The sequence below is a fragment of the Micromonospora trifolii genome, from assembly GCF_050516465.1.
GTDB classification, from domain to species: Bacteria; Actinomycetota; Actinomycetes; order Mycobacteriales; family Micromonosporaceae; genus Micromonospora; species Micromonospora trifolii.
The window spans coordinates 6688837-6746507 of sequence record NZ_CP191526.1 but is presented as its reverse complement, the minus strand read 5'-3'; the positions used below and the strand labels follow the sequence as shown (position 1 = coordinate 6746507).

The window sequence follows — 57671 nt, the reverse complement described above, 5'->3', positions numbered from 1 at the left end:
AGCGGCACGAATCCCCCCATGGGCGACGGGAGCCGCAGCGGAGACCGTGCGAAACGCCCTGCGTACGGCTGCGGCCTCCGATCCGCAACCCCTGGATCCCGACCGGGTACGCCATCAGGTCCTGGAGGCAATGGCGTTCGAGGGCGCACTGCTACGCCAGATTCGTGCGGCCACCGGACCTGGCGTGGAATGGGACGCACCAATGCTGGACCATCAGGTCGTCGAGGCAGCGCTGTCGGTCCGGCTTGCGGAGCGGAGCGCTCCCGGGCAGTACAAGCCTCTGCTCACCGCCGCCATGCGCGGACTCGTGCCGGACGCGATCCTGAACCGTCCGGACAAGGGCGAGTTCAGCGCCGAGATGCACGAGGGACTGCGCCGCAACCGGCAGACCCTGCTGGAGTTGTGTGACGGATCCCAGCTGGGCGAACTTGGCCTCATCGACGTGGCCGCGCTCCGCGCCCGTCTGCTGAACCCGGGGCCGGTCGCCCATCACCTCACCATTCTGCAGAACACCCTTGCCTGCGAGAGCTGGCTGCGATCCTCGGTCGTGGCGTCCGCTTGGTCGGGACGGAAGACTGGAGTCTTGCGATGACCCTGTCACTGCGCCGTGACGTCGTGCTCAACGAGGTGGACGACGGGCTTGTCCTGCTGGATGAACGAACCGGCCGCTACTGGCATCTCAACAGCACGGCCGAGCAGATGCTGCGTGACCTTCTCGCTGGGCACTCGCCGGCCGAGACCGCGCACCGGCTGACCGCCGGTTCAGCCGGTGGCCCACCTGTCGACGACGAATTCCGAAACCGGGTCACTGCGGACGTGCAGGAGTTCGTCAACGGCCTCAGGCGAGCCAAGTTGGTGACCACATGAGCATGCCGGTCACCGCGGAGCGAGGCGTGCGGCTCACCGTCGGGCAGCGTGTCATCGCGCTGGCGGCGGTTGGTGTGGCCCGCCCACTCGCGGCGCTACCTCCGCGCCGGTTACGTCAGGCGCTGCGGCTGCTCAGCAGGGGCGCGGTTCCCGGCCAATTCGAGGAGACCCTGCATGCCCGGTCGGCGACCGTGACCGTCAGCACCCGCTGCGCGGGGCTCGGTTGCCTGCAGCGATCGGTGGCGACGGCATTGATCTGCCGTCTGCGTGGCCGATGGCCGGACTGGTGTACCGGCTTCCGGACCAACCCGTTCGGGGCTCATGCGTGGGTCGAGGTGGACGGCCGCCCGGTTGGCGAACCCGCGGACGTGGCACGTTTCGTGACCGTGCTGGCCGTGCGATGCCCGGAAGGGAGATCGACGTGACCGCGATCAGTGTGCGAAATCTCGCGAAGTGGTATTCGGACCGCATCGCGGCGGTCGCTGATCTCAACTTGGACGTCCCGACGGGCTCGATCTTTGGCTTCCTCGGTCCCAACGGTGCGGGTAAGACCACCACCATCAGCATGCTCGCGACGCTGCTGCGGCCGACCGCCGGTACCGCCGAGGTGGCCGGCTTCGACATCCGTCGGCGACCGGACGACGTGCGGCGGTCGATCGGTATCGTCTTCCAGGAGTCCACGCTGGACCCGGACCTTTCTGCCGAGGAAAATCTGCGCTTCTACGCCAGCCTCTTCGGCATCGGCGGCCGCGCCGTGCGGGGCACCATTGCCGATCTGCTCACGCTGATGGACCTGCAGGATCGTCGGAACTCGCCGGTCCGGACCTTCTCTGGAGGGATGCGCCGCCGGCTCGAGATCGCGCGGGCCTTGCTGCACGCGCCGAAGGTCCTGATCCTGGACGAGCCTACGACCGGACTCGATCCACAGACCCGCATCCTGATCTGGGACCAGCTGCGGCGCTTCCGCGCCGAGTACGACCTGACCGTCTTCATGACGACGCATCACCTCGAAGAGGCCGAGCACTGCGACCGGATCGCGATCATGGATCACGGCGAACTGGTCACCGAGGGCACGCCGGCCGAACTCAAGGCCGTGGTCGGGGATGACCTGGTGGAGATGCGTACGGAGGACGACGAGGCCGCCGCAACCAGCATCCGCACGCAGTTCGACCTGGATGTCGCCGTTGGGGCTTCGAACCTCCGCATGCGGGTTCAGAACGGGGCCGCCCTGGTGCCCCGGTTGTGCGCGGCGATTCCGGTGCCGGTGATGTCGGTGACCGTCCGGTCGCCAAGCCTTGATGACGCGTTCCTGCACTACACCGGCCGCACCATTCGCGAAGAGGAAGGGCCGCGGAAATGACCATCACCCATGCGGACCAAATGCCCGTCGCGTTCACCCCGGCCCAGCCGCTCGACACCCCGACAGCTGGCATGCGCCGCAACCTCGGGGCGATTGGCATGCTCTGGCGCCGCGAGGTCATCCGGCTCACACGCAACCGGCTTCGCGTGGTGATGGGCCTGGTGACTCCGCTGATGTTCATCGTCGTGTTGGGCACCGGACTCGAGGCGGTCGGTGGCGATGCGGTGGTCATGGAGCATTACCGCACCTTCCTATTCCCCGGAATGCTGATGATGGCTGTCCAGTCGCCCGCGATGGGTGTCGGCATCTCCATCGTCTGGGACCGGCAGAGCGGTTTCCTGCGGCAGACTCTCGCTGCCCCGGTCCGGCGGATCAGCCTGCTGATCGGTCTCTGCCTGGGCGGCGCCACAGCCGGTGCGCTCTACGCGTTCCTGGTGCTACTCGTCGCTCCGTACGCCGGCATGAGCTACAGCCCGCGCCTGCTGCTTGGTTTGGCCGTGGCCGCGCTCATCGCGTTCACGTTCACCGCGTTGGGAATTCTGGCCGCGGTGACGATCCGGTCGGTCGATACGTTCGAGGTCGTGGTCAGCCTGGCGCTGACGCCTCTGCTCTTCCTGTCCGGTGCCGTGTTCCCACCGAACGGACTGCCCGGCTGGCTAGGCACGCTGGTACTGATCAACCCGCTGACGTACGCGATCGACGCGACCCGCCGGGTCCTGCCCGGTGACTTCTTTCTCGACGGCATGTCACAGTCGCCGCAACTCTGGGGCTGGACGCCGCCAGTCTGGGCCGAGCTGCTAATGATCACCACACTGGCGCTGGGCACCCTCGCAGTGGCCGCCAACCGCTTCGCCAAGGCCCAGCAATGATCGGTTCTGCCTGGTTCACCACCGTGGCGCGCACTGGGTTGGCCGCAGTGTGGCTCCTCGCTGGTGCAACCAAGATCGGCGACCTGGCCGCATCCGGCCGCACGGTCAACGCCTACCGCATCCTGCCGTACGAAGCGGCCACCGCGTTTGGCGCGATGCTGCCGTTCATCGAGCTGGCATTGGGGATGTTGCTGCTGCTCGGGCTCGGAACGCGCCTGGCCGCCGGAATCTCGGCCGTGCTGCTGATCGGCTTCCTCGTGGGAATCGCCTGGGTCTGGGCACACGGCTACCGGATCGACTGCGGCTGCTTCGGGGGCGGCGGTGAGCTGGCCGCCAACCAGAGGCCGACCTATCTCCTCGACCTGCTACGCGACGGCTTCTTCCTGCTGATCGCTGGCTTCCTGACAGCTCGGCCGGCCAGCCGGCTGGCGATCGACAACTGGCTGCAGGCCACTCCCATGGCCGCCGGCCGAGCGGAGGTCTCATGACAACCAGTCGCACTCCAACACCCAGCGCGGCGGTGGCCGCACAGTTCGCGGCCGATCGCCGCCGGCGGCGTACGGTGTGGTCGGCCGTGATCGTCGTGGCCGCCCTCGCCGCCGCCGGCACCGTGGGCTACCAGCGTTTTCAGAGCCAGTCGGCCGAGCCGGTCTTGTACCCAGCGGGAACAGCCGCCTATGGCGGCACCGGCGTGGCCCGCGGCAGCGGACCGGTCACCATCGACGTGTACGCCGACTTCATGTGCCCCAACTGCAAGCAATTCGAAGATTCGACGGCGACCACGCTCGACGAAGCGGTGACGGCCGGTCGAGTCACGGTGGTCACCCACCCCGTGGCGTTCCTAGACCGCATGAGCCAGGGCGAGAAGTACTCCACCCGGGCTGTGGCCGCTGTTGGATGCGCCGCCGACGGCGGTCGGTTCACCGAGTACGCGCGAATGCTGTTCCGCCACCAGCCGGCAGAACAAACACCGGGGCTCAGCGACGACCGGCTCATCACTCTCGGCCGGGACGCCGGACTCACCGAAAGCTTCGCCCAGTGCGTCCGCGACGGGACGTATCGCAGCTGGGCCGCACACGTCAGTGAGCGGGCTGCCCGCGCCGGTGTGATGGGTACCCCCACGGTCAAGGTGAACGGAGAGGTGACGGACGCGGACTCGACCTCGGTCAGAGAGGCCCTCGGCGATGCCGGCTGACCTCGGCCTGCGCCCCGGCGCTAACCAGCCCGTTCTCGTAGGCGGCGATCACCAGTTGGGCGCGGTCGCGGAGACTGAGCTTGGCCAGAATCCGGTTGAGGTGCGTCTTCACGGTGGCCATGCTGATGTGCTCGCGGTCGCAGATCTGCGTGTTCGAAAGGCCGTTGGCGACGAGCGTAAGGATCTCCCGCTCCCTGTTGGTCAGGACATCCAGGCGACCCGTGTCGGAAATGGCTTCGGCCGCACTGAATCGAGCGATCATCCGTCGGGTGACGCTGGGCGCGAACAGCGCGTGCCCGCCGGCCACTACATGAACGGCTGCCAGCAGGTCGGCGGGGGCGATGTCCTTGAGCAGGAAACCGCTGGCACCGGCGCGCAGGGCCGAATAGACGTACGGATCCAGGTCGAACATGGTCAGAATCAAGATTCGGACGTCCGTGGTGGCCTGGTCGCCGGTGATCAGGCGAGTGGCCTCAAGGCCGTCGGTGTGCGGCATGCGCACGTCCATGAGCATGACGTCCGGCCGCCTGCTCTTCGCCAGCCGGACCGCGGCCGCGCCGTCGGCCGCCTCCCCGACGACCGTGCACTCCGGATCCGAGCTCACCAGCAGGCGGAAGCTCTCGCGCAACATGGGCTCGTCGTCGGCGATCGCGACCCGGATCACTGCCGACCACCCACTGGTGCATACGGAATCCTCACGTGGACCTGGAAGCCGCCGGACGCCAGCGGCCCGGCCGTCATATCACCGTTGTGCATGTCCACCCGCTCCCGCATACCGGCCAGGCCGAACCCCTCCGCTGCGGAAGGGCGGATCGGCCGGCCGCCCACCGGCCCGCCGTCCGCGACCTCGACGAGGAGCTCACTCCCGGTGCTCCGGACCGTCAGGCTGCAGCGGGTCGGCCCAGCGTGATTGATGACGTTGGTCAGTGCCTCTTGAACGATCCGGTAAGCGGTCAACGACACGCCCGGCGGGACGTCGTCCTGCTCCGGCAGTTCGCTCCGGACGGTCAGGCCCGCTTTCTCGGCACGGCGCACCAGCGTGGGGACGTCGGGCAGACCAGGAGCCGGTCCACGAGGTTCGTCGCTGTCCCGGAGAAGCCGGAGAGCTTGCCGCATCTCGGCGAGCGCCTCTCGGCTGACCTGCTCGATCACTGCGAGCGAGGCCAGCGTCTCGGCCGGCCGGTCCCGAGCCAGGTGTCGGGTCACCGCTGCCTTGACCGCGATCACCCCCAGGTTGTGCGTCACGATGTCATGCACCTCGCGGGCAATTCGCAGCCGTTCGTCGGAGACCGCTCGCTCAACCCGGTCGGCAGCCCGCCAGACCGCGTACGCCCGCCGCTGCGCAACCGCGATTCCGGCGGCCCAGGAGGCGCCGACCAGGGCGAGGCCGGGCAGCAGTGTTCCGAATCGACTCGGCCACGGTTGCGGCGACCCGGTGGCGACGGCCAGAAACGTCAGGACCACGCTGGACGACACGATCACCAGCCAACTGCGACGGCTTCGCTGACCATCGATGGCCGCAGCCGTGTAAGCGGTGAGGGCCGCCGCGAGGAGAGGGTCCGGCAGGACCCCCAGTGACACGCTGACGATCGATGCGAGGGCGACGCTCGCGAAGACTGGCATTGGCCAGACCCTGCGGACTGCGACGGGGAGCGCGATCAGGGAGACCAGCACGCCGTGTGGCCAGTCGGGAAGCGTGCTCGACCGGGGCAGGGCTGTCAGGTAGACCGTGGCGAGCAGCCCGGCGACGACGATGTCGACGGCGACCAACTCACTGTGGGTCAGCGGCCGAACCGGCAGCCGGGCACCTTCTACCGCTCCCTTCGGGTGCACGAACGCCCCTTCTAAGCAGGGTCCCCGGAGAGACTCATCAATCTACGTGCCACCAGCGCCGCACGGAGCCGATCCTGCACGCCGAGCTTGAAGAAAATTCGACTGAGGTGATTTCGGACCGTGCGCTCCGAAATGTTCAATCTCCGCGCAATACCGCGATTGTTCTGACCATCTGCCAATAACGCAACCACCTCACGCTCCCGGTTGGTCAGCGAGTCCAGTAGGCCCTCCGCAGACGGCGGCGCGGAATTCCTCTCCTGCCCCGCCAGTGCGGCTAGGCGCGGTGCCGCCGAACCGGTGATTCCAGTGCCGCCGCGTGCCACGAGACCGAGGGCCAGACACAACGAGTCGAAATCAGCGTTATTGCCGAAGTAGCCCCGAGCCCCAGACCGCAGGCACCGGACCATCTCGTCATCGCTCTCCGATCCAGACACCACCATCACGTGGGTGGCAGAACCGGCGGCGACGTCTCGCACTGCGGTTTCGATCGCGCAGTCCACCTGCGCGACATGCAAGATCAGGACGTCCACAGTTCGTCCGGCCCAGGCATCCCCGTCGACCAACTCCGCCATCGATGTGACGTGCGCCACGACCTCGACATTCCACTGCTGCGAGAACAGTTTGTTCAACATCCCGGACAGTAGTGGATGGATATCAGCGATGGCGACCGACACTGACCTTTCATCGCCTTTGTTCGTGGCGGAGATCAACGAGTGCGCAGAACTCATCCTTTTCCCCTGTCAAGCATCGAGGTTCCCCGACAAGCATCGAGCTGACTCCGGGAGCCTAGCATCGAAGCCGGGGAATGCGAGACCCGTTGCGCCGGAGGCGTCGTGACCCGACGGGCGCGATATGCGCATCAATACTGGGAGTCGCCAGCAAAACTGAACGGTGACTCACCCCCCTGGCTTTTGATACTCAGGGATCGTCGGCGCGCGGTCGGCATTGCCGGAACGACTCCGTGACCAGGCTGCCCGGATTCCCGATTCCCCATCGGATTCGCGGGAAATGACGCAGAGGATCGACAAGGAACCACCACGGCTGCCAGCGTTCGAGGTGCCCCCGGCAGGATTCGAACCTGCGACACACGGTTTAGGAAACCGATGCTCTATCCCCTGAGCTACGGGGGCGCGAGTGGTCAGTGTAACGACCTGCGGGTTGACCCGCGCTGGCAGGGAGTGGCCCTCGTTGACCTGCGTCGAACCCGCGAATCGCCCCCGACCGACGACCGAACGGCGACTACGACACCGTCGACCGGCTAAGAACTGGAGGAACGGGCGGCGCGGCGACGCTCGGTGAGCCGTCGCGCCTTCACCGCGTTGCCGCAGTCGGCCATGCGACACCAGCGGCGGGAACCGTTGCGGCTCTGATCGAGGAACAGCCAGCCACAGCCCCCTTCGAGCACCGGGCAGCGGCGCACCCGGGTCAGGTCGGCCGTCAACATGACGTCGAGGGCGGCCTCGGCGATCCGGTCGGGCACCAGCATGGCCGGCACCGCGCCGTAGACCAGCCGCACCTGCGACGAGTCGAGCACGAATCTTGCTCGGGCGGCTGCGCCGGACCAGCGCTGATGTAGTGCGACCAACGCGGCACCGGCGGCGATGGGGTCACCCGCCGTACCACCGTCCGCGTCGGTGATCGCCGCGAGCAGCACGAGATAGAGGCTTTCACGGATGTCCCGCACGGCGGCCAGTGCCGCGTGCGCCGCCGCAGGCTCGTCGCGCCACGCCCGGCCCACCTGGCCGGCCTCCGCGTCGCTGACCACGCTCACCCGCACCGACCAGCGCAGCAAAGCGGAACTGTCGGTCAGGAAGTCGTGCGGCGACTCGCCCCCTCGTTCGAGGGTGTTGGCCAGTTCGAGTGCCGGGTGGCCGCCGACCAACGGTAGCTGACACACGTCGAGTGACATGCGGCGATGCTACCAGCTATACGCTCAGAGGTGGTTATGCTCCGCGTCCACACCTCATGCCTGCGTTCGATGCGCTACCGATCCAGGCATGCCTTCCGCACGAAGACATCGAGGAATACACGGCGACCTATGCTACCTTCAAAACCTAGTTAGCCGGGATCACACGAGCCACGTGCGTCACGGCTGCTTGCTAGACCTCGTCCAGGATCCGGGAGGTAGCTCATGGTGCACCGACGACGCGCGGTCTATGCCCTCGCCGCGTTGTCCGCCGCCACTTTCTGTTACGTCACCACCGAGGTGCTTCCGATCGGGTTGCTCACGCTGATCGCGCCAGACCTGGGACGCTCCAGGTCCGAGGCCGGTCTGCTGGTGACCGGGTACGCCGTGGTGGTCATGATTGTGGCGCTCCCGCTGACCCGGGTCACTCGACGTGTGCCCCGGCGCCCACTGCTCGCCGGCGCCCTCGGCGTGTTCGCCGCGGCGACGACGGTGTCGGCCTTCGCCACCTCCTACGAGGTGTTGCTCGCCGCGCGGCTGGTGTCCGCCACCACCAACGGCGTCTTCTGGGCGGTGGTGTTCCCGGTAGCGATCTCGATGTTCCCCCCGAACATCCGAGGCCGCATCGTGGCTCGACTGTCGATCGGTAACGCTCTCGGCCCCGTCCTCGGCGTGCCGCTGGGCACCTGGTTGGGCGGGCAGGCCGGGTGGCGGGCCGCCTTCGTCGCGATGGCCATCTTCGGCTTCGTCACCTGCGTCGCGGTCGCCCTGCTCCTGCCGAGCGTCACACCGCAGCAGAGTGCGGGCGACGTCGGGCCGATGCCGGACCGGCACCGCTTCGTCGTGCTCCTGATCGCCACCATCCTCGCGGTCACCGGCGCCATGGGCGCGTTCACCTACATGACCGTCTTCCTCCTCGACGTCAGTGGGTTCGCCGCGGCATCCCTCGGCCTGCTGCTCTTCGTTCAAGGCTCGTTCGGCGTCGCCGGCACCTGGGCGGTCGGCCGGGTGCTGGACCGGTTTCCACTCGGTGTCGTGCTGGTCCTACTCGGGCTCCTTACCGCCGCGATGCTCGGCCTCTACGCAGTTGGCGCAAGCAAGGTGTTGACGATCCCGTTGCTCGCCGTGGCGGGGATGTCGTTCAGTTCGCTGATCGCGGGAATCCAGCACCGCGTCATGCAGGTGGCCCCGTCGACCACCGACATGGCGTCGGCCAGCCTCAGCGTCGCGTTCAACTTCGGCCTCGCGGCCGGCTCGTTCATCGGCGCGGGCCTGCTGGCGACGGCCGGGGTGCGCGTCATCCCGTTGTTCGGTGGCCTGCTGACGGCCGTGGCGATCGCGTTGCTCGCCGGCCACGAAATGTCCCGCAAGAGAGAAAGAATCCACAAGCCTGACCACAGCAACTGGTCGGCGCGACAGATCCACAGCCGCGATGCCGAGAAGCCACAGGCCACCAGCGTGCAGACGTAGATGGGGCAGCCCGGCTCGTTCCGCAGGCACGGGGGGCGGGCCCGGCGCGGAGAGTGGTCCTCCACGCCGGGCCCGCCGCATCGGTTGGGTCAGCTGGTCACGCAGTCGGCCAACACGCCCGGGCCGGTGCCGGTGCCCTGGAAGCCGAAGTTGGTCGACTGCCGGCCGAGGACCCGCCCGTTGTAGCTCACGTTGGTGAACCCTACGGTTCCGCTGGTGCCGCTGACCTGCGCGTTCCAGGCGCTGGTGACCGCACCGCCGGGCAGCGCGACAGTCACGTTCCAGCCGTTGATGTCCGACTTGCCGGCGGTGACCGTCACGCTGGCGGTGAAACCGCCAGCCCACTGGTTGACCGCGATCGACGCGTAGCAGCCGTCACCGGCCGGCGGCGTGGTGTTCGGCGGAGGGGTGGTCGGCGGCGGGGTCGTCGGCGGGGTCGTGGTCGGGGGAGTGGTCGTCGGCGGCGGCGTGGTCGGCGGGGTGGTGGTGGGCGGGTTGGGCGCGCCATTGGCCAGGCTGAAGGCCAGGTCGGGCTGGAACGACCCGGCCGTGAAGCGGCAGCCGTCCGCCTCCCCCGGCGGCTTCACCCAGAGGTACGCGTCGATGTTGGCGTCGCCGGTGTTGGTCGTCGGGTACTGCCCGATGCGCCGGTCGGTGTTGTCGTCGCCGCACCAGTCCCCGCTGGCGCCCCCGTTACGGCTGGTGTCGATGACCTGGCGCTTGCCCGAGATCCCCATGCCGTTGAGGGCGGAGATGACCGCTCGACCGAAGTTCGCCTCGCTGGAGGTGGAGTTGTAGTTCGACACGTTGGTGAAGAAGCCGTCGGCGTACTGCACGCCGGCTGCCCGGAGCCGGTTGGCCGTCTCACCCGCGCTGTTCCAGGTGGAGTGGCCGCCGTCGAGGTACACCTTGGCGTTGGGGTTGCCCGACTTGATGGTCCGGGTGGCCGTCGAGATCGCCTCGTTGCGCGCGTTGATCTCGGCGCCACTCAGGCACGTCAGCAGGGCGAGCGAGTCGGTTTCCAGGATGATGATGACGGTCTGGTTGCCCAGTCCCCTGGCGAAGTTGGACACCCACGTCTGGTACTGGTTGAGGTCCGGCGCCCCACCGGCGCTGGCCCCGCCGCAGTCCCGGTTGGTGATCTCGTAGACGGCCAGCACCGGGATCTGCTGCGCCGCGTTGGCGGCGCCGATGAACCCGGAGACCTCGGACTGCACGGTCGAGGGATTGAAGTTGGCGAACCAACGCGCCTGCGGCTGACTCGCGATCTTGTCGCGGATGACGGCCGTACGCGAGTCGCCGGGGTTGGCGGCGACCCAGCGGACCACGGCCGAACTCGGGTCGCGGTAGAGCGACCCGGACAGCGTGCCGGCGGAGGCGCTGCTGACGGCGAGGCAGACGCCGACGGCGGTGGCGCCCGCGACGGCCGCCGCGCTGATGGCCGCCGATCTGCGGCGGAGCGAGGAGAGGATAGCCACGACGTGTTGCCTCCAGATCACATAGATGTATCTAAGTTCATGGGAGCGTTCCCATGGACGTTAGCGGAGGCGCGCACCGCTGCCAAGGTGTGAACACTCATCAATGAGGCAGATGCCCGCGTTGGGGGTCGAGGCCGACCCCGCACAACGCCGGGGCGCTATGGGCGGCCGAGTGCGACGGCGAGTCGGCGGACCGCTTCGTCCATCAGTACCGCCGGGGCGGCTGGCCAGGGCGGGCTAGCCTGTCGCGGTGGCGAGTAATTTTCAGCTAAGCGGCGAGCGCTCCCGCACGCTACGGGCGATCCTCGGTTGCGTGGTCGCACTAGCGGTCGGGGTGGGCGCGATCTACGTCCTCGGCCCTTGGTCGGCGGACTCGCCCGCGCCGGCTGAATCGCCTGCCTGGGCTGATCCGCCCCACCCGGTGGCGGTCGCCGACCGTACGGTCTCCGTGCTCGGTGCGGGGGACATCCTGCTGCACCCCAAGCTGTGGGAGCAGGCCCGGACAGACGGCGGCGGCGAGTTGGACTTCGGCCCGATGCTGGCACCGGTGAGCGAGACCGTTTCCAGCGCTGATCTGGCCCTGTGCCACCTGGAGACTCCGCTGGCACCGCCGGGAGGCCCGTACATCGGCTTTCCGAATTTCAGTGTGCCGCAGGAGGTGCTCAAGGGCCTCAAGAGCATCGGGTACGACGGTTGCTCCACCGCCTCGAACCACACCCTCGACCATGGGTACGACGGCGTCAAGCGGACCCTCGACGCGATGGACAAGGCGGGTCTGGGGCACGCCGGCAGCTACCGGACCAAGCGTGACTCCGGCATCGTCAAGATCTATCAGGCCAAGGGCGTGAAGATCGGGCACATCAGCCTCACCAGAAGCTTCAACGGCCTGCACCCGCCGGCCGGCAAGGAGTGGGTGGCGAGCCTGATCGACGTGAAGACCATCCGGCGGGACGCGGCGGCAGCTCGGGCGGCGGGCGCAGAGATCGTGGTGGTCAGCCTGCACTGGGGCACCGAGTACGAGCACGAGCCGGACGCCGACCAGCAAATTCGGGCGCGTCAGATCGCCGCGATCGACGACGTGGACGTCGTCTTCGGGCATCACGCGCACGTCGTTCAGCCGGTGGAGCGGATCGGCGACACCTGGATCGTCTACGGGATGGGCAACCAGATCGCCCGGCACGAGAAGCCCATCAACGCCAACCGTGACGGCGCGATGACCCGGGTGACGTTTGGTCCGGCGAGCGAGCCGAAAAGGTGGAAGGTGGTGGCCATCGAAGCGATCCCCACCTTCGTCGATCTGAACCCGAAAATCCGTCTGGTTGATCTAGAGCGGGCGTTGGCGGATCCGACACTGTCCCCCGGGCGACGTGGGATCTACCAGGCCGCGGTCAAGCGGATCGAGGGCAACCTGTTGACCAGGGCGGCTGACACGGCGGGACTGGTGGTGCGCGGGGCGCCCGGCCGGTAACGGCCCCGAAAGGTCGGGGTCCTCACCAGGGACGGTCGAGCACGCCGGCTGGCCCGGTCAGACCCGGGCCAGCCCCAGCGCACGCACATCGACCGCGACGTCGGAGCCGTAGGAGTCGGCGATGCGGCGCTCGAAGGCGTCGGCGTCGATCGTGTATTCCTGCGGGCCCTCGACCTCCAGCACGTGCGCCGCCAGGACGCAGCCCACCTGCGCCGCTCGCTCGATGGGCAGGTCGGCGGCGAGCGCGGCGAAGAAGCCGGCCCGGAAGCCGTCGCCGACACCGGTCGGGTCGACGATGGCGTCCACCCGCGCCGCCGGTACCAGGAAGTCGCCGTCCTGCCCGGTGATCCGTACCCCGTTGGCACCCAGGGTCACGACCCGCACGCCCACGCGGCGCAGGATGTCGTCTTCGCTCAGCCCGGTCTTCGACTCCAGCAGCGCCGCCTCGTACTCGTTCGTCAACAGGTAGCGAGCGCCGTTGATCATCGCCTCGATGTCGGCCGACGGCATCCGGGCCAGCTGCTGTGACGGGTCGGCGGCGAAGGGCAGGCCCAGTCGGCGGCAGGCGGCGGCGCGGGCGAGCATCGTGTCCGGGTTCTCCGCTGCGAGGATGACGAGCCCGAGCCCACCGGCCCGGGCGGCGACCCCGTCGAGGCTGATCCGGTCGGGCTCGCCCATCGCACCGGGATAGAACGACGCGATCTGGCAGAGGTCGGTGTCGGTGGTGCAGATGAACCGGGCGGTGTGTGCGACGGAGCTGACCTGCACCTCCGAGCAGTCAACCCCGTGCCGCTCCAGCCAGCTGCGGTAGTCGCCGAAGTCGCCGCCGACCGCGCCGAGCAGCACCGGCCGGTGCCCGAGTTGGGCCAGCCCGAAGGCGATGTTGGCGGCGACCCCGCCGCGTCGGACGACGAGGTCGTCGACGAGGAACGAGAGCGAGACGGTGTCGAGGCTGCCGGCGATGAGTTGCTCGGCGAAACGCCCCGGGAAGCGCATCAGATGGTCGGTCGCGATCGAGCCGGATACGGCGATCATGCGGACGGGCCCTCTCAGTAGCGGTAGTGGTCGGGCTTGTAGGGCCCTTCGACCGGGACGCCAAGGTAGTTGGCCTGCTCCTTGGTCAGTTCGGTGAGGCGGACACCCAGCGCGTCGAGGTGGAGTCGGGCCACCTTCTCGTCCAGGTGCTTCGGGAGGGTGTGGACACCGATCGGGTACTGGTCGGTGCCGGTGAACAGCTCGATCTGCGCGATGGTCTGGTTGGCGAAGCTGTTCGACATCACGAAGCTCGGGTGCCCGGTGGCGTTGCCCAGGTTCAGCAGCCGCCCCTCGGACAGCACGATGATCGAGTGACCGTCCGCGAACCGCCACTCGTCCACCTGCGGCTTCACCGTGATCCGCTCGACGTCTCCGCGTTTCGCGAGACCGGCCATGTCGATCTCGTTGTCGAAGTGGCCGATGTTGCCCACGATCGCCTGGTGCTTCATCCGGGCCATGTGCTCGTTGGTGATCACGCTGAAGCAGCCCGTCGCGGTCACGAAGATGTCGGCGGTCTCAACCACGTCATCGATGGTCGCGACCTGGTAGCCGTCCATCGCCGCCTGGAGGGCACAGATCGGGTCCACCTCGGTCACGATGACCCGCGCACCCTGACCGCGTAAACTCTCGGCGCAGCCCTTGCCGACGTCGCCGTAGCCGAACACGACGGCGACCTTCCCGCCGATCAGCACGTCGGTGGCCCGGTTGATCCCGTCGATCAGCGAGTGCCGGCAGCCGTACTTGTTGTCGAACTTGCTCTTGGTCACCGAGTCGTTCACGTTGATCGCCGGGAACAGCAGGTTCCCGGCCTGTTGCATCTCGTACAGCCGGTGCACGCCGGTCGTGGTCTCCTCGGTCACTCCCTTGATCCCGGCGGCGACCCGCGTCCAGCGGCGGTTGTCCTCCCGCAGCGACCGCGTCAACACACCAAGGATGACCTCGTACTCCTCGGAGTCCGCGCTCTCCGGCGACGGGACCGCCCCGATCGCCTCGAACTCGGCGCCCTTGTGCACCAGCAGCGTGGCGTCACCACCATCGTCGAGGATCATGTTCGGGCCCTGCCCGTCCGGCCAGAGCAGCACCTGCTGGGTGCACCACCAGTACTCGTCGAGGGACTCGCCCTTCCAGGCGTAGACCGGGACACCCGCCGGGGCGTCAGGGGTGCCGGTCGGGCCGACAGCGACCGCCGCCGCCGCGTGGTCCTGGGTGGAGAAGATGTTGCAGGACGCCCACCGGACCTGCGCGCCGAGTGCCACCAGCGTCTCGATCAACACGGCGGTCTGGATCGTCATGTGCAGCGAGCCGGTGATCCGCGCACCCTTCAACGGCTGCCGCGAGGCGTTCTCCCTCCGGATCGACATCAAACCCGGCATCTCATGCTCGGCCAGCTCGATCTCCTTACGCCCGAAGGCCGCCAACGACAGATCCGCCACCTTGAAATCGCTGAAGTCGCCAGTCATGCCCGCACCCTCCCCCACCCGCGTCGAGGACCGTTGGAGTCCCGTTCAACCGGGCCCATGCTCCGCACACCGGGCCACCCGGGCCCGGGTGCGGAGCAAGCGCCGTCAGGAGTTGCGGCTGGCCGGGTCGACCCGGGCGTACGTGAGCAGGTCGGCCATCGTGAACTGGCCCGAGAAGCGGGCGGGCAGGGTCGGACGCCAGTTGGGCTGGACCTTCAGGTAGCTCGCCGGGTCGAGCTGGGCGATGCCGATGAGCACCTCTGCCACGATTCGCCCACCCACCGCGCCCAACGAGCCGCCGCCGGCCTGGAGCTGCGCCTCCTTGAGGATGTAGTAGAAGAGCGGGGTGTTGGAGTCCAGGCCGAGGCCGTACCCACTGAGCTCCGGGAAGTTGAAGCTGCCGAGTGCGGGCGCCCCGATGTGGGCGGCGATCCGCTGGCCCGACGGAATGCCGAAGGTGAGCTGACGGAGCAGGTCGCGTCCGAGCAGGTTGGCCGACGGCGAGCCGGACGGCGGCGGTGGCAGCGGAAAGCCGAACAGCGGCGTGGAGTTGCGGACGTCGATCCACTTGCTCCAGCGCACCTGGCCGTCGAAGAACTGGAACCAGAACTGGTAGTCGAGGTAGCGACGGGCGGCCCGCTTCCCGCCGCGCAGGTCGGCCGGGTCGGCGCCGCTCAGCGCCGGGTCGAAGAGCATGGCGTAGAACTCGTCGCCACCGTTGCCGGTGCGGTTGACCAGGTAGGCCGGTCGGGGCTGGCTGTGGCCGAAGCGGAACGCCGCCGCGGTGAACTCGACCGGGATGAACGTCGCGTTCGGCTCCGGCTTGTAGAAGCGGCGGCCTCCGTTGAGCACTGTGAAGACCGTGCCCGGCCCGGCGATCAGCGGAAGGAACTCGTTGAGCACGATCCACTGGTAGTGCCAGGTGACGAGTTGCCGGGCGGCGCCGAAGACCTGCGCAGCCGGTGTGCCCTGTGCGCGCACCAGGTCGACCACCCGGTTGTGGAAGAGGATGAACGCGGCCGTGATCTGCGCGATCGGCAGGTTCTCGTCGTTGCGGACGTCGAAGACGATCGCCCTGCCACTGGAGTTGCGCGGCAGGTCTTCGAAGCGTCCGCCCGACTCGATCTTGAGTTTGGCGGGATCGGCCGAGTTGTACAGCTCCGGGTTTCCGGTCGGCCCGCCACCGTAGAGCGAGTCGAGGTCGAGGGCCGGCGTCCGGGGGTTCGGCACCGTGGTCGGGTCGACCGGCGTGCCCAGCGGCGCCGTCGTCTCGAAAGCCAGGTCGTGGTCGACGAACTGCCCGAAGTACGTCATGCCCTGCGGGATGGAGAAGTTGTCGGGGTTGTTGATGCTGTGCTGCTGCTGGTCGGCGAGCGCCTCCGCACCGACGCTGAGCGGGTCGCGTGCGTCCATCGGGCCGCCGACGCGCGACAGGTCGATCAGCGCGTTCCGCATCTGGGTCGTCGCGGATCCGAACGCCGGCAGCGACGGGAACATCCGACCGAACCGGTTGGAGAACGCGGCCGCCGCCGGCGTCGCGTCGAGCAGGACTCCCCCGGTGCCGGCCACGAGCGCCCCCGCGCCGACTCCGGCCAATAATCGCCGTCGGCTGACACCTCGAGAAGCGTTGTCAATTGCCATGTCGGCCACCTTCCGTCCGCAGGCGCCCGCGTGGACGCACGGGCCGCAAACCCGCGAACCGGCAGCAGTGTGAACCCTTCGGTTAGTGGCACCCTGGAGCTTCGGTGGTGTCCGGCTGGAGGCCGGTGAGCATGGTGTCGACCAGCGAGGTGTCGTGTTTCGCGGCGCGGAACAGCGGGTGGTCGAGCGTCGATCGGAGGAAGTCGCGGGTGGTGGCCACACCTGGCCCTTCGACGGCGCACTCGTCGAGGGCGCGGGCCATCCGGGCCAGGGCCTGGGTGCGGTCGGGCGCCCAGACGACCACCTTCGCGAGGAGGGAGTCGTAGTCGGCCGGCACCCGGTAGCCGGCGTACCCGTGCGTGTCGACGCGGACGAACGGGCCGGCCGGCAGGTCGAAGCGGGTCAGCTCACCCGGCGTCGGTACGAAGCCGCGCGCCGGGTCCTCGACGTTGAGGCGACACTCGATCGCGGTGCCGCGCGGCGTCACGTCGGCCTGGGTCAGCGCGAGCCGTTCGCCGGCCGCGACGAGGATCTGTTGCCGCACCAGGTCGACGCCGGTCACCAGCTCGGAGACCGGGTGTTCGACCTGGAGCCGGCAGTTGACCTCCATGAGGTGGAAGTCGTCCCCACCGCCGACCAGGAACTCGAAGGTGCCCGCGCCCACGTAGCCGACACCGAGCGCGCCGGTGACCGCGGCGGCGGTCATCCGGTCGACCATGTGTTGAGGCAACCCGGGCGCGGGCGACTCCTCGATCAGCTTCTGGTGACGCCGCTGCACCGAACAGTCGCGCTCGCCGAGGTGGATGCCGTTGCCGTAGCGGTCGGTGAGCACCTGCACCTCGACGTGGCGGGCCGACTCGAGATAGCGCTCGATGTAGACCCGGTTGTCGCCGAAGAGCAGCTGCGCCTCGGCCCGCGCGGAGGCGAACTCGCCCAGGAAGAAGGCCGGGTCGCGGACCACCCGTACGCCTCGACCGCCGCCACCGGCGACCGCCTTGATGATCAGCGGGAAGCCGATCTCCTCGGCGACCGCGCGGGCGTCGGCCGCCGACTCGACGGCGTCGGTCGTGCCGGGGAGCACGGGCAGGCCGAGGCCCGCCATGATGCCCCGCGTCCGGGCCTTGTCGCCCAGCGCGGCCATCACGGCGGGCGGCGGCCCGATGAACGTGATCCCGTCGGCCTCGCAGATCTCCGCGAAGTCCGGGTCCTCGGAGAGGAATCCGTAGCCCGGATGGATCGCGTCGGCCCCGGTGCGGCGGGCCGCCTCGATGATGGCCGGGGCGCTCAGGTAGCTGCGCCGACTCGGACCCGGCCCGATCTGGACGGCTTCGTCGGCCAGCCGCACCACCGCCGAGTCGCGGTCGACGGTCGAGTAGACCGCCACGGTGCGCAGCCCCATCTCCCGGCAGGTCCGGGCGATCCGGACCGCGATCTCGCCCCGATTGGCGATCAGTACCGACTCGAACACTGGGTCAGCCCTCCGACACAGCTAAGGCGATCAACCGTTCGCCGTACTCGACCGGGGTCGCGTTGGGCACCAGCACCTTCACGACCTCGCCCGCGCGGTCGGCTTCGACCGGGATCATCATCTTCATCGCTTCGAGGATCGCGACCTGCTGGCCGGGCACGACCTGGTCGCCCTCCCGGACGAACGGGTCGGCGCCGGGCGACGGCGCGAGGTAGAGCGTCGCGACCATCGGCGCGCACACGTAGTGCAGACCGGCGTCGGCCTCCACCGGCGGGGCCGCCGGGACCATCGCCACCACTGGTGCGCCGTCCGGCCACTCCACCTCGACCACCAGGTCGCCGTGTTGCAGCCGGGCACGGCGAACCGGACCTGGCGTCGACCCGATCAGCCGCGCGAGACTGCGGACCGCGGCATCCAGCGGGTCGGCGTTACCCTCCGGCATTCGTCAAACCTCCGATCTGTCGGAAGCGGGCCCGGCGCTGGGCCCGCACCTCCTCGCGGGTGAGACCGACCAACTCCGCGAACGCGTCGACGACCGCCCGGTGTACGGCCGACGCGGTCGCCCCGGGATCGGCCGGTGCCCCGCCGGGCGGTTCGGGAACCACCCCGTCGACGATGCCGAGCGCCAGCAGGTCGCTGGCCTGGAGCTTGAGCTGCGCGGCGGCGTCGTCGGCCCGACCGGAGTCGTTCCAGAGGATCGCGGCGCAGCCTTCCGGGCTGATCACCGAGTACGTTGCGTTGGCGAGCATCAGCACCCGGTTGCCGACGCCGAGGGCGAGCGCGCCTCCGCTGCCACCCTCGCCGGTCACGATCGCGACGACCGGGACCGTCAGACCGGCCATCAGCCGGATGCTGTCGGCGATGGCGAGGGCCTGCCCGTTCTCCTCCGCCGAGATGCCGTGGTACGCGCCGGGCGTGTCGATCAGCGTCACGATCGGCGTGCCGAGCTTCTCGGCCAGGCGCATCAGTCGGGCCGCCTTGCGGTAGCCAGCCGGTGTCGCCATGCCGAAGTTGCGGCTGGCCACCTCGGCGACCGTGTGGCCCTTCTGGTGGCCGATCACCACTGTGGGCCGGCCGTCGATCAGGCCGACGCCGCCGACGATCGCCGGGCAGTCACTCGCCAGCCGATCGCCGTGCAGCTCCACGAAACCGTCCACGAAGTGGCCGATGTAGTCGAGAGTGGAAGGTCGACCGAGATCGCGGGACAGCGCCACGACCGCCCACGGGTCCGCCGGCTCGGGTGCCGCGGTCGCCCGTACCGGGTAAGGATCCGGCGCGGACCGGTCGGCCCCCGCGAAGGCCAGCAGCCGGCCGATGGTCGGCCGCAGGTTCGACCGGGGCACCAGGTCGTCGAGCATGCCGCGGGCGAAGAGGTACTCGGCGGTCTGGAAGCCGGCCGGCAGCGGCTGACGCAGCGTCTGCTGGATGACCCTCGGCCCGGCGAAGCCGAGGCGGGCCCCCGGCTCGGCGAGAATGACGTCGCAGAGCGTCGCGAACGATGCCGCGACGCCACCGTAGGTCGGGTCGCTGACCAGCGAGATCGTCAACACCCCGGCCTCGTCGAGGGCCCCGAGCGCCGCGCTCGTCTTGGCCATCTGCATGAGCGACAGCACGCCCTCCTGCATCCGGGCGCCGCCCGAGGCGCTGACGATCAGCAGCGGCGTACGGGTCTCGAGCGCCAACTCGGCCGCCCGGGTGATCCGCTCGCCGACGCCCGTGCCGAGGCTGCCGCCGAGGAACCGGAAGTCCATGACCGCCGCGATCAACGGCTGTCCCTCGACCGTGCCCCGGACGCAGACGACCGCCTCGTCGAGCCCGGTACGCCGGCGGGCGGCCTCGATCCGTTGCGGGTACGGCAAGGTGTCGACGAACCCGAGCGGATCGCCGAAGGCGCCGACCGGTGGCAGCTCCTCGACCGAGTCGAGATCGAAGAGCTGCTCGATCCGCTGGTGTGCGGTGACCTGGTCGTGGTGGTCGCACTCCGGGCAGACGCCCAGGTTGCGTTCGACCCGGCGCTGGTAGAGCAACGCCCGGCAGCCCGGGCAGATCAGCCAGCTCTTGCCGACGGGCGCGTTGACGGTGGCGGTCATGACTGCCCGCGTTCGGCCGCGGCCTTCTCCACGATCTCCCGGATGCGTGCCTGCTGCTCACGTGTGGTCCGGTTGAGGTGGGCGGTCATGCCCTCGTCGTCGGCGTGCCCGCCCGGCCGCATCTCGAAGTCCTGTACCCACCGCATCCGCACGCCGCCGTCCGGGATCTCGGTGTATTCCCAGAACAGGTTCATGTACTTGAAGGCGCCGGTCTCCAGCCGCCGTGCCCGCACGACCCGGTCGCCGCGGTCGGGCACCCGCTCGGAGACCCAGCTCCAGACCCGGCCGGCCGGGTCGGGGTGCATGGTCAGGCGGAAGACGACGGCCCCGTCGGCGGACGTCGAGAGGACCTCGGTGCTGGCGTACTCGCTGAACAGGGAGGGCCAGTTGGGGATGTCGTTGGTCAGGTCCCAGACGAGGTCGAACGGTGCGTTGATGACGACCGCGTTGTCCGTGTGTCCGGCCATGGGGTCACCGATCCGCGAGTCGTTGGTTGACGTAGTCGACGGCGAGCCGCGGCGTCTTCATGATTGACACGGCGTCGTCGGGGATGCGCACCTCGTACTCCTGCTGCACGCGCGCCGCCAGCTCCAACAGCGCGAGCGAGTCGTAGCCGAGGTCATCGAACGGCGCGTCGAGCGTCGCCGGATCGGCCCAGTCGGTCTGCTCGACCACACCGGAACTGGTCTCCAGGATCCGACGCAGGTCGTCGAGGGTCAGCTGGCTCATGAGTTTCCTCCCGTCGGTCGCTGCCACCCGTCGCGCACGCCACCGACCTGCGGCACCGGCGACTCGGGGTGCGGGACCTCCTCGGTGTCGACGTGGCCCAGCTCGGGGCGCGGCGCGAGCGGACTGATCTGGAACACGATCAGCGCGGTCTCGCCACCGGCGTTGACGATGCGGTGCCGCTGGCCGCGACGGACCATGAGAGCTTCGTCGGCCGCGAGCTTGACCTCCGCGCCGTCGACCCGGATCACGACCTCGCCGCGCACCAGATAACAGAACTTGTCCGAGTACGGGTTGTACTGCTCCGCCAGGAACTCGCCCGGCTCCAGGCGGACCGTGCCCATGAAGCCCTCCGTCGCGTCGACGGTCTTCGGGCTGAGCAGGATCCGCACCTCGCCGCCGATCCGGTTGATGCCGGGCACGTCGGTGGCGGCGACCTTCACGATCGGTTGCCGATGCATGATCATCCCTTCTCTGCGACGAGCACTCGGAACGGCAGGTCCGTCGGGTGGACGGTGGCCGGGCCGAAGCCCGCCGCGGCGAGGGCCCGGTTGTAGGCGGCGACCGAGTGCGACTCCCCCTCGAAGGTCCAGACCAACATCAGCACCGAGAAGAGGTACGGCGCCGGGTCCAGTGCCGGCGACTCGTCGCCCGTGGTGAAGCCGACGATGACCAGGCGCCCACCCGGCTTGACCACGGAACCGAGCCGGATCACCAGCTCACGCACCCGCTCCTCGGAGAAGTGGTGGGTGACGTTGGTGAGCAGCACGACGTCGTAGGGGCCGCCGAGATCGGTGGTGAACATGTCGCCCGGCAGGAACGACGCCCGGTCGCGTACGCCGAGCCGCTCGGCGTGCTTCTCCGTCACGGCGAGCACGTTGGGCCAGTCCAGCGAGGTCACCGCCGCCTGCGGGTTGTGCTGCGCGAGCGTGTAGCCGTAGACGCCGTGACCGCAGGCGACGTCGAGGATGTCGAGCTCCGCGCGCTCCTTGGTCCACGGCGCGAGCGCCTCGGCCATCACCTCGGCGGTCGGCTGGGCGACCTTCGTCGCGTACGCGGCGAAGTCCTCCCAGTAGGTGTACTCCGGGGTTTCGGCGTGCACGTCGAGGACGGTGCCGCCGGCCCGGACGGCGGCGCTGAGGTCGCGCAGTGCGTCCCACTCCCAGTCGCTCGACATCACCTTGACCATTCCGCCCAGGTAGTCGGGACGGGTGCTGACCAGGTGGTCGGCGGCCGCCGGGGTGAGCGAGAAGTGCTCGCCGGTCCGGTCGGTGAGACGGATCGCGGTGAGCGCGTCGAGCAGGATCCGCGCGCCCCGCGGGTGGATGCCGAGCTTCGGAGCGAGCCCGCTGGCCGTGGCCGGGCCCGCGGCGAGCGCGTCGAACACGCCCAGCTCGACCCCGGTGCGCAGCAGGCTCGTCTTCTTGTATGCCTGCATCATGTCGTTGATGTCGCGGCGGGTCAGCGTCACGTGATGCTCCCTGTCTCGGGGCTCCAGGTGTAGAAGGGCGTGGCCTTCGAGTCCTGCAACTCGGTCATGCTGTCCGGCGCGTAGCGCTGTAGGTAGGCCGAGAGGCGCCGGTTGACCTCCTGGAAGTCCGCGCGGGCTCGGGCCGCGAGGAGCTTGTCGAAGACGTCGGTGTCGGCCTCGAGCAGGTGCATGTAGAGGTCCTGGTATTGGAAGAGCGTGCGCCGCGAGATGCCGACGACGTAGGGCATGTCGCCCTTGTCGTGCTCGGCGAAGAGCTCGGCGACCGCGTCGGCGTGACCGGGGGCCATCCGCATGACCATGAGGGCGCGGTAGGACATGTGCTCACGCTCCCCGCAGGATCGTGGCCAGGGCGGCCGCGAGGGTCTTCGCCTGGTCGTCGACCGGGCCGGCGCTGCGGAAGGCGACGATGCCGTCGGGGCGTACCAGCAGCGCCCCGCCGGGGCCGACTCCACAGCTCGCCAGCCACGAACCGTCGTCGGCGAGGTCACCGTCGGGGCCGGCGGTCAGCGCCTTGATCGGAAGCCCGGTCTCCGCCGAGACCGCCTCGGCCGCCGCGAGCCACGCGTCGTCGCCGGGAGCCGTGGCCAACGTCCAGCCCTCGGTCAGCACGTCGATCGTGGAGACCCGGGCGCCGTCGTGATCGACCCAGCCGTGCGGGGCACGCGATCCGGGTTGGCCGGTGAAGGTCAGCTCGCGGGGCAGCAGCTCAGTGTCGGCGGGCGCGCCGACGATCGCGTTCGAGGTGTACCGGTAGCCCATCGTCACGATGACGAAGTCCCGATAGGCGGCCTTGTCCTCGTCGGCGAGCTGACCCCGGGTGCGGAAGAGCATCCACGCCTGGTCGGCGGTCGCCGCGCCGACCGGACGACGCTCGGCTTCGTAGGAGTCGAGCAGGCTCTCGTCGGCCCGCCCCTGAAGCACGTCGGCGAGCTTCCACGCCAGGTTGTGCGCGTCCTGGATGCCGGCGTTGACGCCGAAGCCGCCGGCCGGCGGGTGGGCGTGGCAGGCGTCGCCGGCGAGGAAGACCCGCCCTGACTGGTACGCGTCGGCGACCATGTGCCGCGCGTCCCAGGGCTGGGCCGACTCGACCTCGACCTCCAGCTCGGGGTCACCGGCCGCGATCCGGGCCAGCTCGACGCAGCGTTCCGGGGTGAAGTCGGCCGGCGACTGCCCCCGCTCGGGGTAGTAGTTGACGCCGAACATCCACCGCCCCGGCTCGATGAAGAGCAGCAGACCCTGGGCCAGCTGGTTCATCAGGTAGATCAGCGTGAACCGTGGCGCCGTGTCGGGCAGGTCGACCTTGGCGCGGAAGATGATGCTGACGAAGTTCCCGGCGACGCCGTTGCTGCGGTCTCCGATCTGGAGCAGGTTCCGGACGGGGCTCTTCACACCGTCGGCCGCGACGACGTAGCGCGCCCGGATCGTGCGTGTCGTGCCGTTGTCGGAGACGGTCGCGGTCACCCCGTCCTGGTCCTGGGTCAGCCCGATCAGCTCGTTCTGGAAGCGGATCTCCGCGCCCGCTTCGACGGCGGCGTCGTAGAGCAGCGGCTCGTAGTGGTCCTGGCCGCACCAGATCGGCCAGCTCGGCGTGAACTTGTCGTAGTCGACGTCGTGCGCCTCCATGACGAACGACTTGTGGAGGTCGGCCAGCGACTGGGCGCCGAGCATGACCAAAGGCGTGGCACGGCCGGCGCGGACGAGGTCGAGTTCGGCGCCCGGCCCGACGATCTTCATGCCAGCCTGTTGCACGGCCGGCTCCAGGCCGACGGTGCGGAAGATCTCCACCGTGCGGGCGTGCAGACCGGTCGCGCGGGGGATCGTCGACAGTCGGGGCCGACGTTCGACCAGGATCGGCCGGATCCCCTTGCGGGCCAGGAAGAGCGCGGTCGACAGGCCGACCGGGCCGCCGCCGACGATCAGGACGTCGGTGCTTCCGTCAGACATGAGCGTCCTCCGTGTAGACGACTTTGTAGAGGTGGCGTTCCGGCGTGGCGATCGCGCGTACCTCGCCGAAGTGGGGGTGGACCTCGGGGTTCTGAAGCATCGCGGTGAAGTGCTCTTCGCTCTTCCACTGCGCGTAGTTGACGACCCGGGTCCCGTCGAGGCTGGCGTGGATGTTCGCCGACACGAACCCGTCGACCTTGGACATCACCGCGTCGGTCGCCTCGATCAGGATGTCGACGAGCTTCTGCTGGTTGGCCGGCTCGACGGTGAAGACGTTGACCATCGTCACGACCGGCTGGTCGATGCCGATGTGTGCCATTGCGGACTTCCTTTCCTAGATCGGACGCGCTTCGAGCAGGGCCCAGCCGCGGGACGCGGGGGTGTTGACCAGCTCGAAACCGGACGCGGTGAACAGCGCCTGCCATTCGCGGAGGTCGCGCTCCTTGCCGCCGAAGAGCACCAGCATGTCGATGTCGATGATCTTGGCGTGGTCCCACTGGTTGCGCGGCGGCACGATCTGGTCGATCGCGATGAGGCGCGAGTCGGCGTCGCCGATCGCCGCGCGGATCCGCCGCAGCAGCGTGACGCAGGTGTCGTCCGGCCAGTTGTGGACGATCGACTTCAGGATGTACGCGTCGGCGCCGGCCGGCAGCTCGTCGGTGAAGAAGTCGCCGCCCCGCACCTCGACCCGCTCGGTGACACCGTGCTCCTTGAGCAGCGGTTCGGCGTCGGCCACGACCTCGGGCAGATCGAAGAGGACACCGGTGCCCTCGGGGTGGCGCTGGAGCATCTTGGCCAGGAAGTAGCCGTTGCTGCCGCCGATGTCGGCGATCCGGCCGAACCGCTCGGGTGCCAACTCTGCCGCGAACCGGTCGGCGAGCCGCCGGCTCCAGTGGGCCATGAAGCCCTCGAAGAACCGGTTGGCCTCCGGGTGTGCCTGAAGGTAGTCGTAGAAGCCCATGCCGAAGACCTTGTTGAAGGCCGGCTCGCCGGTGCGGACGCTGTGCAGGATCTCCGCGTACGGGAGGCGGTTGAAGTCGGCGCCACTGAACTGCACCATCGGTCGCAGCCCGCCGATCCGGGCCGACGTCAACCCCTCGCCGAGCGGCGTCAGCGCGAACGACCCGTCCTCCTGCTCGTCGAAGATGCCGACCGCGGAGGCCGCGCGGAGGATCCGCCGCAGCGCGTCCTCGTGCGACTCGGTCGCCGCCGCCAGTTGGGCGACCGGCACCGGTCCGTCGACGAGCAGATCGGCGACGCCGAGCTCGGTGACCACGTAGATCACGTTGGCGATCTGTTTGGCGCTTCCCAGCACCGCGATCTGCCGTTCACGCAGGTCAAGTGCCTGCTGCTCGTCGAAGTTCGCGACGGCGGCGAGGCTCGCGTCGGTCATCGTCCATTCCTTTCGTCGGTCACGACCATGGCCGCGTTGAACCCGCCGTAGCCCCTGGCGAGCACGAGCGCCGCGCGTACGGGTGTCTCCCGCGCGACGTCGCGCACCAGGTCGAGGTGCAGGCCCTCGGCCGGCTGGCGGATGTTGGTGGTGGGCGGGATGACACCGTGCCGGATCGACAGCAGCGCGGAGACGAGGTCGAGCGCCGCCCCGCCCGAGTAGAGCCGGCCGGTCATCGTCTTGGGCGCGGTCACCGGCACCCCGCGTGGGCCGAAGACCGCGGTGATCGCCTCGGCCTCGACGCGGTCGAGTTCCGCGACACCGGCCCCGTCGGCGAAGACGACGTCGATGTCGGCCGGCGTGAGACCGGCGTCGGACACTGCCATCTCGGCCGCCCGACGCAGACCCGGCGGACGGCCGGAGCCGGGCCGGGGGTCGAAGGTCGCGCCGTATCCGGCGATCACGCCGTAGACGGCGGCCCCGCGCCGGGCAGCGGCGTGCTCGTCCTCCAACACGAGGATCGCCCCGCCCTCGCCCGGCACGTAACCCGACGCGTTGGCGTCGAACGGCAGGAACGCCGTGGCCGGATCGCGCCCCGTACTGAGGAGGCCGTTGGCGAGCTGGGCCGTCCAGCCCCACGGGCAGAGCGACGCATCGACGCCGCCGGTCATCACGAGCTGCACGCCCTTGCGCACCTGGCGTCGGGCCTGCGCCACCGCGTCGAGCCCACCCGCCTGCTCGGTGACGAGCACCCCGGTCGGCCCACGCATCCCATGGCGGATCGAGATCTGGCCGGTGTTGACAGCGTAGAACCAGGCGAACGACTGGTAGGCGCTGACGTGCTCCGAGCCCTTGCTCCAGAGCTTCTCCAGCTCGCGATGACCGAACTCGAAGCCGCCCGACGCGCTGGCCGTGACGACACCCATGCCGAACTCGGGCAGCGCCGACGGGTCGACCGACGCATCGGCCAGCGCCCACTGCGCCGCCGTCAACGACAGCCGGGTCATGTGGTCGGTCTGCGCCATCAACCGGCTCGGAATGTGATCGGCCGCCTCGTATCCGGGAACCTCGCCGGCCAACTGGGCGGGGTACCCCGAGGGGTCGAAACGGCTGATCGGCCCGATGCCACCCACCCCACCGACGGTGGCCGCCCAGAAGGCGTCGCGGCCCAACCCGTTGGGCGCGGCCACGCCGACCCCGGTGACGACAGTGGTCATGCCACACGCGCCAGGAGCATCGCGCTCTGGAAGCCGCCGAACCCGCTGCCCACGCTCAACACCACGTCGGTCTGCTGCTCGCGGGCGGTGAGCGGCACGTAGTCGAGGTCGCACTCCGGGTCGCGTTCATGCAGGTTGGCCGTCGGCGGCACCGCCCCGTGCTTGATCGCCAGGGCCGACGCCGCGATCTCGATCGACCCGATGGCACCGAGCGAGTGGCCGATCATCGACTTGATCGAGCTGACCGGGGTGCGGTACGCGTGGTCGCCGAGGCTCCGCTTGAACGCCGCCGTCTCGTGCCGGTCGTTCTGCTTCGTACCCGAGCCGTGCGCGTTGATGTAGTCGACGGCGTCGCCGGGCAGCTGTGCGTCGGCGAGCGCGACCCGGATCGCCTCGGCCATCTCCCGCCCGTCGGGCCGCAGACCGGTCATGTGGAACGCGTTGGAGCGCGAGGCGAACCCGACCAGCTCGGCGTAGATCTGCGCTCCTCGCCGTCGGGCGTGCTCGAGCTCTTCGAGGACGAACATCGCCGAACCCTCGCCGAGGACGAACCCGTCGCGACTGTTGTCGAACGGCCGCGAGGCATGCGTCGGGTCGTCGTTGCGGGCCGTGGTCGCCTTGATCGCGTCGAAGCAGGCCACCGTGATCGGCGAGATCGGGGCGTCGGTCGCGCCGGCGATCATCACATCGGCCGAGCCCTCCCGGATCAGCTCCCGGGCGTGGCCGACCGAGTCGAGGCCCGACGTGCAGCCGGTGGAGACCACCGTCGCCGGACCTTCCGCCCCGACCGACCACGCCACCTCGCGGGCGAACGAGCTCGGCACCAGATAGTCGTAGAGGTGCGGGGTGGCGTACCGGTGGTCGGTCAGCCATTTCCGGCCGCCGTCGCTGACCACGACGTACTCCTCTTCGAGGCTCATCGTGGCCCCGACCGCCGTGCCGACGCTGACGCCGACCCGGGTCGGGTCGGCGACCTCGAAGCCGCTGTCGGCCAGTGCCTCCCGGGTGCAGACCACTGCCATCTGGGCCGCCCGGTCCATCCGGCGGACCTCCTGCGGCGACAGGCCCTCGGCGACCGGGTCGAAGTCGGCCTCCGCGGCCACCCGCGACCGGAAGGGGGTGGCGTCGAAGAACGACAGGGTACGGGTGGCCGTGCGGCCAGCGGTCAACAGTTCCCAGAACGCCTTGGTGCCCAGTCCACCGGGGGCGATGACGCCAATCCCGGTGATGACCACCCGACGGTCGGATGTGCTCGTCATGGAAGACCTCCTGGCCGCGATGTCCGTGTGAAAGCTAGGGACGGCCGGTCGAACGGCGCTGGAGCGTCGGTCGAGGGCCTGTCACGAGGCCCTGGCGAGCCCCGGGCGCAGTGGCCCGCCGGCGGCCAACACCTCCCGCTGGAGCCGCTGGAGGTCAGGCGAAGGGTCCAGGCCCAACTCCTCACTGAGCACCCGGCGCAGGTGGTGGTACGCCTGCAACGCCTCACCACGGCGCCCGGAGCGGCTGAGCGCCACGATGAGCTGGCGGTGGAACCACTCGTTGAGCGGGTACGTGCCCACGAGATAGCGCAGCTCGCCGATCAGCTCGCGGTGGCGGCCGAGTGTGATGTCGGCCTGGATGCGTAGCTCCAACGCCCGGATCCACTGCTCCTGGAGGTGGATCGCGTGCGCCTCCAACGCCGGCCCGAACGTCACGTTGGCGCCCACCGGCCCCGTCCACATGGCCAGCGCCCGCCGCAGCACCTCGGCGCCCTCCTCGGGCCGGTCCGACTCGATGTGCGAGCGGCCCTGGTCGAGCATCGTCTCGAACACCTCGGCGTCGAGCTGGCCCGGCTCCACCTTGAGCAGGTAGCCGCGCGCACGGCTCTCCAGCACGGTCCGGTCCGGGGTCTCTATGCCCTCTTTCGCGAAGAGCTTGCGCAGGTGGTAGATGTAGGTCTGCACGGTGGTGACGGCGCTGCGCGCCGGATCGTCACCCCACAGCTCCCGAATTATCGAGTCGACCAGAACGACCCGATTGGCCCGCATCACCAGCAGCGCCAACACGGTCCGCACCTTCGGCGGCGTCGGCGTGCAGATCCGGCCCTCGTGGATCACTTCCAGCGATCCGAGGATCTCGTACCTGACCACAGTGGTCCCCCCATTCCCCATAGCACTCGTCGAGACGCTCTCAAGCTATGGATGAGCGGGACGTGTCGGAACGACCGCAGGTAGCGACATCGCGGGTTCTTCCGAGGATCGATGCGTGTCGAAAGTTGTACGGCGGATACCCCTTCGATCGCTCGATGCTCCCTCCACGCAACCTCCACCAGAGGCGGGAAGACTCGCCGGGCCCCCACGCCCCTCGGGTTAGGAGTCACACATGTCGCGCCGCCTCTTCACCTCCGAGTCGGTCACCGAAGGTCATCCCGACAAGATCGCCGATCAGATCAGCGACGGGATCCTCGACGCGTTACTGGCACAGGACCCGCACAGCCGGGTCGCCGTCGAAAGCCTGATCACCACCGGCCAGGTCCACGTCGCGGGCGAGGTCACCACGCAGGCCTACGCCGACATCCCACGCATCGTGCGGGAAACCGTCCTGGGCATCGGGTACGACTCGTCAAAGAAGGGCTTCGACGGCGCCTCCTGCGGCGTCAGCATCTCGATCGGCGCCCAGTCGCCCGACATCGCGCAGGGCGTCGACACGGCGATCGAGCTGCGCGACGGTTCGTCCGGCGGCGGGCTCGACGCCCAGGGCGCCGGTGACCAGGGCATGATGTTCGGCTTCGCCTGCTCGGAAACGCCGGAGCTGATGCCGCTGCCGATCGCGCTGGCCCATCGGCTGGCCCGCAGGCTGGCCGCCGTCCGCAAGGACGGCACGGTGCCCTACCTGCGGCCGGACGGCAAGACCCAGGTCACCGTCGAGTACGACGGTCTACGCCCGGTCCGGCTCGACACCGTCGTGGTCTCCACGCAGCACGCCGCCCACATCTCCCTCGACGAGTTGCTCACCCCCGACATCCGGGACCACGTGATCACGCCAGAGTTGGAGGCGCTCGACCTCGACACCGAGGGTTACCGGCTGCTGGTCAACCCGACGGGCCGGTTCGAGATCGGTGGCCCGATGGGCGACGCCGGCCTGACCGGACGGAAGATCATCGTCGACACCTACGGCGGTTACGCCCGGCACGGTGGTGGCGCGTTCTCGGGGAAGGACCCATCGAAGGTCGACCGCTCGGCGGCGTACGCGATGCGGTGGGTGGCGAAGAACGTGGTCGCCGCGGGCCTGGCCGAACGGTGTGAGGCGCAGGTGGCCTACGCGATCGGTAAGGCCCACCCGGTGAGCCTGTTCGTAGAGACGTTCGGCACGGAGACGGTGCCGCTCGACCGGATCGAGAAGGCGATAGGTGAGGTCTTCGACCTGCGCCCGGCGGCGATCATCCGCGACCTGGACCTCCTGCGTCCGATCTACCAGCAGACGGCCGCCTACGGCCACTTCGGTCGTGAACTCCCGGACCTGACCTGGGAGCGCACGGACCGCGCCGCCGACCTCAAGGCCGCTTGCTGAGGAACGTCGCCGATCGCTAGAACGGCGGGCGGCGAGGGCGCGGCACCAACCGGTCGTGTGGCAGCGTCACCAATGACGCTGCCACCGCCTTGTTGACCGCGTCGATGCGGGAGACCGCGCCGAGCTTCGCGAAGATGCGACGCAGGTGACTCTTCACCGTGGCCTCGGTCAGGTCGAGTCGGCGCGCGATCTGGGCATTGGTCATCGCCTCGGCCGCGAGCTGGAGGATCTCCAGCTCGACCGGAGACAGAATGGCGGACTCCGCGTTCTGCACCTGCACCAGGCTCTGACCGGAGACCGAGAGCAGCACCGAGCCGCTGCCGTCGCGCGCCTTGCGGATCGCGGCGACCAGCTCCTCACGACCCACGCTCTTGAGCAGGTAGGCGCGCACCCCGGCGGCGATCAGACGGCGCAGCAGGTCAGGGCTGTCGTACATGCTGAGGATGACGACTGAGCTGTCGGGCGACACCTCACGGATGCGGCGCACCGTGACCACCGGGTCGTCGCCGGGAATCTCGACGTCGAGCAACACCACGTCGGGACGCTCCGACGCCGCCTTGGCCACCGCGGTGGCCGAGTCGCCCGCCTCGTCGACCACGTCGAGGTCGGCGTGCACCTCGAGCACCCAGCGCAGCCCCTCGCGAACGAGAGCGTGGTCGTCGACTATGAGGATGGTGGTGGCGCCGGCGGGAGACCCGCCGTCGGACCGCGTCAACCTAACCCCCAGACCCCGTCCCCCGCCGCCAGCGTGCACATGATTGGCACCGTATCGCGGACGTGTGACGCCACAGCTATCGTGGCGTCCTCCCGACACGAAGAACGCCACGATCGCCGCGCGATTCTGTCAGTCTCGTGTGGACAGACGGACCAACTCGCCGATGCCGAGGCCCTTGTTGGCGATGTAGAAGCTGCCGTCCTGAGCGATGGCGAACGACATCGGGGAGTCCAGGCCGGCGCTCGCCAGCTCCCGGTGGCTACCGTCGCGCTCCACCCGGATCAACGCACCGGTGGAATCCCCCGAGCTGAGGCCGTTCTTCGCGATCTCCAGCACGACCAGTCGACCCCGCTTGTCGAAGGCGATGTCGATGATGTTGGTGAAGCCGGTCGCGAAGATCGTCGGCTCCTGCCCGGGCACCAGCCGCCACACCCGGGCGCCGCCGTTCGGGAAGGGGTGCCCGGTCAGCTGCCCGATGTAGAAGGCACCGTCCGGCCCGCGGGTGATGGTGACCGGCACGAACTGGATCGGCGTCGTCGAGCCGGGCGGCAGGCCCCACTCCGGCGGCGCCGGAACCTGCTCCTGCGGCCAGACGTGTTCGGCCGTGACCACGCCACGGCGGTCGATCCGGAGCACGTCGTTGGCGGCCGCGTCGAGCGCGTAGACGTCACGCCCGTCGGCGACGACGGCGTACGGCTGGCTCTCCGGAATGACCCCGTCCGGGTTGTTCTGCCCCTCGAAGGCGGAGAGGTCGCCGACGACCGACCAGCGGTGCTTCCCCTCTACCCGGAGGATGGTTCCCATCGTGGCTCCGGCCGCACCGAGCAGGTCACGCGAGACCGGGTCGGTGCTGTAGCCCATCGCCACCAGCAGCTTGCCCTGCCGATCGAAGGCCAGGTCGTGGGCGCCGTAGACGGAGAAGCCGGCGCCGGTGCTACGCAGCGACGGCAGACCCGTCACGACTCGCTTCTGCCAGCCGTGACGGACCGCCGTGATCGCACCGGTCGAGCCGTAGCAGAGGTTGGTGCCGAACGTGCCGGGGATGCACACGTCGTCGCCGCCGAGCCCGGCCTCGGCGACGTAGACGATGCCGGCCCGGTCGATGGCGACACCGCGCGGGTTGTCGAGGTTGCGGGCGACGACGGTCAGTCGCCCAGTGGTCGAGGTGGCCGCAGTGGCGGGCGCGGCAATGCCGGCCACCAGTACCAGCGGCACAGCCAGCGACAACGTTCGTCGCATCGCGTCGAGCATGGGTTCTCCTCAGCAAGAGGGGTTCGGATGCGAACGACGCTGCCGGCGTGGCCTCGAGGCCCGGTGGAGGAAGGCTCGACAGGCCCGCCTACTCCGGCTGGTTGGGAGTGCTGCGCCCCAGCTCATAGGGGGATGTCACGCCCTCGTAGGCGAGGTGCATCACCATGCCGTTGGCCGCGTGGTCGAGGTTGTGGCAGTGGTCCATCCAGAGCCCCGGATTGTCCGCCTTGAAGCCAATTTCGTAGATCTCACCGGGGATCACGTCGAGGCTGTCGATCCACCACGGTGACCCGGTCGCGCGGACCCCGTTGCGGGACAGCACCAACGCGTGATGGCCGTGCAGATGCATCGGGTGGTTCTGGTGGCTGCGGTTGACGATCCGCACCTTGACCACGTCGTCCATCCGGACCATCAGCGTCGGCGTGTTGGGGAAGCTGTGCCCGTTGATGATCGGCACCAGGTGGAGCCCCCCGTTGTAGAAGGACAGCCGGTCGTCGAGGAGCTGGGTGAACGAGCGGTCGTACGACGAGCCCGCGTCGAAGGGCCGGGAGCCGCCAGAGCCGTACGAGAGCGGGTCGAACTGGTCCCCGTCGTCGACGATCTTCGGAGTCGAGGTGTCACCCGGTGGCGCCAGGACCAGCCCGCCGTCGCGGTTGGCGAGGTCGGTCAGGCGCACCGGACCCGCCGGCATCGTGAACGTCACGTCGTAGCGCCCACCGGTCGCCAACCCGAACCGCGGGTCGGTCAGCGGAGTCGGGCCGTTGACGTCGACCCCGTCGATCGCCGCCACCCGCACCGGCGTGCCGTTGACCGTCAGGGATCGCGGACGACTGTCCGTGGACGGGTTGTTGTCGGTGTTGATCAGACGCAGTCGCACCGGCGTGCCCGGGGCGACCTCCTGGCGTTGCAGCGTGTCACTGGTACCGAACGAGACGATGTTGTCGTCCGGCGTACGCCACTCGTGGGCCTGCACGACGAAGTCCCGCTCGCCGGGTGGCGGGCCGCCGCGCGGCTCGACGATCAGCGCGCCGAACAGACCCCGCCGGATCGCCTCGAGCGGGTTCTGGTGGGTGTGGTACCAGAACGTGCCGACCTGCTCGGCGAGGAACCGGTAGGTGAAGCTGCCGCCCGGCTCCACAGCGTTCTGCGTCGCGCCGGCCACGCCGTCCTCACCGTTGGGGACGTCGAGGCCGTGCCAGTGGATGGTCACGTTCTCGTCGGGAATCTCGTTGTGCAGCGTCACCTCGACGAGGTCTCCCTCGCGGACTCGCAGCTCCGGCCCGGGCGACTGTCCGTTGTACGTCAGCGCCTTGATCTCGGTGCCCGACGAGAGCCGTACCGTTGCGTTCTTCGCGGTGAGGGTGAAGGCCTTGTTGGGCTTGCCGTTCTGCGGCCCGCGCAGGTCGTCGACGGAGACCCCGCCGTGACCGCCGTGACCGATCGAAGGGCCGCCACCGTAGTCGACGTTGTCGTGCGATGTCATGGTCATGCGGTCGGGCAGCCTGCTGCTCTGGGCCACGTAGGTGATGCCGGCGGCGACGACCAGCACCACGACGGCGGTCTGCGCGGTGGCGCGCAGGGCGCTGGCACGCCGGCCCCGGCGCGCGAAGTCGGTCGCGGTGACGACCCGCAGGCGACGCCCCTGCCAGAACCACAGCACCAACACCGACAGGAGGATCGGCGCGGCGTGGGTCGCGATGTCGTCGAGGTAGGACGGGACCGGGCGGGACACGTAGGCGAAGTAGACGCCGACGACCGTCGCCACGGCCGTCACCTGGACCGGCACGACGAACCTGGGATTGGCGGCGGCGGAGCGCGTCTCGACGTCGACCGGCGCGTCGTCGCGGTTGGCCAGGGCGCGCAGGCCCGGCACGGTCCAGACGGCGACGGCCAGCATCGGCAGCAGCAGGAGCGGCATCTGCACGATCACGCGGTTGTCAGCAAAGATCCAGTCGACGGCGAGCATCAGCCCGATCGCGACGCACTTGACGACCAGCACCACCAGCGCGGCAACGAGCAAACGCAGCAGCCGACGGGCGCTTTTCCGCAGCGCCTCGGGCGTCGGCCGCCAGGCCAGCCGCGTGGCGAGGATCGCCGCGGACAGCCAGATCAGGAACAGGACCCCGGCCAGGATCCCATCGGCGTTCTCTCCGACCTCAAACATGACGCCAACATACGAAGGATCCGCACCACCCGGCATCCGTTGAGGAACGGCCAGGGTGTACGGCGATCGCCGTAGCCGGCACCGCCTGCGAAACAAGGGCCGTAGCTGGCTAGCTGCCGGGCGCGACGAGCCCCGTCTGGTAGGCGAGCACGACGAGTTGCGCGCGGTCGCGGACGCGGAGCTTGACCATGGCCCGGTGAACATGGGTACGGGCCGTGGCCGGGCTCATCGACAGCCGACGCCCGATCTCCTCGTTCGTCAGCCCGCTGGCCACCAGGCTCATCACCTCGCGCTCGCGGTCGGTCAACACCGCCAGCCGGCCGCCGTCGACCGGCGCCGGCGCGACCTTGCTGACGAACGCGCTCACCAGCCGGCTCGTCACCCGCGGCGAGATCAACATGTCGCCGCCGGCCACCACCCGCACCGCCTGGCGCAGCTCGTCGGGCTCGATGTCCTTGAGCAGGAACCCGCTCGCGCCGGCGCGCAGCGCCTCGAAGACGTACTCGTCAAGCTCGAAGGTGGTCAGGACGATGACCCGCACGGCCGGGAACCGCTCGACGATCGCGGCCGTGGCCCGCACGCCGTCGAGCACCGGCATTCGCACGTCCATCAGCACGATGTCCGGCCGGGTCGCGGCGACCATCTCGACAGCCTGGGCGCCGTTGGACGCCTCACCAACCACCTCCAGGTCGTCGCTGTGGTCGAGCAGGCCCCGGAAGCCGGCCCGCACGAGTGTCTGGTCGTCCGCCAGCACCATCCGGATCGTCACGCTGTCTCCTCCACCTCGACCGGCAGCCGCGCGGCCACTCGGAACCCCCCGCCCTGCGGCCGGGGCCCGGCCTCGAGCGACCCACCGGCGGCCGTGGCCCGTTCCCGCATGCCGGCCACCCCGTGCCCCCTCCGGCTCGCCCCGGCCCCGACCCCGTCATCGACGATCTCAACCGTGACGGCGTCACCCGCGTACGCGATGGTGACGTCGACGGTCGTCGCTTTGGCGTGTTTGACCGTGTTGGTGATCGACTCCTGCACGATCCGGTAGACCGAGAGCGCCACCTCCGGCGGAATCGGACGCGGGGTGCCGGCGATCCCCGACCGCACCTTCACACCGGCCTGTTCGGCGACCGCGAAGACGCGGGCCAGATCGGGCACCTCCCCGGCGTCGCGGAGCATGCCGATCGCCGAGCGGACCTCGTGCATGGCGTCGCGTGCCGCGCCCCGGATGCTCCGCAGCGCGGCCCGCGCCTCGGCCGGCTTGCTGTCGAAGATGTCGTCGGCGAGGCTCGCCTGCACACTGATCGCGGCGATCGTGTGGCCGAGTACGTCGTGGACCTCTCGGGCGATGCGGAGCCGCTCCTGGGCGACCTCGTGTTGACGCTCCTGGCGCATCACGGCGAGACGCTGCTGCGCCTCGGCCAGCCGGACCCGGCGGGTGCGGATCGTCTCGGCGAGCAGCACCACGGCCGCGAGCAGCGAGCCCTCTTCGAGGGTGGCCGAGAGGGCGGGGAAGAAACCCTCGCCGAGCAGCGTGTACCGCATGATCAGCTCGAGGACGACGAAGAACCCGGCGACGACGAGCGCCCAGGTGAACCGGCCGGCGGCCGCGACGGAGAAGAGGGCGGCGGCCAGCGGGAGGGCGGGCGGGATGCCCGGATACTCGAGCGCGTAGTAGATCATCAGCGCGGTGACCGAGCCGACCAGCACCAGCAGCGGCCAGCGGCGCCGGAAGACCAGCAGGAGCCCGATCACCGCGCCGATCGCGTAGGCGCGCGCGTCCGGCGGCCGGGCGCCGGGCTCGTCGGCGACTCGGATCGCCACCGCCACGACGGCCGCGACGACGACCGCGATGAGGGCATCGATCGCGATTCGTCGGATGGCCGGGTTCATGTCCGCAACGGTACGACGCGCGCACGGTCCGTTAGCGAGGGCCCCTTCCCAACCGGAAACCGTCAGCAAGGGGCCCGTCGGCTCAGCCGCGGCGGAGAGAGAGCAGGGTCTGCCCGGTGGGGATGACCGTGCTGCCGTCCACCTGGAGCCCGGCCTTCTCACCCAGTTCGGCGTACTCGCGCCAGGTCCTCGCCTTACCCGCCATGAGCGAGAGGAGGCGCAGGTCCATCTGGGTGATGAACATCAGCCGGGCCGGGTCGTCGGGGAAGTTGTCGTTCTCGTCCTTCACCAGGATCTGCACGATCAGCACCTTTCCGGTCGTGCCGATCGCGTCCGCCGCCCGCTGGAGGATCTTCTCGGCGGCGTTGTCGTTCCAGTCGTGCAGAACGTTCGACAGGATGTAGACGTCGGCGCCGGCCGGGAGCGGGTCGAAGATGCTCCCGCTGACCACCTCGGCGCGGTCGGCGATGCCCGCCGCCTCGAACCGGGCCCGGCCCTGCTCGACGACGCCCGGCAGGTCGACCACGGTGCCGCGCAGGTGCGGCTGGGCCTTGAGGATCTCGGTGAGCAGGGCGCCGGTGCCGCCGCCGACGTCGATGACGTGGTTGACGGTGCTCCAGTCGTAGCCCTGGACGACCTGGTCGAAGTAGCTCGCGTGGGTGGCCATCAGCGCGCCGAACGACGTGGCCCGGTCGGGGTTGGTGGACAGGTCGTCCCAGAACTCGATGCCGTAACGCACGGGGTACGCCGCGTCGCCGGTGCGGATCGAGTGGGTCAGCGAGCTGAACGTGCCCTCGATCCGCCCGGCCATCGAGTCGACGTCGAGCCACGGACGTTGGGCGGCGGGGTGGTCGGTCTTGAGGAACTCGGCGGCTTCCGTCAGGGCGTACACCCGCGGCTCGGTCTCCTTGAAGACGCCGCGGACCGAGAGGTAGCGCAGCAGCCGGTGCAGCGCGTCGGGATTGGCCTTCGTCGCCGCGGCGAGCTCGTCGAGCGTGGTGGTGCCCGCGGCGATCAGGTCGGCGAGGCCGAGCGTCGCCGCGGCCCGCACTGCCCACGGCGTGATCGTGTCGGTCAGCGAGTAGAGATTGACCCGATTTTCCGTCATGGCGGCGAGCTTCGACGACGGCGCTCGAGACCGGCTCGAAGCCGCGTCGATCGACCGGTTCTCCAGCCGGGTTCGAGTGGGCGGGCGCAGGCTGCGCCTGTCACGGCCGCCATGCGAAGGGGACACGATGGGCGCCAGCCACCAGGAGCGCGGAGCGATCGAGGTCATTCAGGACCTCATGCAGCAGAAGTGGGTCTACGAGCTGTTCGGCGAGATCGGCGCGCGCCAGGGTGCCTCGGCCGCGCACGTCGAGCAACTGAGGGCGGTCGACGCCGCAGCGCACGTGTTCTGGCCGTTCCAGGCACCGCCATTTCCGGTCATCGCGGCCACCGCGAGCGGGTCGACGTTGACAGACATCGACGGCAACGACTACCTCGACTGCCACATGGGATACGGCGCTCAGGCGCTGCACGGGCACAACCCGGCGCCGGTCGTCGACTTCGTCCGCGAACACCTCGGCAAGGGCACCGGCAACGGCTACACCAACGCGTTGGAGCTGGAGCTCGCGACGCTGCTGCGGGAGATCGTCCCGCACAACGAGAAGTTCGCCTTCCAACACTCGGGTACGGGTGCCACCCAGTCGGCGATCCGGCTCTGCCGTGCGCACACCGGGCGGCGGATGGTCGCCAAGTTCGAGGGCACCCTGCACGGGTCCCACGACCTGGCCGTCCACAACACCGCGCCCTGGTACCACGGGCATCCCGCGGTGCCGTTCCCGGAGATCGGCAAGGACGGCATCCCGCTGGTCTCGGCGTTCGCCGGCGTCACCCCGGCCGAGCCGCGCGACCTGCTGATCCTGCCCAACGACACCGCGCTCGCGGTCGAGTTGATCGAGCGCCACGCGGGCGAGTTGGCCTGCATCCTGGCCGAGCCGGCCGCTTCGTCGTTCCCGTTCGAGGAGACGACGATCCCGATGATCCGTGAGGTGGCGGTGGCCGCTCAGCGACTCGGGGTGCCGTTCATCCTCGACGAGGTGCTGACGGGCTTCCGTTCGGGGCTCGGCGGCGCCGCAGAGAAGTTCGACATCCCGACCGACCTCGTCACCTACGGCAAGGTGATCAGCGGGCTCGGGCTGCCGCTGTCGGCGATCGGTGGCCGGGCCGACATCCTCGACATCTCGCAGACCAGTGGGCAGTCCTGGACCGACTTCGGCCAGAAGACCGGCCTACAGGGCAGCCACACCGGCAACTACCTGTCGGTGGCGGCGTCGCTGGCCACGCTCCAGCTGCTCCGGGACAAGGGGCCCGCCTACTACACCGACCTGCGGGCCAAGGTCGACCGGGTCCAGGCGCGGCTGGCCGCATTCCGGGCGGCTGAGGGGATCCCGCTGCGCATGGTGGGATTCGGCGACTACATCGGGTGCTTCCAGTTCCTTCCGGAAGACTCCTACACCGACTACCGGGTCTACTCGCGGGCGCTCAACCCGGCGACGTTCATCCTCACGCTGCTGCTGCGCAAGCGCGGCATCTACACGCTCGGCATGCCGATGTTCTTCGCCGGCGGCGCCCACAGCGACGCCGACGTCGACCGGCTGACCGACGCCGTGCTGGAGAGCACGCTGGAGCTTCGCGCCAACGACTTCCCCTTCGACCTGGCGTGGCCGGCGACGTCAGCGTGGGGCTCCGGTTCCTCCGAGTGGGGTTCGGGTTCCTCCGACTGGTCGTAGCCACCTCTGCGTCACCGGGCCCGGGTCAGCTCCTGACCCGGGCCCTCCTCATGTGCCGTACAGGTCATACGCAAATAGCCGTACTTGACTATTCGTACGCGACGGCGTGTAGTCGAAGGGTGGGTCCGCTGTCGACCCCCGTCCGACTTCAGGAGGAACGCGATGACGGAGAGCTGGACCGACGAACGCAGCGCCGCCCCACCCAATCCGCGCCGATGGCTGATCCTGGCCGTCATTCTGGCCGGGGCATTCATGATTCTGCTGGCCACGACGATCGTCAATGTGGCGGTCGCGCCGATCCAGCGCGACCTCCGGTCGACCTACACGGCCATGGAGTGGGTCATCGCCGGCTACGCGCTCGGCTACGGCCTCCTGCTCATCCCCGCCGGCCGGATCGGCGACCGCCTCGGCCACCGCAAGCTGTTCCTCATCGGCGTCGCGGGGTTCACGCTCGCGTCGGCGGCCTCGGCGCTCGCGGCCACACCCGGTCAGCTGATCGCGTTCCAGGTGGTCCAGGGCATGATGGCCGGCATCCTCAACCCGCCGGTGCTGGCGCTCATCCAGACCACGTTTCCGGCGAAGGAGACCGGCAAGGCGTACGGGATCTACGGCGCAATCGGCGGCATCGCGACCGCCAGCGGCCCACTCCTCGGCGGCCTGCTGATCGCGTGGGACCTCAACGGCTGGGACTGGCGACCGGTGTTCCTGCTCAACGTGCCGATCGGCCTGGCCACGTTCGTCGCCGCGCTGATCCTGGTGCCCGAGTCGCGAGGCCGCCGCGGTGGGCTCGACGTGATCGGCATGCTGCTCGTCTCGGCGGCCGTCCTGCTGCTGGCCGTCCCCCTGGTCGAGGGCCAGCGCCTGGGTTGGCCGGCATGGACGTTCGTCTCGATGGCGGCGGCGCTGCCCGCGCTGGCCGTCTTCGCGGTGTGGGAGTTGCGCCGCGCCCGGCGCGCCCAGGTCCCGCTGGTGAGCATGCGCCTCTTCGCGCACCGCTCGTTCTCCGCCGGCGTCGGCATCAGCCTCTGCTACTTCGCGGGCTTCATCGGCCTGCTCTTCGCGCTCTCGCTGCACCTTCAGATCGGTCTGGAGAAGTCGGCCCTGACGACGGGCCTGATCCTGCTGCCCTTCTCGTTCGGCACACTGGTCGGCGCGGCCATCTCCGACAACGTCGCCCGGGCACTCGGCCGCGGCGTCCTGATGCTCGGCGCGGGCATCGTGATCGTCGGCATGGTGGGCATCATCGCCACGATCCACTGGTGGGGCTCCGGCCTGGAGCTACTGCCGGCCCTGCTCTTCGCCGGCTTCGGCTCGGGCCTGGTGATCGCGCCGAGCGTCGAGATCGTGCTGGCCGGAGTGCCCTGGCAGGACGCGGGCGCGGCCAGCGGCGTGCTCGGCACCGCCCAGCGTCTCGGCCAGGCGATCGGCGTCGCGGTGGCCGGCGTGGTCCTCTTCGGAACGCTCGGCTCCTACTCGGGGACGGCCGCCGAGAAGGCGAGCCCGGAGCTTCAGGCATCGCTCGTGGCGGCGGGCCTGCCGTCGGCGGAGGCGAGCGCGGCGACGACCACCTTCGCCGACTGTTTCATCCGCCAGTCGCGCGCGTCGGATCCGACGGCCACGCCGCCAGGCTGTGCGGACTCGGCGCCCGGTGCGGTCGGCTCGGCCTTCGACAGCGCGGCCACGTCGGCGCTGGAGACCAACTTCAACCGCGCGGTCCAGTGGACCGTCGGCGCCGTCCTGATTGGGGTGATCCTCACGTTCCTTCTCGTCTACCTGCTGCCCCGCCGGCCCGAAGAGCCCTGGGCCGAGGCGAGCAAGCCCGATTGGAACGTGACCACCCAGCCCGAGCCCGCTCAGTGACAAGCCGCCAGCCCCGATCCCGGAAATGCCACCGGGGCCGGGGCTGGCAGCGTCACGAGGTGGTCATCGATGTCGGTTGGTTGGCCATCAGCTTGGGCAACTGGTCGAGCAGCTCGTCGTGCCAGGCGAGCTCGGTACGGAGTCGGAGCTCGGTATGACGGAAGGTCGTCCACTCCAGACCACGGATGTGCGGCGCCGCCAGCTCTCGGAGCGCGAGCCACGAGTCGAGCTGCGCGGCGAGGGCCTTCCGGCGCGCCACGATGATCGCTCGCAGCTCGTCTTCCCCGAGGTCGATCACGTTCTGCAAGGCCAGGTCGACCGGGTCGTGACGGAGCTTGGTGTCGCGCAGCGCCTCGTCGCGGTGGTCGATCAGCTCCGCAGCGCCGGCCGAGGTGAGCGCGTAGATCGTGCGGGCGGGCCGGTTGCCCTCCTGCTCGGTCCGGACCGCCTCGATGACCCCCTCGACCTGCATCCGGTGCAGCGCGCCGTAGAGCGACCCCGGCTTGACGTCGCTCCACAGCTCGGTACGGTCGACCTGGGCCGCCCGGCGGATCTGGTGCCCATGCATGGGGCCCCCGCGCGCGAGCGCTCCGAGTACGAACAGGCGAGTGCTATTCACGGCATTAGTCCAACACGAGTGCCCGTTTGCGGGCAAGTTACCCAGAGCAATCCTTGAGCGGCCCGCTATCCGTGAAACGACGGGTCGACGCAGAGCCTCGGCAGAACGATCAGCGAAGCCGCGATGGCCCTGTTGACCGCGTCGATCCGGGAAACCGCGCCGAGTTTGGCGAAGATGTTGCGCAGGTGGCGCTTGACCGTCGCCTCCGACAGGCAGAGCCGACCGGCGATCTGGGCGTTGCTCATCGCCTGACCGACCAACTGCAGGACCTCACGCTCACGGTCCGACAGCGTGCTGTGCACCGGTCCTTGCACCTGGGTCAGGCTCTCCCGCGAGACCGCCAGCATCACCGGCGCGTCATCGGCGCGGGCGCCGCGGATTGCCGCCACCAACTCCTGGCGGGTCGAGTTCTTCAGCAGGTAGCCGCAGATGCCAAGGGTCAACAACTCACGCAACAGCGTCGGGCCGTCGAACATGCTGAGGATGATGACCCGGCTCGCCGGCGCGACGTCACGGATCCGGCGGACCGTCGTGGTCACCCGGTCGCCCGGGATCTGCACGTCGAGCAGCACGATGTCGGGCTGGCGGATTCGGATCTCGTTGATCGCGGCAGAGCTGTCGCCGGCCTCGCCGACGACCACGAGGTCGCGCTGGGCGTCGAGGATCTCCCGGAGGCCGTCGCGCACCACGACGTGGTCGTCGACCAGCACGATGCGGGTCGGCTCGATCATAGTGACGGTCACCGGCCGGCCCCCGCCCCGACGGCGAGCAGCGGCACGACGAGCTCGACCGAAGCGCCCTGCTGGCCCGCCGCGCGCACCGCGAGGCGACCGCCGACGACGGCCGCGCGCTCAGCCATCGCGCGCAGGCCGGAGCCGTCGCGCACCGTCGCGAGGTCGAAGCCCACCCCGTCGTCGGCGACGGTCGCCCGCAACTCGTGCGGCGTGATGTCGATGACCGCGTGGATCACCCGAGCGCCGGCGTGGGCGACCGCGTTGCGCAGCGCTTCGCGGACGACCAGGAACACCTCGTCGAGCACCTCGGGCGGCACCCACGACTCGTCGCCGTTGATCTCGGTGTGCAGACGTGTCTCGCCCGTCTCGACCGTCGACAGGAAGTTGGCCAGCGCCTCGTCGAGTGACCCGAGCGGCTGAGAGAGCCGGAGGTCGGCGATGAGCACACGCAGATAGCCGACCGCGTCGTGGAGCGACTCCCGGGCGATGACCACCCGCCGGTCGACGTCGTCGTGGCGTCGTTCCTGGGCGAGTTCGTGGGCCTCCAGGTTGCGGTACGCCGCGCTGAGGCTGTGGCCCAGCCGATCGTGCAGCTCACGCGCGATCAGCGAACGCTCGGCGATCTGCGCCTGGTGGACCTCGTTCATCAGGCCGGCGGCATAGCGCGAACTCGCGTCGACCAGCCGGGTCAGTGTGGTACGGGTGAGCGCGTCGGCGACCAGCGCCAGGATCGCGCCCTGGTCGGGCTGGCCAGCCAACTGCTCCAGCGCGTCGGCCAACACGATGTCGGCCAGCACGACGACAGCACGGAAGCACTCGCGTGGGTGAAGCTCGACGCCCTCGGTGGACGCCGCCGGCGGCGGCGGTGTCGAAAGTGGATCGTTTGTCTCGCGACGAATCTCGGCCATCGTCTCCCGGAGCAGGGCGTCGGCCTGCGCCGGGTAGCTGTCGATCAGGTCAGCGGCCCCGGCGAAGTCGTCACTCGCAGCGGCAAGACGCTGACGGTAGGCGGCAAGAATCGGTTGATGCCTGCGTTCGAGAACCTCGGCAGCGGTCCTCCGCAGCGCATCGTTTCCAACAACCATTGCGGATCCCCCGGTGTGTGCCCTATTGCTCCCCAGGTGCGGGCACGAACCGGCTCTCCCCAGCGCCGGCTGCCCGCTGTGTCGCCGACTCCCCCCGTCGTGGGCGACAAAGCACTCAGATCGGATCGGCCTTCTACGAGTTGTCACGGCCGACTACTCGCACGAGTCTACGGTCTCACCGCGCGCCGTTGGAAGCATCGAAGCTTAGCTTTTGGTAGTCACACCAAAACTTAAGGTGAAATCCATATTTGGCCGCGACCAGTTTTCGACGGCGCGTCGAGGGACCTCCCTGACAGTTCACCCGAGACCTCGACCACCAGGAGTGGAGCGACCAATGGTGAGCAGACGCAACGTCATGAAGGCCGGTGCCACCGCGGGAGCAGCCGCGCTGGTCACGGCCACCGCGGCGGCAGCGGCCCGCGGTTCCACCCCGTCCGCGACGCCGGCCCACGGCACCCACACCGGCCACGGGAAGACGGCACACGTCGCGGCCGTCACCGCCCCGTTCGCTGTCCGGATGCCGATACCGCCCGTGCAGCAGCCCATCGCCTCGGTAGCCAACACCGACTTCTACGTCGTTTCCACCCGTAAGGCTCAAGCGGAGATCCTGCCCGGAACGCGTACCGACGTGTTGACCTATGACGGGCACTTTCCCGGCCCTACGTTCCGGGTCAAGACGGGCCGGCTCGCGGTCATCGCGCACAGCAACCACCTCGACATGCCGACCGCGGTGCACGTGCACGGAGGCCACACACCGTCGAGCAGCGACGGGTTCCCGACCGACGTGCTCGACCCGGGCAAGAGCCGGATCTACAGCTATCCCAACAAGCAGCGGGCGGCCACGCTCTGGTATCACGACCACGCCCATCACATGGAGGCCGAGCACGTGTTCCGCGGGCTCGCCGGCTTCTTCCTGATCGACGACCCAGCCCAGGCCGAACTCCGGTTGCCGTCCGGCAACTACGACGTCCCGATCATGTTGCGCGACGCGCGGTTCGCCGACGACGCGAGCCTGATCTTCGAACACGACGACTTCCAGTTCCGCAACACGATCCTCGTCAACGGAAAGCCGCAGCCCTACTTCCAGGTGGCCGCCCGCAAGTACCGACTGCGCTTCGTCAACGCGTCCAACCTCCGCACGTTCACCCTGCGGCTCGGCAACGACGCCGAGGTCGCCCAGATCGCGAGTGACGGCGGGCTGCTCGCCGGGCCGACGCCGATCCGCTCGTGGAGCCTGACGCCCGGCGAGCGGATCGAGATCGTCGTCGACTTCGGCGCGTTCCCGGTCGGCAGCCAGGTCTTCCTCGACGACGCCGTGGCCGGGCCGGTGCTGCGCTTCGACGTCAACCGAGCCGCCGCCGACACCAGCCGCGTGCCCGACCGGCTGAGCACCATCCCGGCGCTGCCAGCGGCCACGAAGGAACGCGCGTTCACGCTCAACTTCAACCCGTCGACCGGGCAGTTCCTCATCAACGGGCAGCAGTTCGACGCCGATCGGGTCGACACCGAGATCAAGCGCAACACCACCGAGGTGTGGACGGTGACCAACGGCGACACGCTCTTCGGCATCCCGCACAACTTCCACCCCCACCTTGTCCAGTTCCGGGTGCTGGCCCGCAACGGCCAGCCGCCGGCGCCGGGCGAGGCCGGGGTGAAGGACACCATCTCGGTGGGGCCGGGCGAGACGGTCCGACTCCAGGCGACGTTCGGGCCGTACCTTGGCCGGTATGTCTACCATTGCCACATGATCGACCATTCCGCGAGTGGGATGATGGCACAGATGAAGATCGTTCCCTGACCTCTGAGAAAGGTTTCTTGTGCCCTCGGCAGAGAAGACTGTGCAGATCGGACGGACTCCTGAGGTCGTCTTCGCCTTTCTCGCCCGTGGCGAGAACGACGCGCGCTGGCGCCCCAACGTGCTCGACGTCGCGCGCGTCTCCGGCGAGGGGGTCGGCGCTCGCTACAAACAGGGACTCAAGGGCCCCGGTGGGAGCCGCATCCCGGCCGACTACGAGGTGACCGGGTTCGAGCCGGGCCGGCGTCTGGCCTTCCAGGCCACCGGCAGCGTGGTACGCACCCAGGGCGAATACACACTCACGCCGGCCGGTGGCGGCGGGACTCAGCTCACGCTGAAGCTGGCGTGGCAGCCGAGCGGGCTGTCGCGCTTCCTCGGCCCGGTCGTCGGCAAGACGTTCGAGGAGGAGATCGCTGCCCTCGACGCCCTTCGCGACCTGCTGGAGCGCGAAGCCTGAGCGCAGCGTGAGCCGGTAGCGCCGGCGGCAACCGCCGCCAGCGGACGTCACCCGCGGGCCCGGAGCCAGTTGGCTCCGGGCCCTCACCCTGCCCGGGTCAAGGGCTGGTGCAGGTGACGTTGCCGGGTGCGGTGGCACCGTTGCCGGTGGCGGTGAACCCGAACGTCGTCGACGCGTTCGGGCCAACCGTGCCGTTGTAGGTGGCGTTCCTGACGGTGACGCTGCCGGTGGTGCCCGTGTTGGTGCCGCTCCAGAGGCTGCTGATGGCCTGACCACTGGCCAGGGTCAGGCCCACCGTCCAGCCGTTCAGGGGCGCTGTGGAGTTGTTGGCCACTGTCACCTCGGCCTGGAAGCCGCCGGGCCAGGTGTTGAGCGTCCGGTAGGTGGCGGCGCAGGTGCCCGGCTCCCCGGTCGGCGGCGGGGTGGTCGGCGGATCCGTGGGCGGCGGGTCGGTCGGCGGCGGGGTCGTCGGAGGCGTTGTCGACTCGAACTGGCTGAAGAACCGCCAGATCTCACCCGAGGTCCAGGTCCGCGAGTCGTTCGGGCTGCCCGACCCGTCCACCGGGCTGGGGGTGTGGTCCCCGTCGAACGCCGCCCACTGCACGGGGTAGCCGGCTCGGCAGCCCGCGTAGGCGGTGGTGATGTGGGTGAGGCTGCCCCGGCTCGGCTCGCGCGGGCTCTGCGCGGTACAGCCGTTGTTCCGCACGAACGTGTCGCGCAGCTGCCGGCCCTGGGAGATGTTCAGCACGCTGTCGTAGATGCCGTGGATGCCGAAGTAGGCGACGGGCTGGGTGCCCCCGTTGCATCCGCTGAGGTTGGCGCCGGATATGACGGTGACCGCGCGGATGATCGTGGGCCGGGCGCAGGCCACCGCGTAGCTCATCGCCCCGCCGTAGCTCCAGCCCAGGGCGAAGCGCTGGGTGGTGTCCACGCAGAGGTCGTTCTCGATCTGCCGGGAGATGTCGTCGAAGAGGGTCAGGTCCCGACCGTTGGTGTTGGCCCAGCCGGCGTTGAGACCCTGCGGAGCGACGAAGATGGTGCTGTTGTTCGACAGCGGCTGGAGACCGTAGTAACCGGCCGATGTGACGTTGTTGGCCGAGCCGTTCAACCAGTGGAAGCCGAAGATCAGTCGGTAGGGGTGGTTCCGGTCGTACCCGTCCGGGATCCGCAGGTTGTACGTACGACTCTGTCCGCTGCTCTGAATCGTCCGCGTCCCGCTGGCGAGGGTGGGGGCCTTGCCGCAGCCGGCGGTCGCCGCGAGGGTGCCGTTGGTGGCGGCCACCGCCGTCGCACCGAAGCCGCCGCTCAACACGCCGCCGGTGGTGGCCGCGAGGAGAAGCGCCGCGGCCGCGATGGATGGGAGGAAGAACCTACGTCTCAGCATTGCTTGGGCTCCTTGCCGTTCGGCGACCAACCATGGTCGCCTGGCGTCGACGGGCGCCCGGACTGGTCACCGAACGGGAAGGCGGCGGGAGGGGCGGGCCCCTCGGCGCGTCTTCGCCGGCTGGCTCGGGTGACCGGGAGCGTGCCCTTCACTCCCGGATGAAAGATAGCATGTTATCGATAACATGTTGATCGAGATCGACCGTCCGGCGGGGCGATCGTGCGCCGAATCAGCGACGCCCCGCAGGCGCTCATCGGCCTGCGGGGCGTCACTCGACAGCTGCTGAAAGGCGTGGGCCGATCAGTCCGACTTCACCACAACGAAGTACCAGACCTCGTCGGTGGTGCTGCCGTCGGCCTTACGGCCCTTGACGACCAGGTAGGTGCCGGTTGCCTCGGTCGGCGTCCAGGTGATCGACGCGCGGCCCTCGGCGTTGGCCTCGACAGTCCCGGGGACGCCGCCGATGGTGTACTCGAACGACGTGATTCCGGCCGTTCCGCCGCTGAAGTCGAACCGGCCCTCGAGGCCCACTCCGCCGCCGGGGGTGCTCTGCGGATACTCCTCGGAGAAGACGTACGGCGCGGTGCCGACCTGGAACGGGTATTCGGTGGTCGGCGAGAGCCGGCCGTCCTCGGTACGGCCCTGCACTGTGAGCATGTTGAGCCCGTTCCGATCCGGCACGACAGTGACCAGGGTGTTCCAGCTGTCCCCGATGGGCACTGTCAGTTCCGGGCCGTCGTTGAGCCGGTAGCGGTACTCCACCACCTCGGGAGTCCATGAGGTGCTGAAGCTGAAGTCGCCGGGCACACCGATGCCACCCCTCGGGCTCCACTCGGAGAACTCGCTCCACACCGAGACCCGCGTGTCGCGGACCGGGACCGTCATCGCGCGCTCCGGCGACGTCGTTCCGTCCTGAGCGACACCGGTGACCCTGGCCGAGAACCAGCCACCTCCGGACTGCGGTGTGAACGAGACGGTCGCCGTGCCATCCGGCCGCGCCGCGACGGTCTGATACTCGCTGAAGTCCAGCGAGTAGCGGAACTCCTTGGTGTCCGGCAGCACCGAGCGGAACGTCAGCGCCATCGGCTGACCTTCCGCACCGCCGTTCGCCGGGTCAGTGGTGACCACCGGCGCCTCGAACGGTTGCCAGGTGAAGGTCTTCTCCGGCGACCGGGTGCCATCGGCCAGCAGCGCCTGGACGATCAGCGTGTTGTCACCGATGTGCGTCGGCGTCACGGTGAACTCCGTGCTGCTTGCGCGGCCGTCGATCGTGACCTCCGGGCCGCCGTCGAACCGGTAGGCGAACCCGGTCACGTCCGGCAGCCGGCTGCTGACGTAGAACTCCACCGGCAGGCCGACGCCGTCGATCCGGTCCAGATGTTGGAGCGTCTGCGAGTACAGGTGCGGCACCGGGTCGATGACGTTGAACTGGTGGTACGTCTCCATCGACTTCTCGCCGTCCGCCCGTACCGACCGCACGACCATGTCGTGCCAGCCTGCGGTCGCCGTCCACGATACGACCGCGGTCTTGTCCGCGGCCGCCTGGACGGTCTGCGCGACGCCGTCCAGAACGTACTCGTAGGCGACGACGTCACTGTTGCGGGGCGTGAACGTGAACGATCCGGTCTTGCCGGCGATCTGGTCGGTGTCGAAGTTGAACTCGGCCGACTCCACCCCGGGAGCGTCGGTGACATAGACCCGCAGGGTGTCGTGACCGATGAGCTTGCTCTTCACGTAGCTGCTGACGACAACCTCGACCTCGCCGGTCGCGGTGAACGTCAGCTGACCGGTGGCTCCGCCGTCGACGGCCGGCACCCGGGTCTCCGGCCCACCCTTGATCTGATAGCCGAAAGCGGTCGTCTCGGGCTTCCGCGCGGTGAGGGTGAGCGTGCTCGGAAGCCCGACCCCGCCCAGTTCGATCTGCGCGCTCGGTGCGGTGTCGGCGATGTTGAAGCGGTAGCGCTTCTCCGGCCCCTGGTTGCCCACCGCGTCGACCGAGCGGATGGTCAGCTCCTCGAACCGGTCCCGCTTCGGGGTGTATTCGAGGACCGCCGTGCCGCCCGGCTGCCGCGCCTTGACCTGTCCGCTGTAACCGCTCGAGTCACGCCACACGAACCCAACCACGTCGAGGTCGCCCTCCGCGTCGAGGCGGAACTTCCCCTTGAGGCCGGTGCCCCCGCCGGGCGTGGTGCCCTCGGGGTAGAGCTTCGAGGCGACGGCCGGCGGGTTCGCCGGTGCCGTCTTGTCCATGACGAGGTAGCAGATCTTGCTCCACGGGCCGGCGTCGTAGTAGTCACGGGCTTGTGCCTGCCAGGCAAGAAGCTCGCCGTCGGCGTACTGACTGAGGTCCGTTCCGTAGTTGTAGCTGGAGAACTCGCGGCGCTGGTCCGGGTGGTCGACCGGCCAGATCGCGTAGAGGATCGACGGTGAGTCGCCCTCGTCGGGATCGTTAACGGTGGCCTTGAACAGGGTCGAGGCCGCCGCCGGCGAAGGCTTGTCGACGGTGCCGCACGGCCGGGTCGGGCTCTCGAGGCGCGGTTCGGTCACCGTTGGCGGGTGGTTGGACGTGGAGCTCAGCGTCGGCTGCTGGAAGGTTCGGCCGGCCCGCGGGTCCGCCTCCTGGGCTGCCGTGATCCGGTATTCGATGGTGATCGACTTCTCGTGCCGGCCGAGCGCGGCGTTGAGCGTCGACACCATGTCGATGCCCAGGTAGCCGGGGCAGTAGTACGCACCTTCCCCGCGGTTGACGGAGATCAGCTTGTCGAGCTCGGCGGGCGGGTTGTTCCAGGTCGTGCCGGTCTTGACCGGGGCGGTCCGCCACAACTCGATCGTCGCGGCGGTGGAGCAGTCGGTAACGGTGTCCTCGTACGTGTACAGGTACGAGTTGTGCACCACAGTGCCCTTGAGCTGGGTCAGGTCGTAGGTGAAGTAGGAGCGGTAGGTGTGCGCCTTGTTCGCGTCGTCGAGCAGGGTGCCGACGGGCGGCGCGACCGCGGGGTTGACGAACTTCGTCTTGGGGCTCTGCGAATCGAGATAGGCCCAGCTCGACAGAGGTAGATTGACCGAGGTGGCGGCGAGGGCCGGCTGACTGGTGGCCAGAACGACGGCAGCAACACCCACCACGGATGCCAGCATCGCTGATCCGATGCGCTTCATTTGGACGGTTACCTCCACTTTACGGCGCCTTGATCGACTCCGTTTCGCGTTATAGTAACGACGAGCGACATCGATTATTCGCCGGGCAATCCAATGTGGAGTTAATCGGCGATCCGTGCGCTTTTGCCACTCGAATCAGCCCGCAGCTCCCGTTCCGCCCACTCGGTAGCAATCCCGCTCGGATTGCCGTTACGAAAAAGTGGAGGCTCGTGCAGCAGGAAGTCGCGGTGGCTGATGTTCCAGGCGTACGCGCCGGCCATGGCGAAGGCCAGCACGTCGCCCACGCCGATCGGCCCCGCGGTGGCGGACCGGGACAGCACGTCCTTCGGGGTGCAGAGTTGCCCGACCACGGTGACCGGCCCGCCGTCGGTGCGCGGGCCGTCGGCACCTTGTCGCGGGTGCACTGTGAACGGCTGCGCGTGCCCCTTCGCCGCCGGAGTCCGCAGGTGGTGCGTCCCGCCGGCCACCACCACGAACCACTCGCCGTAGGAACGCTTCACGTCGATGACCTCGGTGAGGTACGCCCCGCAGTGGGCGGTGACCGACCGGCCCGGCTCGATGCGCAGCCGCACGCCCGGGTGCCGGTCGAGGACGTCCGCCAGGGCCTGGCCGTAGCCCTCCCAGTCGAATCGCGCGTCCGGGTCGGTGTAGTCGACGGTCATGCCGCCGCCGACGTCGACCTCGGCCGCGTCGACCTCGGCCGCCGCCCAGCCGACCACGGCGGCGGCGACCGTCGCGGCGAGCGGTGCGTCCAACCCGCTGGCCAGGTGAGCGTGGACTCCTCGTACGTCGATGCCGGCGGGCGGGCGGCGGGCGCACACGACCGCGTCGGCCGGGTCCATGCCGAACGGGCTGGGCCCACCGCCCATGACCAGGCTCGCGCCCGGCGCGTCGACCGGCAGGTTCACCCGCAGCAGCACCTGGGCCGACCGGCCGGCGGCGGTGGCCAGCGCGCCGAGTCGCGCCAGCTCGGCGGGCGACTCGACGTGGATGCGGTGCACCCCGGCGGCGAGAGCGGCGGCGAGGTCCGCGTCGGTCTTGCCCGGCCCGGCGTACGCGGCCGGCGCCCGTCCCGGTAGCACCTCGGCCAGCCTCCGCAGCTCACCCCGGCTCGCGGCCTCGAACCCGTCGACGATCGGGGCGAGGGTTCGCAGCACACCGGGATCCGGGTTGGCCTTCACCGCGTAGAGCAGCTCGACCGGCCGGGGCAGCGCCGCCCGGATGGCCCTGGCCTGCCCGGCCAGCGCGTCGAGGTCGTGGACGTAGATCGGTCGGGTCATCGTGGCCCACCCATCGGGTTCGGCACCGGCACGAACGGTGCGGCCCGGTCGGCGTCACGCCGCCACCGGACCAGCAGGTTCGCCTTGGCCAACAGCGGCTCCCCGGTCAGCAGCGCGCGCAGCTCCGCCGGCTCACCGAGGTCGGCGGCCACCGCCTCGACGACAGCGCGCAGCTCCTGCCACAGCCGCCGTTCGATTCCCGGCCGCGCGTCAGCGAGGGCCCCGCTGACCCCACCGAGGTGGTTGACGAACAGGCAGTAGACGATCCGGCGGTGGGCGGCCCGGGGACCGTAGCGGACCTGCGCCGGAACGCCGTCCGGCCAGGTGCCCCACCGATCGGCGTCCAGCTTCACCCCCTCCAGGTCGCGCAGCAGCATGCGTACCGGGCGGCGATCCCGGTCGAGCACGACGACCACGTTCTGCAGGTGCGCCTCGTGCACGACGCCGTGGCTGAGCCAGCTGCGCAGCACCGCCGGCACCAGCAGGCCGACGTACGCGCGCCACCAGGCCACCGGATCCGGCGTCACCAGCGGCGTTGCGGCCAGCGCCGCCGCCAGCACCGGGGTGTCGCCGGGACGCAGGTGCGGGCGCAGACCGCCACGCAGGATCGTTCCGTACGCCTCGTCCGGGCCGGGGACGTCGACAGTGCGGTAGGCGGGCTCGGCGAGCAGCCCCACCCCGTCCGGCAGCGGCACCCGGGCCAGCAGGTCGGTCAGCGCCACCGCGCCGGTGAGCTCGTAGCGGGCGTTCTTGCGCAGGCAGTTGGTGATCCGCACGTGCAGGCTGGTCTTCACGAACAGGTCGGCCACGGGGGCGTAGAGGGTACGGACGCTCGCCGTGGGTCGTACCGGCACACCGGCCGCCCCCAGGTCGCGCAGCCGTGGGTGGGTGGGCGGGATCAGCGACAGCTGCCAGGGGTGCACCGGCAGGACGCGGTGCCCGCGCGGGGGCCGTGGTGGGTCTAGGGCGGCCACCAGCGGATCGAACGGCCCCGCCTCGGCGGTCAGGTCGTCCGGTACGGCCAGCCAGTGCAGCCGGAACGCGGTGCGCAGCTCCGGCGCGTACGCCCGCCAGCTGTCCGGATCACCGCTGCGCCACTTCGGGGTGGGGTGGTGCGGGTGGCCGAAGACCAGCGACTGCTCGGAGTCGACGTACGCGTCGATGGCGGGCTCACCGGTGGGGGTCGGATCCTCGGCCGGTCGGTCGGCCAGCAGCCGGGCCACGGTGTCCCGGCTGGCCCGGACCTGCTCGGCGAACTCGTCGTTGGCCAGGCCGGTACGGGTGGTGAGCTCCGCCGCGACCAGGGCGGCCAACCCGTCCGCGTCCAGGTCTTCCCACCGTCCTCCGCCGGAGCTGCGTTGGACCGGGCCGGTGTAGCGGTGCGCGCCGAGCGGCGAGGTTCGCGCGACCTCGCACCGCACGGTGACGTCGAGGTGCCGCAGCAGCAGCCGGACGGCGCTGTCGACCACGGTCGGGGTGCCGTCCGGCGGGGCCAGCTCGCGCAGCAGGCAGCCGAAGACGGCGTGGGCGGCGGCCAGGTCGGCGCGCTGACCGGTGTCGGTGGCCGGCCGGGAGCGCAACTGCGCGCTCGTCATCGTGTCTCCCGGAGGTAGTTCGGGCCGGTACGCAGGTAGTACTTGTTGATGTCGGCGCAGCCGAGCCGCTGTTTGGGCAGCAGGGTCCCGGCGGTGAGCATCGCCTTGATGGGCAACTGGGTGGCGTGCAGGACCCGCTCGGTGAAGGTCCGCGCCGCCGGTCCGTCGCCCCACCGGTCGCGGGCGGCGCCGAGCCGGGGCACCAGCGCCTCGGCGGGTGACGGCACGGGCAGCCCTCTGGCGGCCAGGGCGACCAGGGGCGCGGCCGCGGCCAGGTGCAGGGTGATGGTGATGAACACGTCGGCCAACTCGTGCGGGTCGCGCGCCCACATCCGGTCGTCGTGCAGGGCGAGCCCGTTCGGGCCGCCGTGCCGCGGGTCGAGCCGGGCGCCGTCGTTGTCCTTGTAGAGCAGGCCGACCGTGCCGTCCGGGTGCACCAGCAGGTGGATGTTCTGCGGGTGCGCCTCCAGGGCGATCCCGTGGCGTAGCCAGAGGAGGACGTGCCAGTCGAGCAGCAGGTCCAGGTAGGACTCGAGCAGCGCTACGGGCCGCTGCGGGCTGATCCGTTCGAGGACCGTGCCCGCCACCGGGTCGGCGGCGGCGAGGGCCGCGACCGGCACCACCTGGACGCCGGCCAGGTCGCGCGGAAATCGGCGCAGCAGGAAACCGCGCCGCTCGTCGCCGTCGACGTGCGCCCAGGTGCTCTCGTCCGCGTGCCGGATCCGACCGGCGAAGCTGGGTTCGGCGGTGGCGATCCGGTCGAGCAGTGCGGCGACGGCCGCGCCGTCGGCGAGCGAGCCCGGTTGCAGCGTGCGCCGGTTGCGCGCGCCGAGACTCGCGGTCGGCAGCGGCAGTTTGAGATGCAGGTACGGGTCGTGGTCGAGCGCCACCGTCCGCATGGAGAGGGTGGGGCGCACCGGAGTCACCGGCAGGTCGACCACTGGAAGCGCGTCGCGGGCCACTGTGATCGGATGCGCCGGCAGCAGCAGCTGATCCGGTCGCGGCGCGCGCGGCCACCACGACGGCAGCTCGCCCGCGAGCCGGACGTCCTCGGCCGGGGCGGCGTACCAGCGCAGCGCGAAACGTGGGGCGTGCTCCGGGGCGTACCGGAGCAGTTCGTCGTCGCGAAGACCGTGCCGGCACCGGTCGGTGGGGTAGACGGGGTGGCCGTGGTGGGCGGCGAGCACGTCGTCCAGGAGCGCCGCCGGCAGGCCGGTCGGGGTGTGCACGCGTTCGGCGGCCACCTCGGTGAGCACCCGTGCCCGGTCGCGGGCGGCGAGCCGTCGGGCCCGCAGGTCGGCGTGGCACTCGACGCCGAAGTCCCGCCAGCCGGCCTCGGCCTCGGCGTTGTCGCGTGGGGCGAGCAGCGTCAACAGCCCGTCCAGCGTCTCCGTGCGCTTTGCTTCGCCGGCGTGGGTCATTAGCAGCACCATCGGCGCGGCGCTGCGCAGGGCCTGCTGAAACCCGTCGGCGCGGACCGGAAGGCGCAGCAGGCCAGCGGGGTGTGGCACCTGCCACCAGTCGGGCCCGTCCGGTCGGCCGGCGCTGCGCAGCCCGAGGTGGTCCTCGCGCAGCAGGGCGTCGAGCACCCGGGCGAAGACCTCCCGCTCGCAGTCGTCGCTCACTCGACGATGGTCCACTGGAGGTCGCTGCGGAGGGCGGCCAGCGACTGCCGGACGGTGCCCTCGTCGGGGCCGATTCCGTGCAGCACGGCGAGGTAGTCGCGGTTCGTGCCGGTGTGCTCGGCGGTGCGGCCCACCTCGCGCAGCGGACGGCAGCCCAGCCGGACGTCGCCGTGGACGGTGTCGAGTGGGCCCGGTGCGGCGACGAGACGGCCGGACCGGTCCGCGCAGACGTACTCGACCCGGGCGTAGCGGTCGACAGTGTCGGGCAGGCCGAGGGCGGTCAGCGGCTCGCCGAGGTGCAGCCGGATGACGTACTCGAACAACGGCACGCCGAGCAGTTCGGCGAGGATCAGGTCCATCCGGTCGCCGATGAGGCGGTAGTTCACCTCGATCAGCCGGACCCGGCCGTCGGAGACGACGTACTCGGTGTGGCAGGCGCCGAAGCCGACCCCGAGCGCGTCGAGCCGTGCCCGCAGCTGGGTGCGCGCCGGCTCGGCCGGGGGCGACCAGGCGAGGCTCTCCTCGGTGAAGGTCGGCGGCGGGCCGAGGCCGGTGCGCCACCCGCCGAGGGAGGCCAGCTCGGTGCCGTCGCCGAGGGTCTCGAAGGTCCGCAGCTCGCCGTCGAGGTACTCCTCGACCACCAGGGCCACGTCCGGCCGCCGGCCACGGATCTCGGCGACCCGGGCGACCAGCTCGGCGTGGTCGGCCACCAGGTACGCGTCCTCACTGGCCACCCCCTCGCGGGGTTTGACGACCGCCGGGAACATCCCGGTCGGCACCTCCGGCGCGGCGCCGGGGTCGACGGTGACGGCGCGTACCAGATCGAGGCCCGCAGCGGCGATCGCCCGGCGGGCCGCGGCCTTGTCCTTGCAGAGACGGGCGGCGTCCGGGTCCTTGCCGGGCAGGCCGAGCTTTCGGGCGGCGATCGCGGTGGCCTCCTGGAGATGGTCGCTGTTGGACAGTAGCGCCACCGGTCGGGTGGGTGCCGCCGCCGCGACCACAGCGGCCGGGTCGCGGACCGTGCAGCGCGCCACCCGCACGTCCGCCGGCCATTCGGCGGGCCGGTCGGTCAGCACGGTCGCCGACAGCCCGAGCGCCGCCGCCGCCGGGAGGAACCCGTCCAGGACGGCGTCGGTGGGGTTGAGCGCGGTCAGGTAGAGCCGCATACCGCCTCCGTCGACTACCACGATGTCACTATTAGGGTAGCCTACCCTTATTAGGCGGATTTGGTGCGGTCTGCCCGGTGTAGCAAACCGGCGGCCACGAGGCCACCGATCAACACCGCAGCCGCGCCCACCAGCTGCCCCGTCTCCAGCGCCGAGGCGAAGGCGACCGTCACGGCCTCCCGTTCCGCCCCTTCACCGGCGGCGGCGAGAGCCGCGGGAAACGACCCGGCGCCGGCCAGAGCCGCCGGCAGCAGCGCCGCGAACCGGGCGTTCAGCACGGCACCCAACACCGCGATGCCGAGGCTGCTGCCCACCTCGGTCATGGTGCCGTCGACCCCCGCGCCCGCGCCGGCTTTCGCCGCCGGGATCGCGCTCATCACCGCCTCGACGATGGCCGGATTGGCCAGCGCGCAACCGACACCCATGACGAGCAGCCCGACCAGCAACACCCCGTACCCGTCGGACGGAAATAGGGTGATCAGCGCAAGACCAGCCGCGAGCAGCGTCATGCCAACGGCGATGGCGACCGCCAGGCCGAGCCGACGGATCACGCTCGCGACGACGCCGCTGACGTTGAGCAGCACGATGGACAGCGCGAACGGCGCCATCCGCAGACCGGCCTCCCAGGCGGGATAACCCCGGACGAACTGGAGGTGCTGGGTGAGCAGGAACAGCGCGCCGGTGGCACCGAACGTGATCAGCACGACGCCGGAGATCGCACCGACGAAGCGCCGGTCCCGGAAGAAGCGCATGTCCAGCATCGGGTGCGCGATCCGTAGCTCCCACCGCACGAAGATCCCGAGCAGGAGTACGCCGACAATCGCCGCGCCCATCACCTCGGTCGACGCCCACCCGCGCTCCGGCCCGGAGATGATCGCCCAGACGACCGCGGTCAGGCCGGCGGTGGAGAGCACGGCGCCGAGCACGTCGAGTCGGCCGCCGGCCGGCCCGCGGGACTCGGGGACCAGCGCGCGACCGACGAGCAGGCAGACCAGCACGATCGGCACGTTCATCAGGAAGATCGCGCCCCACGGCAGATGCGCGAGGATCGTGCCGCCGATCGGCGGCCCGATGGCGAAGCCCAACGCGCTGGTGGCGGCCCAGATGCCGATCGCCCGGGACCTCTCGGCGGCGTCGAAGACCTGCATCGCCACCGCGAGCGTCGCGGTGACCAGCAACGCGCCACCGATGCCCATCCCGGCCCGCGCGGCGATCAACTGCCCACTGGTGCTGGCCAGACCGGCGGCCAGCGAGCCGACCCCGAAAAGGACCAGCCCGGCGAGCAGCATCCGACGGCGGCCGTACCGGTCGGCGGCGCTACCGGCGGTGAGCAGCAACCCGGACAGCACCAACGCGTACGCGTTGATCATCCACTGCGCCTCGGCGGTGCTGGCACCCAACTCGGTGGTGAGCACCGGCACCGCCACGGTCAGCACGGTGTTGTCCAACACCACGACCAGTTGCGCGACGCACAGCACGGCCAGGATGAGCCATCGCTGTGGCAGTCGTGCCGATGTCGCGGTGTCGGTGGCCGGCTGGACGGTGGTCACGCCACCGCCTTGACGCCGTCCACTGCGGGCTGCTCGGTGGGCTGCTCGGCCGTCGGGTCGACGGCGGAGCCGGGCCGGTGCGGGAATCGCCGCTGATGGGCGAGGCCGAGGGCGAC

53 protein-coding genes and 1 tRNA gene (2 of these 54 only partly in view) are annotated in these 57671 nt (G+C 69.8%); 14 read left to right on the top strand and 40 right to left on the bottom strand.

The genetic code is table 11. From position 1 onward, the window contains the following. The 7 genes from ACQRWP_RS31450 to ACQRWP_RS31420 form a co-directional block, all read left to right on the top strand. Positions 1–592, top strand: the 3' end of a protein-coding gene (locus ACQRWP_RS31450; protein ID WP_430499828.1) for an asparagine synthase-related protein. Its footprint begins 1235 nt before the window's first position; the window shows 592 of its 1827 coding nt (coding positions 1236–1827); its start codon lies beyond the left edge, outside the window; it ends in the stop codon at positions 590–592. Further along, positions 589–867, top strand: coding sequence for a lasso peptide biosynthesis PqqD family chaperone (locus ACQRWP_RS31445; RefSeq protein WP_430499827.1), 279 nt, complete (start codon positions 589–591; stop codon positions 865–867). Before ACQRWP_RS31450 ends, ACQRWP_RS31445 begins: the two co-directional genes overlap by 4 nt. Next, positions 864–1292, top strand: a complete 429-nt coding sequence (locus ACQRWP_RS31440; protein ID WP_430499826.1) for a lasso peptide biosynthesis B2 protein — start codon at positions 864–866, stop codon at positions 1290–1292. The genes ACQRWP_RS31445 and ACQRWP_RS31440 overlap by 4 nt, the downstream gene beginning before the upstream one ends. After that, positions 1289–2227 (top strand): ABC transporter ATP-binding protein, encoded by a 939-nt coding sequence (locus tag ACQRWP_RS31435; RefSeq protein ID WP_430499825.1) that lies wholly within the window; start codon positions 1289–1291, stop codon positions 2225–2227. The genes ACQRWP_RS31440 and ACQRWP_RS31435 overlap by 4 nt, the downstream gene beginning before the upstream one ends. A 71-nt stretch (positions 2228–2298) precedes the next feature. Further along, positions 2299–3096: an ABC transporter permease gene (locus ACQRWP_RS31430; protein ID WP_410820137.1), complete on the top strand. Its 798-nt coding sequence runs from the start codon at positions 2299–2301 to the stop codon at positions 3094–3096. After that, positions 3093–3584 carry a MauE/DoxX family redox-associated membrane protein gene (locus ACQRWP_RS31425; RefSeq protein ID WP_430499824.1) on the top strand — a complete coding sequence of 164 codons (492 nt, stop codon included), beginning with the start codon at positions 3093–3095 and terminating at the stop codon, positions 3582–3584. Before ACQRWP_RS31430 ends, ACQRWP_RS31425 begins: the two co-directional genes overlap by 4 nt. 95 nt (positions 3585–3679) lie before the next feature. Continuing rightward, a complete protein-coding gene (locus tag ACQRWP_RS31420) occupies positions 3680–4291 on the top strand; it encodes a DsbA family protein (RefSeq protein ID WP_430499823.1) in 612 nt (203 codons plus the stop codon). On the opposite strand, the gene ACQRWP_RS31415 is transcribed toward ACQRWP_RS31420, so the two are convergent. From ACQRWP_RS31415 to ACQRWP_RS31395, 5 genes are all read right to left on the bottom strand, one after another. After that, on the bottom strand, positions 4263–4955 hold the full coding sequence (locus ACQRWP_RS31415; protein ID WP_430499822.1) for a response regulator: 693 nt from the start codon (positions 4953–4955) through the stop codon (positions 4263–4265). The genes ACQRWP_RS31420 and ACQRWP_RS31415 overlap by 29 nt on opposite strands. Then, positions 4952–6124 (bottom strand): sensor histidine kinase, encoded by a 1173-nt coding sequence (locus ACQRWP_RS31410; RefSeq protein WP_430499821.1) that lies wholly within the window; start codon positions 6122–6124, stop codon positions 4952–4954. The genes ACQRWP_RS31415 and ACQRWP_RS31410 overlap by 4 nt, the downstream gene beginning before the upstream one ends. Before the next feature lie 11 nt (positions 6125–6135). Then, positions 6136–6852 carry a LuxR C-terminal-related transcriptional regulator gene (locus ACQRWP_RS31405; protein WP_430499820.1) on the bottom strand — a complete coding sequence of 239 codons (717 nt, stop codon included), beginning with the start codon at positions 6850–6852 and terminating at the stop codon, positions 6136–6138. Between the two features lie 329 nt (positions 6853–7181). Next, positions 7182–7254: transfer RNA gene (locus ACQRWP_RS31400), tRNA-Arg, on the bottom strand. Between the two features lie 128 nt (positions 7255–7382). Continuing rightward, complete coding sequence (locus ACQRWP_RS31395; protein WP_430499819.1) at positions 7383–8033, bottom strand: CGNR zinc finger domain-containing protein; 651 nt, start codon at positions 8031–8033, stop codon at positions 7383–7385. A gap of 222 nt (positions 8034–8255) precedes the next feature. On the opposite strand from ACQRWP_RS31395, the gene ACQRWP_RS31390 reads away from it, so the two are divergent. Beyond that, positions 8256–9500, top strand: coding sequence for an MFS transporter (locus ACQRWP_RS31390; protein ID WP_430499818.1), 1245 nt, complete (start codon positions 8256–8258; stop codon positions 9498–9500). Positions 9501–9589: 89 nt separating this feature from the next. Here ACQRWP_RS31390 and ACQRWP_RS31385 read toward each other — a convergent pair whose 3' ends face one another. Then, positions 9590–10978, bottom strand: a complete 1389-nt coding sequence (locus ACQRWP_RS31385) for a glycoside hydrolase family 6 protein (RefSeq protein ID WP_430499817.1) — start codon at positions 10976–10978, stop codon at positions 9590–9592. A 250-nt stretch (positions 10979–11228) separates the two neighbouring features. Here ACQRWP_RS31385 and ACQRWP_RS31380 point away from each other — a divergent pair, with 250 nt between their 5' ends. Next, positions 11229–12446, top strand: a complete 1218-nt coding sequence (locus tag ACQRWP_RS31380; protein WP_430499816.1) for a CapA family protein — start codon at positions 11229–11231, stop codon at positions 12444–12446. 57 nt (positions 12447–12503) lie between these two features. Here ACQRWP_RS31380 and ACQRWP_RS31375 read toward each other — a convergent pair whose 3' ends face one another. The 17 genes from ACQRWP_RS31375 to ACQRWP_RS31295 form a co-directional block, all read right to left on the bottom strand. Beyond that, positions 12504–13481, bottom strand: coding sequence for a carbohydrate kinase family protein (locus tag ACQRWP_RS31375; RefSeq protein ID WP_430499815.1), 978 nt, complete (start codon positions 13479–13481; stop codon positions 12504–12506). 14 nt (positions 13482–13495) lie between these two features. After that, positions 13496–14941 carry an adenosylhomocysteinase gene (ahcY, locus tag ACQRWP_RS31370; RefSeq protein ID WP_430499814.1) on the bottom strand — a complete coding sequence of 482 codons (1446 nt, stop codon included), beginning with the start codon at positions 14939–14941 and terminating at the stop codon, positions 13496–13498. Positions 14942–15046: 105 nt separating this feature from the next. Then, positions 15047–16510 (bottom strand): peroxidase family protein, encoded by a 1464-nt coding sequence (locus tag ACQRWP_RS31365; RefSeq protein ID WP_430499813.1) that lies wholly within the window; start codon positions 16508–16510, stop codon positions 15047–15049. Between the two features lie 154 nt (positions 16511–16664). After that, entirely contained in the window at positions 16665–18050 is a 1386-nt protein-coding gene (locus tag ACQRWP_RS31360; protein WP_430499812.1) for an acetyl-CoA carboxylase biotin carboxylase subunit, read from the bottom strand. A 4-nt stretch (positions 18051–18054) separates the two neighbouring features. Then, a complete protein-coding gene (locus ACQRWP_RS31355; RefSeq protein ID WP_430499811.1) occupies positions 18055–18492 on the bottom strand; it encodes a biotin/lipoyl-containing protein in 438 nt (145 codons plus the stop codon). Next, positions 18479–20140: an acetyl-CoA carboxylase carboxyltransferase subunit alpha gene (locus ACQRWP_RS31350; protein ID WP_430499810.1), complete on the bottom strand. Its 1662-nt coding sequence runs from the start codon at positions 20138–20140 to the stop codon at positions 18479–18481. Before ACQRWP_RS31350 ends, ACQRWP_RS31355 begins: the two co-directional genes overlap by 14 nt. Then, positions 20137–20607 (bottom strand): SRPBCC family protein, encoded by a 471-nt coding sequence (locus ACQRWP_RS31345; protein ID WP_238671243.1) that lies wholly within the window; start codon positions 20605–20607, stop codon positions 20137–20139. Before ACQRWP_RS31345 ends, ACQRWP_RS31350 begins: the two co-directional genes overlap by 4 nt. Before the next feature lie 4 nt (positions 20608–20611). Beyond that, complete coding sequence (locus ACQRWP_RS31340) at positions 20612–20869, bottom strand: acyl carrier protein (RefSeq protein ID WP_091394916.1); 258 nt, start codon at positions 20867–20869, stop codon at positions 20612–20614. Beyond that, on the bottom strand, positions 20866–21330 hold the full coding sequence (locus ACQRWP_RS31335) for a cupin domain-containing protein (protein ID WP_208646634.1): 465 nt from the start codon (positions 21328–21330) through the stop codon (positions 20866–20868). The genes ACQRWP_RS31340 and ACQRWP_RS31335 overlap by 4 nt, the downstream gene beginning before the upstream one ends. Continuing rightward, positions 21330–22337: a methyltransferase gene (locus tag ACQRWP_RS31330; RefSeq protein ID WP_430499809.1), complete on the bottom strand. Its 1008-nt coding sequence runs from the start codon at positions 22335–22337 to the stop codon at positions 21330–21332. Before ACQRWP_RS31330 ends, ACQRWP_RS31335 begins: the two co-directional genes overlap by 1 nt. After that, on the bottom strand, positions 22334–22675 hold the full coding sequence (locus ACQRWP_RS31325; protein WP_112581708.1) for a TcmI family type II polyketide cyclase: 342 nt from the start codon (positions 22673–22675) through the stop codon (positions 22334–22336). Before ACQRWP_RS31325 ends, ACQRWP_RS31330 begins: the two co-directional genes overlap by 4 nt. A gap of 4 nt (positions 22676–22679) precedes the next feature. Then, positions 22680–24302 carry an FAD-dependent oxidoreductase gene (locus ACQRWP_RS31320; protein WP_430499808.1) on the bottom strand — a complete coding sequence of 541 codons (1623 nt, stop codon included), beginning with the start codon at positions 24300–24302 and terminating at the stop codon, positions 22680–22682. Further along, complete coding sequence (locus ACQRWP_RS31315) at positions 24295–24621, bottom strand: antibiotic biosynthesis monooxygenase family protein (RefSeq protein ID WP_210781784.1); 327 nt, start codon at positions 24619–24621, stop codon at positions 24295–24297. The genes ACQRWP_RS31320 and ACQRWP_RS31315 overlap by 8 nt, the downstream gene beginning before the upstream one ends. Before the next feature lie 15 nt (positions 24622–24636). Next, a complete protein-coding gene (locus ACQRWP_RS31310) occupies positions 24637–25695 on the bottom strand; it encodes a methyltransferase (RefSeq protein ID WP_091394932.1) in 1059 nt (352 codons plus the stop codon). After that, entirely contained in the window at positions 25692–26912 is a 1221-nt protein-coding gene (locus ACQRWP_RS31305; protein WP_430499807.1) for a ketosynthase chain-length factor, read from the bottom strand. The genes ACQRWP_RS31310 and ACQRWP_RS31305 overlap by 4 nt, the downstream gene beginning before the upstream one ends. Then, a complete protein-coding gene (locus ACQRWP_RS31300; protein ID WP_430499806.1) occupies positions 26909–28171 on the bottom strand; it encodes a beta-ketoacyl-[acyl-carrier-protein] synthase family protein in 1263 nt (420 codons plus the stop codon). The genes ACQRWP_RS31305 and ACQRWP_RS31300 overlap by 4 nt, the downstream gene beginning before the upstream one ends. A gap of 81 nt (positions 28172–28252) precedes the next feature. Then, complete coding sequence (locus ACQRWP_RS31295) at positions 28253–29041, bottom strand: AfsR/SARP family transcriptional regulator (protein ID WP_354944056.1); 789 nt, start codon at positions 29039–29041, stop codon at positions 28253–28255. A 232-nt stretch (positions 29042–29273) separates the two neighbouring features. Here ACQRWP_RS31295 and metK point away from each other — a divergent pair, with 232 nt between their 5' ends. Continuing rightward, positions 29274–30461: a methionine adenosyltransferase gene (metK, locus tag ACQRWP_RS31290; RefSeq protein ID WP_430499805.1), complete on the top strand. Its 1188-nt coding sequence runs from the start codon at positions 29274–29276 to the stop codon at positions 30459–30461. A gap of 16 nt (positions 30462–30477) precedes the next feature. Here metK and ACQRWP_RS31285 read toward each other — a convergent pair whose 3' ends face one another. The 6 genes from ACQRWP_RS31285 to ACQRWP_RS31260 all read right to left on the bottom strand — a co-directional run bounded on the left by ACQRWP_RS31285 (position 30478) and on the right by ACQRWP_RS31260 (position 37583). Next, entirely contained in the window at positions 30478–31176 is a 699-nt protein-coding gene (locus ACQRWP_RS31285) for a response regulator (RefSeq protein ID WP_430499804.1), read from the bottom strand. A 129-nt stretch (positions 31177–31305) separates the two neighbouring features. After that, the gene (locus tag ACQRWP_RS31280; RefSeq protein WP_430499803.1) at positions 31306–32427 is read right to left on the bottom strand and encodes a ScyD/ScyE family protein; all 1122 of its coding nucleotides are present in this window, start codon (positions 32425–32427) and stop codon (positions 31306–31308) included. Positions 32428–32515: 88 nt separating this feature from the next. Continuing rightward, complete coding sequence (locus ACQRWP_RS31275; RefSeq protein WP_430499802.1) at positions 32516–34591, bottom strand: multicopper oxidase family protein; 2076 nt, start codon at positions 34589–34591, stop codon at positions 32516–32518. 109 nt (positions 34592–34700) lie between these two features. Further along, positions 34701–35360: a response regulator gene (locus ACQRWP_RS31270; RefSeq protein ID WP_238682055.1), complete on the bottom strand. Its 660-nt coding sequence runs from the start codon at positions 35358–35360 to the stop codon at positions 34701–34703. Beyond that, complete coding sequence (locus tag ACQRWP_RS31265; RefSeq protein WP_430499801.1) at positions 35357–36475, bottom strand: sensor histidine kinase; 1119 nt, start codon at positions 36473–36475, stop codon at positions 35357–35359. Before ACQRWP_RS31265 ends, ACQRWP_RS31270 begins: the two co-directional genes overlap by 4 nt. Before the next feature lie 82 nt (positions 36476–36557). Continuing rightward, positions 36558–37583 carry a methyltransferase gene (locus ACQRWP_RS31260; RefSeq protein WP_430499800.1) on the bottom strand — a complete coding sequence of 342 codons (1026 nt, stop codon included), beginning with the start codon at positions 37581–37583 and terminating at the stop codon, positions 36558–36560. A 127-nt stretch (positions 37584–37710) separates the two neighbouring features. Between ACQRWP_RS31260 and ACQRWP_RS31255 the strand changes: the two genes are divergently transcribed. Further along, positions 37711–39249, top strand: coding sequence for an aminotransferase class III-fold pyridoxal phosphate-dependent enzyme (locus tag ACQRWP_RS31255; RefSeq protein WP_430499799.1), 1539 nt, complete (start codon positions 37711–37713; stop codon positions 39247–39249). Positions 39250–39411: 162 nt separating this feature from the next. Continuing rightward, positions 39412–41109, top strand: coding sequence for an MFS transporter (locus ACQRWP_RS31250; protein ID WP_430499798.1), 1698 nt, complete (start codon positions 39412–39414; stop codon positions 41107–41109). A 52-nt stretch (positions 41110–41161) separates the two neighbouring features. On the opposite strand, the gene ACQRWP_RS31245 is transcribed toward ACQRWP_RS31250, so the two are convergent. The 3 genes from ACQRWP_RS31245 to ACQRWP_RS31235 form a co-directional block, all read right to left on the bottom strand. Further along, entirely contained in the window at positions 41162–41728 is a 567-nt protein-coding gene (locus ACQRWP_RS31245; RefSeq protein WP_430499797.1) for a PadR family transcriptional regulator, read from the bottom strand. Positions 41729–41793: 65 nt separating this feature from the next. Next, positions 41794–42471, bottom strand: a complete 678-nt coding sequence (locus tag ACQRWP_RS31240; protein ID WP_430499796.1) for a response regulator — start codon at positions 42469–42471, stop codon at positions 41794–41796. Then, entirely contained in the window at positions 42468–43547 is a 1080-nt protein-coding gene (locus ACQRWP_RS31235) for a sensor histidine kinase (protein WP_430499795.1), read from the bottom strand. Before ACQRWP_RS31235 ends, ACQRWP_RS31240 begins: the two co-directional genes overlap by 4 nt. Positions 43548–43881: 334 nt before the next feature. On the opposite strand from ACQRWP_RS31235, the gene ACQRWP_RS31230 reads away from it, so the two are divergent. Continuing rightward, positions 43882–45345 carry a multicopper oxidase family protein gene (locus ACQRWP_RS31230; RefSeq protein WP_430499794.1) on the top strand — a complete coding sequence of 488 codons (1464 nt, stop codon included), beginning with the start codon at positions 43882–43884 and terminating at the stop codon, positions 45343–45345. 19 nt (positions 45346–45364) lie between these two features. After that, on the top strand, positions 45365–45799 hold the full coding sequence (locus ACQRWP_RS31225) for an SRPBCC family protein (protein WP_430499793.1): 435 nt from the start codon (positions 45365–45367) through the stop codon (positions 45797–45799). Between the two features lie 97 nt (positions 45800–45896). Here ACQRWP_RS31225 and ACQRWP_RS31220 read toward each other — a convergent pair whose 3' ends face one another. From ACQRWP_RS31220 to ACQRWP_RS31185, 8 genes are all read right to left on the bottom strand, one after another. Next, positions 45897–47183: a cellulose binding domain-containing protein gene (locus tag ACQRWP_RS31220; RefSeq protein ID WP_430499792.1), complete on the bottom strand. Its 1287-nt coding sequence runs from the start codon at positions 47181–47183 to the stop codon at positions 45897–45899. A 300-nt stretch (positions 47184–47483) separates the two neighbouring features. Then, the gene (locus tag ACQRWP_RS31215; RefSeq protein ID WP_430499791.1) at positions 47484–50318 is read right to left on the bottom strand and encodes a hypothetical protein; all 2835 of its coding nucleotides are present in this window, start codon (positions 50316–50318) and stop codon (positions 47484–47486) included. 122 nt (positions 50319–50440) lie between these two features. Next, positions 50441–51619 carry an alanine racemase gene (locus ACQRWP_RS31210; protein ID WP_430499790.1) on the bottom strand — a complete coding sequence of 393 codons (1179 nt, stop codon included), beginning with the start codon at positions 51617–51619 and terminating at the stop codon, positions 50441–50443. Beyond that, positions 51616–53214: an IucA/IucC family protein gene (locus ACQRWP_RS31205; RefSeq protein WP_430499789.1), complete on the bottom strand. Its 1599-nt coding sequence runs from the start codon at positions 53212–53214 to the stop codon at positions 51616–51618. Before ACQRWP_RS31205 ends, ACQRWP_RS31210 begins: the two co-directional genes overlap by 4 nt. Then, positions 53211–54839, bottom strand: a complete 1629-nt coding sequence (locus ACQRWP_RS31200) for an IucA/IucC family protein (protein WP_430499788.1) — start codon at positions 54837–54839, stop codon at positions 53211–53213. Before ACQRWP_RS31200 ends, ACQRWP_RS31205 begins: the two co-directional genes overlap by 4 nt. Then, positions 54836–56005 (bottom strand): ATP-grasp domain-containing protein, encoded by a 1170-nt coding sequence (locus tag ACQRWP_RS31195; RefSeq protein WP_430503346.1) that lies wholly within the window; start codon positions 56003–56005, stop codon positions 54836–54838. The genes ACQRWP_RS31200 and ACQRWP_RS31195 overlap by 4 nt, the downstream gene beginning before the upstream one ends. Positions 56006–56055: 50 nt before the next feature. Beyond that, positions 56056–57555 (bottom strand): MFS transporter, encoded by a 1500-nt coding sequence (locus ACQRWP_RS31190; RefSeq protein WP_430499787.1) that lies wholly within the window; start codon positions 57553–57555, stop codon positions 56056–56058. After that, on the bottom strand, positions 57552–57671 hold the 3' portion of the coding sequence (locus ACQRWP_RS31185) for an MFS transporter (protein WP_430499786.1). Its footprint extends 1152 nt past the window's final position; the window shows 120 of its 1272 coding nt (coding positions 1153–1272); its start codon lies beyond the right edge, outside the window — the gene reads right to left on this strand; it ends in the stop codon at positions 57552–57554. The genes ACQRWP_RS31190 and ACQRWP_RS31185 overlap by 4 nt, the downstream gene beginning before the upstream one ends.

Coding starts and splice junctions, on each gene's coding strand:
- ACQRWP_RS31430 (WP_410820137.1), top strand. CDS start 2,299: ATGCGCCGCAACCTCGGGGCGATTGGCATGCTCTGGCGCCGCGAGGTC.
- ACQRWP_RS31405 (WP_430499820.1), bottom strand. CDS start 6,852: ATGAGTTCTGCGCACTCGTTGATCTCCGCCACGAACAAAGGCGATGAA.
- ACQRWP_RS31280 (WP_430499803.1), bottom strand. CDS start 32,427: ATGCTCGACGCGATGCGACGAACGTTGTCGCTGGCTGTGCCGCTGGTA.
- ACQRWP_RS31445 (WP_430499827.1), top strand. CDS start 589: ATGACCCTGTCACTGCGCCGTGACGTCGTGCTCAACGAGGTGGACGAC.
- ACQRWP_RS31250 (WP_430499798.1), top strand. CDS start 39,412: ATGACGGAGAGCTGGACCGACGAACGCAGCGCCGCCCCACCCAATCCG.
- ACQRWP_RS31215 (WP_430499791.1), bottom strand. CDS start 50,318: ATGCTGGCATCCGTGGTGGGTGTTGCTGCCGTCGTTCTGGCCACCAGT.
- ACQRWP_RS31345 (WP_238671243.1), bottom strand. CDS start 20,607: ATGGCCGGACACACGGACAACGCGGTCGTCATCAACGCACCGTTCGAC.
- ACQRWP_RS31390 (WP_430499818.1), top strand. CDS start 8,256: ATGGTGCACCGACGACGCGCGGTCTATGCCCTCGCCGCGTTGTCCGCC.
- ACQRWP_RS31440 (WP_430499826.1), top strand. CDS start 864: ATGAGCATGCCGGTCACCGCGGAGCGAGGCGTGCGGCTCACCGTCGGG.
- ACQRWP_RS31230 (WP_430499794.1), top strand. CDS start 43,882: ATGGTGAGCAGACGCAACGTCATGAAGGCCGGTGCCACCGCGGGAGCA.
- ACQRWP_RS31425 (WP_430499824.1), top strand. CDS start 3,093: ATGATCGGTTCTGCCTGGTTCACCACCGTGGCGCGCACTGGGTTGGCC.
- ACQRWP_RS31325 (WP_112581708.1), bottom strand. CDS start 22,675: ATGTCCTACCGCGCCCTCATGGTCATGCGGATGGCCCCCGGTCACGCC.
- ACQRWP_RS31350 (WP_430499810.1), bottom strand. CDS start 20,140: ATGACCGCCACCGTCAACGCGCCCGTCGGCAAGAGCTGGCTGATCTGC.
- ACQRWP_RS31255 (WP_430499799.1), top strand. CDS start 37,711: ATGGGCGCCAGCCACCAGGAGCGCGGAGCGATCGAGGTCATTCAGGAC.
- ACQRWP_RS31375 (WP_430499815.1), bottom strand. CDS start 13,481: ATGATCGCCGTATCCGGCTCGATCGCGACCGACCATCTGATGCGCTTC.
- ACQRWP_RS31220 (WP_430499792.1), bottom strand. CDS start 47,183: ATGCTGAGACGTAGGTTCTTCCTCCCATCCATCGCGGCCGCGGCGCTT.
- ACQRWP_RS31210 (WP_430499790.1), bottom strand. CDS start 51,619: ATGACCCGACCGATCTACGTCCACGACCTCGACGCGCTGGCCGGGCAG.
- ACQRWP_RS31305 (WP_430499807.1), bottom strand. CDS start 26,912: ATGACCACTGTCGTCACCGGGGTCGGCGTGGCCGCGCCCAACGGGTTG.
- ACQRWP_RS31310 (WP_091394932.1), bottom strand. CDS start 25,695: ATGACCGACGCGAGCCTCGCCGCCGTCGCGAACTTCGACGAGCAGCAG.
- ACQRWP_RS31320 (WP_430499808.1), bottom strand. CDS start 24,302: ATGTCTGACGGAAGCACCGACGTCCTGATCGTCGGCGGCGGCCCGGTC.
- ACQRWP_RS31300 (WP_430499806.1), bottom strand. CDS start 28,171: ATGACGAGCACATCCGACCGTCGGGTGGTCATCACCGGGATTGGCGTC.
- metK (WP_430499805.1), top strand. CDS start 29,274: ATGTCGCGCCGCCTCTTCACCTCCGAGTCGGTCACCGAAGGTCATCCC.
- ACQRWP_RS31275 (WP_430499802.1), bottom strand. CDS start 34,591: ATGTTTGAGGTCGGAGAGAACGCCGATGGGATCCTGGCCGGGGTCCTG.
- ACQRWP_RS31340 (WP_091394916.1), bottom strand. CDS start 20,869: ATGAGCCAGCTGACCCTCGACGACCTGCGTCGGATCCTGGAGACCAGT.
- ACQRWP_RS31355 (WP_430499811.1), bottom strand. CDS start 18,492: ATGCCGGAGGGTAACGCCGACCCGCTGGATGCCGCGGTCCGCAGTCTC.
- ACQRWP_RS31265 (WP_430499801.1), bottom strand. CDS start 36,475: ATGAACCCGGCCATCCGACGAATCGCGATCGATGCCCTCATCGCGGTC.
- ACQRWP_RS31395 (WP_430499819.1), bottom strand. CDS start 8,033: ATGTCACTCGACGTGTGTCAGCTACCGTTGGTCGGCGGCCACCCGGCA.
- ahcY (WP_430499814.1), bottom strand. CDS start 14,941: ATGACTGGCGACTTCAGCGATTTCAAGGTGGCGGATCTGTCGTTGGCG.
- ACQRWP_RS31315 (WP_210781784.1), bottom strand. CDS start 24,621: ATGGCACACATCGGCATCGACCAGCCGGTCGTGACGATGGTCAACGTC.
- ACQRWP_RS31195 (WP_430503346.1), bottom strand. CDS start 56,005: ATGCGGCTCTACCTGACCGCGCTCAACCCCACCGACGCCGTCCTGGAC.
- ACQRWP_RS31235 (WP_430499795.1), bottom strand. CDS start 43,547: ATGGTTGTTGGAAACGATGCGCTGCGGAGGACCGCTGCCGAGGTTCTC.
- ACQRWP_RS31260 (WP_430499800.1), bottom strand. CDS start 37,583: ATGACGGAAAATCGGGTCAATCTCTACTCGCTGACCGACACGATCACG.
- ACQRWP_RS31205 (WP_430499789.1), bottom strand. CDS start 53,214: ATGACGAGCGCGCAGTTGCGCTCCCGGCCGGCCACCGACACCGGTCAG.